We start from the raw sequence: 55,126 nt of genomic DNA, 5'->3' as shown, positions 1-55,126 counted from the left end.
GGCGAGAAGATCACCCACGACATCTACTGGAACGGCTCGATCGGCGCGGCCAAGAAGGATCTGGACCAGAAGGTGCTCGACATCCGCGCCAAGCTGGCCGCGCGCGGCGGCGACGCCCGCGTCTCGGTGCTGAAGGCGGTCGTGACGCAGGCCAGTTCGGCCATTCCGATGATGCCGCTGTACCTGTCGCTGCTGTTCAAGGTCATGAAGCAACAGGGCACGCACGAGGGCTGTATCGAGCAGGTGTACGGGTTGTACCGCGACAGCCTGTGCGGCGCGGCGCCGATCCTGGACGCCGAAGGCCGCCTGCGCGCGGACGGCAAGGAGCTGGACCCAGCGGTGCAGGCGCAAGTGCAGGCGCTGTGGCACCAGGTGACCGAGTCCAATCTGTATGAACTGACCGATTTCGCCGGCTACAAGCGCGATTTCCTGCGCCTGTTCGGGTTCGAGATCGATGGGGTCGATTACAACGCCCATGTCGACCCGGATGTGAAGATCCCCGGACTGATCACCGCCTGAGGCGGGTTCGGGTCCACCGAGGGCCTCGTTCGCGCCGCCGGTGGCGGCCCGTCGGCGCCGCGCCTACGCCTTGCCGGCGCTGAACAGGCGCAGCAACTGGTCCAGCCCGCCCTGGTCGATCGCCACCTTGGCCTCGCGCCGCACCGCCGGCTTGGCGTGATACGCCACCGAGAGCCCGGCGGTGCGCAGCATCGGCAGGTCGTTGGCGCCGTCGCCCACCGCGATAGCGCGCTCCGGTCCAACGCCGAGCGCCGCGCACACCTCCAGCAATTTGCGACGCTTTTCCTCGCCATCGCACAGGTCGCCCCACGCTTGCGGCAGCAGCCGTCCCGTCAACCGCCCATCGACGACCTCCAGCACGTTGGCGCGCACGTCGTCCAGCCCCAGGCGCAGCCGCAGCCGGTCGGTGAAGCAGGTGAAGCCGCCCGTCACCAGCAGACAGAACAGGCCGGCGGCCTTGCAGGCCGCGATCAGCGTTTCCACGCCCGGGTTGAGCGCCAGGCGGTGTTCATACACCTCGTCCAGCGCCGCCGCGGGCATGCCGGCCAGCAGCGCCACGCGCTGCCGCAAGCTCTGCTTGTAGTCGACGATCTCGCCGCGCATGGCCGCTTCCGTCAGCGCGGCCACCTCCGCCTTTTTCCCCATCAGGTCGGCCATCTCGTCCAGCGTCTCGATGGCGATCAGCGTCGAGTCCATGTCGAAGGCGATGACCTTGTAGTCCGACAGCGCCAGCGGCGGCTGGATGCCGCGCCAGTGCAGGCCGGCATCGCTCTGGAAATCTTGCATGGGCATTCCTTCTCTATTGGTCAGGTAGCGGATGGCCGGCCTCGCGGCCCAGCCAGTCGATGAAATGGCGCGCCGCGGCCGCCGCTGGCGCATCCGGGCGGAACAGCGCATGGACGCCGGCGTTGGGCAGGCGCGGCTGCAGGAACAGCGGCCGCAGCCGGTCGGCGCGCAGGTCGTCCTGCAGCAGGCACCACGGCGCCAGGGCGATGCCCAGGTCATTCATGGCGGCCTGCATGCATAGGAATTGATGATCGAAGACCGGGCCGGGCAGCTGCGCCGGCACATCCACCCTGGCCAGCGCGAACCAGCGCGGCCAGTGGTCCATGCCGCCGGCCACCTTCAGCAAGGGGTGCCCCAGGCAATCCGCCGGCGCGGCCAGCCGGTTGCGCTCGATGAAGCGCGGCGACGCCACCGGCACGTGGAAGTCGTCCAGGCAGTGCACGCAGCTCATCTCCGCGTGCGTCACGAAACCGTGGCGGATGAACACGTCGCTGCCGCCCTCGTCGCCGCGGTCCAGGAACGAACGCCCCTGGGTGGTGAGCTGCACATCGATGCCGGGATGCAGCGACTGGAACGCCGACAGGCGCGGAATCAGCCATTTCATCGTCAGCGACGGCGTGGCACTGACGCGCAGCACCCCGCCATGGCCCGGCGAGCGCAGCTTGGCGGTGGCCGCGGCGATGCGCTCCAGGCTGGCCTGGACCTCGGGAAAATATGCCTGCGCGCACGGCAGCAGCGTGACGCCGCGCGCCTCGCGCGCGAACAGCGGCTGGCCGATGTAATCCTCCAGGATGCGGATCTGCTGGCTGACCGCGCTGTGCGTGATGCTCAGTTCGTCGGCCGCCGCGGTGAAACTGCGCAGGCGCGCCGCGGCCTCGAACACCCGCAAGGCTTTCAGCGGCGGCAGGCTCGGGCCCGCCATCTCAGGCGATGCCCGCCCGTGCGCCGGGCCGGCGCAAGGCTTTGCTGCGATTTCCCACGATTTCCCTTGTCATCTGTTTTATCCGATGCCGCTCGCGGCCGCACCGTTGCTATGAGCGGCATTCTAGGGGATTGCGGCGCCGCCGACCTCTTAGAAAAACTAACGCCAGCCCTTAAAAAACACCGCTGGTCGCCATGGCCCGGCATTCCTATGATGCGCTCAATCCCAGGCAGGAACCCTTCATGGCATCGATCACCGTAGACGGCATCATCAAGACATTCGGCGGCCAGCAGGTGCTGCGCGACCTGTCGCTGCACATCCCCGACGGCGCGTTCTACACGCTGCTGGGCCCCAGCGGCTGCGGCAAGACCACCCTGCTGCGCTGCATCGCCGGCTTCTACGCGCCCGACGGCGGCCGCCTGCTGTTCGACCAGGACGACGTCACGCACGTATCGGCGCACCGCCGCGACATCGGCATGGTGTTCCAGGACTACGCGCTGTTTCCCGACAAGACCGCCTTCGACAACGTCGCCTACGGCCTGCGGGCCCGTGGCGTGGCGCGGGCCGAAATCAAGCGCCGCGTCGACGAGGCGCTGGACAAGGTCGGGCTGGCGGCCCTGGCCGACCGCTACCCGGCGCAGATGAGCGGCGGCCAGCGCCAGCGCGTGGCCCTGGCCCGCGCCCTGGTGATCCGGCCACGCGTGCTGCTGATGGACGAGCCGCTGTCGAACCTGGACGCCAAGATGCGCCTGCAGATGCGCGACGTCATCCTGGACCTGGTGCGCGAGGCCGGCATCACCACCGTGTTCGTCACCCACGACCAGGAAGAAGCCCTGGCCATGTCCGACCGCATCGCCATCATGGACCACGGCAGCATCGCCCAGCTGGGCACGCCGGAAGACCTGTACGGCACCCCGGTCAACGCCTATGTGGCGGACTTCATCGGCTCGGCCAACGTGATCCCGGTGCCGGCCCGCGGCGGCCTGGCCGGCGCGCCCGCCGGCCACGTGCGCTACGAGCTGTGCGGGCTGGGCTTTGACGGCACCCTGGGCAGCGACACGCTGGCCGAGCGCGCGGTGCTGATCGCCCGCCCCGAGGAACTGGCGCTGATGGCGCCCTCGCCCTACGTGCCCAACACCCTGCCCGGCAAGGTGCTGCGGCGCCAATACCTGGGCTTCAAGACCGCCTACCGCATCGCGCTGCAGGACGGCTCGGAGATCCGCGTGGAGCTGCACGCGGGCAACATGGTGGCGCAGTTCCAGCCCGGCGAGGCCGTGCAGGTGCTGATTCCCGCCGACAGCCGCGTCGTCAACGCCTGAGGACCGCCACGCCATGAAAATCAAATGGTGGCCCTGGGGCATCCTGACGGCAATCAGCCTGGCGCTGCTGCTGTTCTTCGTGCTGTATCCGCTGGCGGTGCTGTTCAGCAACAGCGTCACCGGCCAGGACGGCGGCTTCTCGCTGGAAGGTTTCCGCGCGCTGCTGGCCGACTCGCAATACCTGGAGGCCTTCGGCAACACGCTGGTGCTGGGGCTGGTGGTGACCACCTGCACCATCTTGGTGGGCGTGCCGTTCGCCTACATGGTGGCGCGCTACGACTTCCCGCTCAAGAACCTGGTGGCGATCCTGCCGGTGCTGACCATCGTCATTCCCGAGATCATCGTCGGCCAGTCGTGGCTGCTGGTGCTGGGCAACAACGGCATCCTGACCAATCTGCTGGGCGACGCGGGCATCTCGCTGCCGTCTTTCTATGGCTGGACCGGCATGGTGTTCTCAATGACGCTGGTCTATTACACCTATATCTACCTGGGCGTGCTGGCCGCGTTGCGCGGCTTCGACGGCCAGCTGGAAGAAGCCGGGCTGAGCCTGGGCACGCCGCCGCTCATGACGCAGCTGCGGGTGCTGGTGCCGGTACTGCTGCCGGCGGTGCTGGTTAACGCGCTGGTGGTGTTCACGCTGGTGGTCGGCAACTTCGCGCTGGCGATGCTGCTGGGCAGCCGCGTGCCGCTGCTGTCGGTGATGACCTACAACACCTTCGTCAGCGAAATGGGCGGCAGCCCGACGCTGCAGAGCGCCATGTCGGTGGTGTCGATCGCCATCGTCGCCATCGTGCTGTTCGTGCAGAAGCGCGTGGTCGAGCGCAAGGTGTACACCATGACCCAGGGCCGCGCGCCAGCGGCGCGCCGGGTGCGTTCGTGGCAGGCAATGCTGTACACCGGCGGCGTCGGCCTGGTGATCCTGCTGTCGCTGCTGCCGCTGATCGTGGTGTTCATCGCCGCCTTCACCAAGACCAGCGGGCCGGTGATGCACTGGGGCTCGTGGTCGCTGGCCAGCATGCAGCGCGCGCTGCACGGCGCGCCTGAGCCGATCCTGAATTCGCTCAAGTTCGCCTCGCTTGCCACGGTGACGGGCGTGGCATTCGCGGTGCTGGTGAGCTACCTGACCATCAAGAAGCGCAGCGCCTTCACCCAGGTGCTGGACTACATCGTGGTGCTGCCGCTGACCATCTCCGGCACGGTGCTGGGCATCGCGCTGGTGCAGACCTTCAACACCGGCTGGCTGGTGCTGGCCGGCACCTCCGGGATCATGGTGCTGTGCTACGCGGTGCGGCGCCTGCCGTTCGCGGTGCGCAACGCCTCGTCGGTGCTGTTCAACATTCCCGACTCGATCGAGGAAGCCTCGATCAGCCTGGGCGTGTCCCCGCTGATGACCTTCTTCAAGGTCATCCTGCCGGCCATGAAGGCCTCGATCATCTCGGCCGCCATCCTGATGTGGCTGACCACGATTTCCGAGCTGTCAGCCTCGATCGTGGCCTACAGCGGCGGCCTCGAAACCATGCCGATCGCCATCTTCCGCCAGGTCGACGGCGGCCGGCTGGGCATGGCCTCGGCCTATGGCGCGGCGCTGGTCACGGTGATCGTGCTGCCCATCATCGTGTCGGTCAAGGCATTCCGCATCAAGCTGTTCTCCGGCAAATAACCCGCATCCACAAAGGCTAACCATGCACTTCAAATACCTCCTGCACACCGGCCTGCTGGCCGCCGTCATGGCTTCGGGCGCCGCGCACGCGCAGAACGTGGTCCTGTACTCGTCCAACAACACCGAGACCATCGAGACCGCGCTGGACGCCGTCAAGAAGCAGTCGCCCAAGCTGAACGTGCAGCCGGTCACCGGCGGCACCGGCACCATGATGAAGCGCATCGAAGCCGAAGCCCAGAACCCGCGCGGCGACCTGTTCTGGAGCGGCGGCTTCGGCACGCTGGGCGCCTACCGCCAGCATTTGCAGCCCTACCGCCCGGCCGATATCGACAAGATCCCGGCCGAGTTCCGCGGCCCGGACGATCTGTGGGTCGGCACCAACGTGCACATCATGGTGCTGATGGTCAACGAGCGGCAGTTGAAGGGCCTGGCGGCGCCGGCCACCTGGTCGGACCTGATGCAGCCGCAATGGAAGGGCAAGTTCGCCATCACCGATCCGTCCAAGAGCGGCACCGCCTACATGCTGGTCTACGGCCTGTACAAGCAGTTCGGCCAGGAAGGCCTGGACAAGATCGCCGCCAACGCCGTGGTCACGGCCTCGTCGGGCACCACCTACAAGGGCGTGGCGGCCGGCGAATACGCGGTCGGCATGACGCTGGAATACGCCGCCCAGGAATACGTGGCCGGCGGCCAGAAGGAAATCAAGCTGGTCTACCCGACCGAGGGCAGCTACCTGGCGCCCGAAGGCATGTTCATCATCAAGGGCGCCAAGAACCTGGACGCCGCCAAGGCGCTGTACGACGGCCTGCTCAGCAAGGAGGCCCAGGAAGCGCAATTGGTGAAGAACTTCCGCCGCCCGACCCGCAGCGACATCGCGGTGGCCAGCCTGACCACCCTGCCCGACTTCAACAGCATCAAGATCTTCCCGGTCAGCCAGGACGCCGCCGCCAAGGAGTACGAAGCCGTCGTCGCCGCCTGGAACCAGGCCGTGGCCAAGGCCAAGTAAGGCTCGCGCCAAAGGCCAAGCAAAAACGCCACCTTCGGGTGGCGTTTTCGTTTCAGGCTGGTATCGCCGGCGCGGGCCGCAGGGGCCGGCCGCATCCCGCCTACGCGGCCATGCGTCCCGCCGCCAGCACCACCTGCCGGCCGCAACGCGCCGCCAGTTGGGGATCGTGCGTCACCAGCACCAGCGTGGTGCCGTGCTCCCGGTGCAGGTCGAACATCAGATCGATGACGGTGACGCCGGTGGCGGCGTCCAGGCTGCCCGTGGGTTCATCGGCGAACAGCAGGTCGGGCCGCACCACGAACGCGCGCGCCAGCGATACACGCTGCTGCTCGCCGCCGGACAGGGTGCGCGGATAGTGATGCAGGCGCGCGCCCAGGCCGACGCGCTCGAGCATGGCCTGGGCCGCCTCGCGCGCCGGCTGGCCCGCCAGTTCCAGCGGCAGCATGACGTTTTCCAGCGCCGTCAGGTTCGGCAGGAGCTGGAACGACTGGAACACGAACCCCACGTGATTGGCCCGCAGGCGCGCGCGGCCGTCCTCGTCCAGGGCGAACAGGTCCTGCCCGGCCAGCCGCACGCTGCCGCTGCTGGGAACATCCAGCCCGGCCAGCAGTCCCAGCAAGGTGGACTTGCCCGACCCGGAGCTGCCGGTGATGGCCACGGCGCTGCCCGACGCCACCGTAAAATCGATGTCTTCCAGGATAGACAGCGTCCCGCCGGCATCGGCCACCCGCTTGCCCAGCCCTTTCACCTCGATCGAATTCTTGCTATCCATGCGCCTGATTCCCCTGATTCGCCGTTCACTACTGATATCCACGCTCGCCACGGCCACGCTGATGGCGCCCGCCCACGCTCAGACCGCCGCCGCGGCCCAGGGTTCCGCGCAGCGCACCGTGCTGGTGGTGGGCGACAGCCTGGCCGCCGAATACGGCATCAAGCGCGGCACCGGCTGGGTGCCGCTGCTGTCCGCGCGGCTTTCCGAACAATACCCGAAGTACAAGGTGGTCAACGCCAGCATCAGCGGCGACACCACCAGCGGCGGCGTCGCCCGCTTGCCGGCCCTGCTGCGCCAGCACGAGCCGGCGGTGGTGGTGCTGGAACTGGGTTCGAACGACGCCCTGCGCGGGCTGCCGCTGAACATGACCGAACAGAACCTGCGCACCATGGCGCAGGCGGCGCGCAAGGCCGAGGCCAAGGTGGTCATCGTCGGCATGCAGATCCCGCCCAACTATGGCCGTGACTACACCCAGCGCTTTTCGCAGGTATTCCCGACCGTCGCCAAAGACGAAAACGCCCGGCTCGTGCCCTTCCTGATGGAAGGTATCGCAACGGACCGGGCGATGTTCCAGGCCGATGGCATCCATCCCAACGAGGATGCCCAGGCCAGGTTGCTGGACAATGTGTGGCCGGTGCTGCGGCCCTTGCTGCAATGATGAATAACGCGGGCCTGGGCGGCCCGCGCGCGACGCGGCAGGCCGGTCAGCCCGCCGCCTGCTGCGAGGCGTCGCCGCCGCGGATGGCCTCGGCGGCCGCCGGCAGCACCTGCACCTTGTATTCCTCGCGCAGCATGCGCACCAGCGCTTCGTTCTCGGCCTGGCCCCAGGCGCCCGCCAATTGCTGCGCCAGGCGTTCCTTGTCGGCGGCCTCGACCGTGCCGGCCTCGACCTTCTCCAGGCGCACCAGCGTGTAATCGGCGCCCGACTGCACGCCGGTGTAGGCCGGCAACTTGGCGGCCGGCAGGCGCATCACGGCGTCCAGCACCGAGCGCGGCAGGTTCTTCGGATCCTGGCGCGACACCACCAGCGGACCGCCGAAGCCTTCCGGCGCGGCGGCCGGGTTGGCCTGGTCGGCCGCCAGCGCGGCCTCGCCGGCCTTCTTGGCGGCTTCGGCCGAACGCTCGTCCAGCAGCTTGGCGCGAATCGAATCGCTGACCTTGTCCAGCGGCGGCACATGGGCCGGCTGCACCGCGGCCACGCGCACCGCCAGCATGGTGTCGGGCGACAGCTCGATCACGCCGGAATTCTGCTTTTCACGCAGCACGTCGGGCGAGAACAGCACCTGGCGCACGCGCGGATTGTCCAGCAGCGCGGCGTCCGGGCTGTCCACGGCGGAACCGGGGCCGGCCTGGTCGGCGGGCAACAGGCCCTCGCGCGTCACCCCCGAAGCGGTGCGCAGCTTCAGGCCCACCGCGTCGGCGGCCGGTTGCAGGCTGTCGCGCTGGTCGTAGACCTGCTTGTTCAGCTGGCTGGCCATCTCCGAAAAACGCACGGCGGCCAGTTGCTTGCGCACTTCGGCGGTGATCTGGTCCTTGACCTCGGCCAGCGGCTTGATCGCGGCCGGCTGGATCTCGGTGACCTTGACCACGTGGAAGCCCGACGGGCTTTCGACCACGCCGGACACCTGGTCCTTGGACTGGCTGAAGATCGCCTTTTCCAGCGGGCCGGACAGCATGCCCGGCGCCAGCCAGCCCAGGTCGCCGCCATTGGCGGCCGAACCGGCGTCCTGCGAATTCTTGCGGGCCAGCTCGGCGAACTGCGCCGGGTTGGCGGCGGCCTGCGTAGCCAGGGCCTCGGCCTTGGCGCGGGCGGCCTTGCGCGCATCTTCCGAAGCGCCCGCGGGCACTTCGATCATGATGTGGCTGGCGCGGCGGCGCTCGGGCTGGCCGAAGCGGTTCTTGTTCTGTTCGTAATACGACGTCAGGTCCTCGTCCTTGACCTGCACGCCCTCGGTGGCGGCGGCTTCGTTCAGCACCAGGTACTGCACCTGGACCTGCTCGGGAACCTGCAATTGCTGCTTGTTGGCGTCGTACCAGGCCTGGATGTCGGCCGGGGTGACAGTCACTTGCGAGCGGAAATCGGCGGCGGCGAAGCGGCGCAGTTGCACGGTGCGCTGCTGCGTCAGGGCGGTTTCGAGCGACGCCACCACTTCGGCGGGCGCGCGGGCCGACTGCCCGACCGGTTCCAGCACGCGGGCCACGGCCAGGTCACGGCGCAGGCCGGCCTCGAACGAGGTCGGCGACATGCCCTGGGCCGCCAGCACCTGGCGGTAGCGCTCGGGCGAGAAGCGGCCGTTGTCCTGCACTTCCGGAATCGCGGCAATGGTGTTGCGCAGCGTTTCATCGGACACCGAGAAGCGGTTGTCCACGGCCACGTTCGCCAGCAGGCGCTGGTTGATCAGCTGGTTCAGCAGCGCCTCGCGCAGTTGCGGCGTGTCGATCACGGCCGGGTCGAACTGCGCGCCCAGGCGCTGGCGGTATTGTTCCAGCTGGTTGCGGTGCGCCTGGTCGAACTCCGCGCGGGAAATCGGCTGGCCGGCGACCGTCGCCAATTCCGGCTCCTTGCGCATGAAGCTCTCATAGCCCTGGATCCCGACGAGGAAGAAGGACGGCACAATCAGAAGCAGCAGGATGAACTGCATCCAGCGCCGGTGGCTGCGAATAAATTCGAACATGGAATCCCTGTTGCCGCACTCGGGAGGAGACTTCCGCCCGGGCCGCACGAAAACGCATAAAAAAAGGCGAATCTCATTCGCCCTATTCCCATACCGGTCAAACCGGGTCAGCGGGCGGATTTTAGCATTTCTCATTCGTCCCGCAGCGTCTGCTTACACCGGTGCGCCCAGCGCCCCTCCCGCCCCCGCGGCACGGGGTTTCCACCCCCACGGAAGCCCGTCCCGGTCAACCCGGGAAACCCCGGTTTTCGCCTTCCGTCCCCACTCGTATCGTGAAACCCGGGCCGCCACGCCGTGGCCGGCGCCTTCCTTCCCCTTTTCATGCAGAGGTGACTTTCGATGCCGCTCCCGTCCTCACGTCCGCTCGTCCTTCGCACCCTCCTCGCCCTGGCCTGCCTGGGCGGCGCATCCGCCCTCCAGGCCGCCCCGCTGGCCGCCGTGCACGACGCCGCCAAGGCCCAGCAGCAGCCCATGCTGGACACCATGCGCGACCTGGTCGGCATCGAATCGGGCAGCAAGGACGTGGAGGGCGTGGAACGCATCGCCGCGCTCATCGGCGAACGCTTCAAGGCCCTGGGCGGCAAGGTCGAGATCATTCAACCCGCCGACATCTTCCGCCTGGATGACACGCCGGAGCGCGTCGGCCCGATGGTGCACGCCGAATTCAAGGGCAGCGGCCAGAAGAAGATCATGCTGATCGCGCACATGGACACCGTCTACCGCAACGGCATGCTCAAGGACCAGCCCTTCCGCATCGATGGCGACCGCGCCTACGGCCTGGGCATCGCCGACGACAAGCACGGCGTGGCCACCATCCTGCACACCCTGGCCCTGTTGCAGAAACTGGGTTTCAAGGACTACGGCACCCTGACCGTGCTGATCAACGGCGACGAGGAAATCAGTTCCCCCGGCGCCCGCGCCACCATCACCCGCCTGGGCGCCGACCAGGACGCGGTGTTTTCCTTCGAAGGCGGCGGCGCCGAGGCCCGCCTGACCCTGGCCACCAGCGGCATCGGCGCCGCCTACCTGACCGTGCAGGGCAAGACCTCGCACGCCGGCGCCCGCCCCGAAGGCGGCGTCAACGCCCTCACCGAGCTGTCGCACCAGATCCTGCAACTGAAAGACCTCTCCAAGCCCGAGGAAGGCCTGAAACTGAACTGGACCGTGGCCCAGGCCGGCACCAACCGCAATGTCATCCCCGGCCAGGCCACCGCCCAGGCCGACGCCCGCGCCCTCAAGGTCGCCGACTTCGACGCCCTGGAACGCACCTTGCAGGAACGCATCCAGAAAAAGCTGCTGCCCGACGCCAAGGTCAGCCTCAAATTCGAAGTGCGCCGCCCGCCGCTGGAAGCCACCCCCGCCTCGCGCGCCCTCGCCAACCACGGCGTCGCCATCTACCAGGAACTCGGCCTGCCCATGAAAGTCATCGACCGCGCCAGCGGCGGCGGCACCGACGCCGCCTTCGCCGCCCTCAAGGCCCGCGGCCCCGTCATCGAAGGCATGGGCCTGAGCGGCTTCGGCGCCCACTCCAACGACGCCGAGTACATCCAGATCCCCTCCATCGTCCCCCGCCTCTACCTGGCCGCCCGCATGATCATGGACGTCTCCCAGGACAAGGCCCCGATGAAATAAGAGCCAGGAAGATGCGCCCGCCGCAAGCACCCCCCACGTATGTCCGGCCGGGCCGCGCAGGGCGGCCTGGCCGGACGGGCGCCAGCAAATCCTTCAAGCGCCGCAATCCTTCCCACGAAGCCCAAGCACACCCCCCGCCCCAGCGACGCCCCGAACTTTCACCACCGCGAGCGGCTGTGGGGCCGTGGCGCGGGGCCGGGGCGTGTAGAGGCGCGCGCGACGGAATCCGAAGGAGCCGCAGGCGACGAGGATGAGGACGCGCTGTCCGGCGCGCAGGCGCCGGACAAGCCTCGTAGCCCCGGCCCCGCGCCACGGCCCCGCAGCCGCGCCCAAAAGAACCGAAGCCGCCACACAGGCACGAAGCAAAAACCCGCCCCCGCACGAAAGGAAAGGAACCCCCAGAACAGAGTATCCTTCCACCCTGTCCCAAAGAACCCCAAAGCATCAACAGAAATGACCGCATCCCTCCCCACCTGGCCCTATTCCCGCCACATCGCCCACCGCGGCGGCGGCCGCCTGGCCCCGGAGAACACCCTCGCCGCCATGCGCGTCGGCGCCGAACACGGCTTCACCATGTTCGAATACGACGTCAAGCTCAGCCGTGACAACGTCCTGGTCCTGATGCACGACGACGACGTCGACCGCACCTCCAACGGCCACGGTCCCGCCGCCGCCAAGACCTTCAGCGAACTGGCGCAACTGGACTTCGGCAGCTGGCACTCCGCCGCCTACGCCGGCGAGCCCCTGCCCACCTTCGCCGCCGTGGCCCGCTACACCGTCGCCAACGGCATCGCCAGCAACGTCGAGATCAAGCCCTGCCCCGGCCGCGAAGCCGAGACCGGCGCCGCCGTCGCCCTGGCAGCCCGTGAACTCTGGAAAGGCGCCGCCGTGGCTCCGCTGCTGTCCTCCTTCGCCGAGGAAGCCCTGCAGGCCGCCAAGGACGCCGCGCCCGAACTGCCGCGCGCCCTGCTGGTCGAGAAGGTGCCGGCCGACTGGCTCGACCGCCTGGTCAAGTACGACTGTGTTGCCCTGAACATCAACCAGAAGGACGCCACGCGCGAACTGATCGACGCCGTGCACGCCGCCGGCTACCGCATCGCCGCCTGGACCGTCAACGACCCCGAGCGCGCGCGCCTGCTGCTCGACTGGGGCATCGACGGCATCTTCACCGACGAACTGGCCGCCATCCGGCCGGCCGCCTGAGGCCCCCGCCCCGTGTTCAGCTATCGCCACGCCTTCCACGCCGGCAACCACGCCGACGTGCTCAAGCACGCCATCCTGGTCCACGCCCTGGACTACTTCAACCGCAAGGACGCGCCCTACTGGGTCATCGACACCCACGCCGGCGCCGGCCTCTACAGCCTGGACAGCGACTGGGCCGCCAAGACCTCGGAATTCGCCGATGGCATCGGCCGCCTGTGGGAACGCGACGACCTGCCGCCCCTGCTGGCCGACTACGTCGCCCGCATCCGCGCCTTCAACACCAACGGCCGTCTCAAGCGCTACCCCGGCTCGCCCTGGCTGACGCTGGACGCGCTGCGCCCGTCCGACCGCCTGCGCCTGTTCGAAATGCACCCGACCGAGATCGACACGCTGGTCGGCAACCTCGAACACATGGACCGCACCGCGCAGCGCCAGACCACCATCTACGGCGACGACGGCTTCGAGGGCGTCAAGGCCCTGCTGCCGCCGCCGACGCGCCGCGGCATGGTGCTGATCGACCCGTCCTATGAAGACAAGAACGACTACCGCCGCACGCTGATCACCGTCAAGGAATGCGTCAAACGCTTCGCCACCGGCACCATCGCCGTCTGGTATCCGCTGGTGCAGCGGCGCGAGGCCAGCGAAATGGCGCGTCACTTCGAGAACCTCAAGGTCAAGAGCTGGCTGCACGCCACCCTCACCGTCAAGAAGGCCACCATCGACGGCTACGGCCTGCACGGCAGCGGCATGTTCCTGATCAACCCGCCGTGGACGCTGCACGACGCCCTCAAGCAGACCATGCCCTACCTGGCGCGTGAGCTGGGCCAGGACGAACGCGCCGGCTTCACGCTGCAATTCCGCGAGAATCCGTTCCCCGCGCCCAAGAAGCAGTCCGACGACTGATTCCAGGCCGGAACGAAAAAAGGGCTGCCCACGGGGCAGCCCTTTTGCATGGAGACGGCGTTCAGGCCGCGGCGTCTTCCGCCTCCACCTGGCGCAGCGCTTCCTGCGCCCGCGCCAGCTTGGCGGCCGCGTCGCGCAGCGCGGTGCGCAGGCCTTCCTCGATGACCGGATGGTAGAACGGCATTTCCAGCATGCGCGCCACGGTCAGCTCCTGCTGCACCGCCCACGCCAGCAGGTGGCCGATGTGCTCGGCGCTGGGGCCGACCATCTCCGCGCCCAGGAAACGGCCGGTGGCGATATCGGCGTACACGTGCAGCAGGCCGCGGTTCTTCAGCATCACCCGCGAACGGCCCTGGTCGCCGAAATCGACCTCGCCCGTCACGAAAGTGCCCGGCGTCAGGCGGGCGTGGCCCTGCCCGGCCAGCGCGATCTGCGGGTCCGAGAACACCACCGCCAGCGGCGCGCGGCGCAACCCCTGGCGCACTTCGGGATAGCGCGCCGCGTTCTCGCCGGCGATACGGCCTTCGTCGGCGGCCTCGTGCAGCAGCGGCGCGTCGGCATTGGCGTCACCGGCGATGAAGATGGCCGAAGCGCCCGCCTGCATGGTCTCGCGGTCGAACAGCGGCACGCCCTGCGCGTTCAGCTGCAGCGAAGTGTTCTCCAGGCCCAGGCCATCCACATTGGGGCGGCGGCCGGTGGCCACCAGCGCGTAGTCGAAGCGCTCGGTGCGTTCGGTGTTGTCCAGCGCCACGTAGCGCACCTCGACCTCGTCGCCGACGCGCTGGGTTTCCAGTACGCGCGCATCCGGGTCCAGGTAGAACTCCTGCTGGAAGATCTTGCGGGCGCTGTGGCGCACCTGCGGATCGCTGATGCCGCCCAGGCTGCCGCTGACGCCGAACACGCGCACCTCGACGCCCAGCCGCGCCAGCGCCTGGCCCAGCTCCAGCCCGATCACGCCGGGGCCGAACACCGCCACGCGGCGCGGCAGGTCATCCCAGGCGAACACGTCGTCGTTCAGCACCAGGCGGTCGCCCAGCCCGCGGAACGGCGGCGGCACCGACGGCCGCGAGCCGGTCGCGATCACCACGCGGGACGCATGGATCTCGGTGTGGTCGTCGACCCGCAGCACCGTGTCCGATTCGAAGCGGGCATAGCCGCGGATCTTGTCTTCCGCCGGGATGTTCTCCACGCCCTCGAGCACGAAGCCGACGAAACGGTCGCGCTCGCGCTTGACGCGGTCCATCACCTCTTCGCCATTGACCGTGACCTCGCCCTCGACGTGCACGCCGAACGGCGCGGTGTGCGCCGCCTGGTGCGCGGCCTCGGCGGCCGCGATCAGCAGTTTGGACGGCATGCAGCCGACCCGGGCGCAGGTGGTGCCGTAGGGGCCGCCTTCGATCAGCAGCGCGCGCTTGCCCGCGGCCTTGGCGGCGCGGTAGGCGGCCAGGCCGGCGGTGCCGGCGCCCAGGACGGCGATATCGGTGTGCAAAGTCTTCATGAGTGGATCCCCCGGTGTGGCGTGGAGCAAACGTTGTCAAAGGCGGATTCCGCCTTGTTGCGCACCCTCGGGACGAACGCCGTCCCGCGGCACCCCCTGGGGGCCGCGCGAAGATGCGGAAAAAGGGAAACCGGCGCGCCGGACCGCTCCTTGCGGGAGCGGCCGCGGCAAGGGAAAGGGACTGCGTCCCCTTCCCGGCCAGCATCAGGCGAAGTGCGCCTTCAGGTCTTCCAGGCCGCCGATCAGCGAACCGTTGATGAACACCTGCGGAGCGGTGCCCTTGCCGGACACGGCGCCGATCACGCGGCCGCGCACCTTGTTCTCCAGCGGGATCTCGATCGGGGCATAGCCCTTGTCTTCGAGCAGCGCCTTGGCTTCCACGCAGAACGGGCAGCCGGGCTTGGAGAACACCACGACCTGGTCGGGCTTCTTGGCCGACGGGGCGAAGTGGGCCAGCATGGTGTCGGCATCCGACACTTCAAACGGGTCGCCTTCCTTTTCGGGCTCGATGAACATCTTCTGCACCACGCCGTCCTTGACCAGCATGGAATAGCGCCAGCTGCGCTTGCCGAAGCCCAGGTCGCTCTTGTCGACCAGCATGCCCATGCCTTCGGTGAATTCGCCGTTGCCGTCGGGCAGCAGCGTGATGTTGGCCGATTCCTGGTCCTTGGCCCATTCGTTCATGACGAAGGTGTCGTTGACCGACACGCAGACGATGCTGTCGACGCCGGCGGCGAAGAAGGCCGGAGCCAGTTCGTTGTAGCGCGGCAAGTGGGTCGACGAGCAGGTCGGCGTGAAAGCGCCGGGAAGCGAAAAGACCACGACCGTCTTGTTCTTGAACAGGTCGTCGGTCGTGACCTTCTTCCAGGTGTTGCCCTCGCGGACGGGGAACGTTACGTTGGGAACACGTTGGCCTTCACGGTTTTGCAGCATTCAATCTCTCCTTGGGGTAGCGGGGTCTGTTCAACCACCATGGAAAGAATGATAAATCCCAACTATTAATTAATCAAATTTAATTAGTTTAATTGATTGATAGTTTTTGACAATAACAAACTCATCGCCGCCAGACGTTATCTATCATACGCCTGGCGGCGGCCCGCCCTTACACCGGCTGCGGCTCGTAGCCGGCGTCGCGGATGGCGGCTTCGACCTTGTCGGCCTGGTCGCTGCCGGTGACCGTCACGCGGTGCGTGGACAGGTCCACCGCCACGCTGGCCCCCGGCACGGCTGCCGTCACCGCGCCAGTGATGGTCTTGACGCAATGGCCGCAGGTCATGTCGAGGACTTGGAATTGGATGCTCATGGTGTTCTCCGTGTGAATCAAGGATGGTCGCGCCGCCTTCGGTGCGAACTGGAATCCAGCTTAGACCTTCCCATTATAGGAAGGTCAAGCGTAGAATAATCCTTGACCTTCCCATCATTGGAAGGATGAAACTGAGGTCTTCCTACCTCAACCGAGACTGCCATGAGCGTTGCCAACCCTTCCGTCGAGCTTGAACTTGCCATCGAGGGCATGACCTGCGCGTCCTGCGTGAAGCGCGTGGAAAAGGCCCTGACCCGCGTCCCGGGTGTCGCCCAGGCCCAGGTCAACCTGGCCACCGAACGCGCCCTGGTGGCCTATGACCCGGCCGCGGCCCGGCCCGACGCCCTGGTCGAGGCCGTGGTCAAGATGGGCTACGAGGCGCGCCCGATCGCCGCCCAGGACGACCACGCCGAACGCCAGTCCGAGGCGCGTGACGCAGAGGCGCGGCGCCTGCAGCGCGCCTTCATCGCCGCGCTGGTGCTGACGCTGCCCGTGTTCGCCCTGGAAATGGGCTCGCACCTGATCCCCGCCATGCACCACTGGGTGCTGGCCAACATCGGCCAGCAGAACAGCTGGCTATTGCAGTTCGTGCTGACCACGGCCGTGCTGGCCTGGCCCGGCCGCCACTTCTTCAGCAAAGGCCTGGTGGCGCTGTGGCGCCGCGCCCCCGAGATGAACTCGCTGGTGGCGCTGGGCGCCGGCGCGGCCTGGGGCTACTCGGTGGTCGCCACCTTCGCGCCGGACTGGCTGCCGGAAAGCGCCCGCAACGTCTATTACGAAGCCGCCGCCGTCATCGTCACGCTGATCCTGCTTGGCCGCACGCTGGAAGCGCGCGCCAAGGGCAAGACCGGCGCCGCCATCAAGCGCCTGATCGGCCTGCAGCCGCGCACCGCGCGCGTGCTGCGCGACGGCCAGCCGCAGGACATCGCCATCGAACAGGTGCGCAAGGGCGATATCGTGGTGGTGCGTCCCGGCGAGAAGATCCCGCTGGACGGCGAGATCATCGAAGGCAGCTCGTACGTCGACGAGTCGATGCTGACCGGCGAACCGGTGCCGGTGGAAAAGCAGCCGGGCATGCAGGCCACCGGCGGCACGCTCAATACGTCGGGCAGCTTCACGCTGCGCGTCACCCACACCGGCGCCGACACCATGCTGGCGCGCATCATCCGCATGGTTGAAGCCGCCCAGGGCGCGCGCCTGCCGATCCAGGCGCTGGTCGACCAGGTCACCGCCTGGTTCGTGCCGGCCGTGATGGGCATGGCGCTCTTGACCTTCCTGGCCTGGCTCTTCCTGGGGCCGGCGCCGGCGTTGTCGCATGCGCTGGTCAACGCGGTGGCGGTGCTGATCATCGCCTGCCCTTGCGCCATGGGCCTGGCCACGCCGACCTCGATCATGGTCGGGACCGGCCGCGCCGCCGAAATGGGCGTGCTGTTCCGCCAGGGCGACGCGTTGCAGACGCTGCGCGACGTGCAGGTGGTGGCCTTCGACAAGACGGGCACGCTGACGCTGGGCAAGCCGACCCTGACCGAACTGGAGCCGGCCGCAGGCTTCCGTGATGCGGACGTGCTGCAATGGGTCGCGTCGGTGCAGGCGCGCTCCGAGCACCCGATCGCGCTGGCCATCGTGGCGGCCGCCGCCGACCGCAAGATCGACCTGCTGCCGGCCGAAGGCTTCGCCGCCATCACCGGCGCCGGGGTCGAAGCCAGCGTGGCCGGCAAGCGCGTGCTGGCAGGCGCCGACCGGCTGATGGCCGAGCGCGGCGTGGACGTCAGCGCCTTCGGCCAGCGCGCCGAGCAGTGGGGCAACGAAGGCAAGACGCCGATCTACGTCGCCATCGACCGCCGGGCCGCCGCCATGATCGCGGTGACCGATCCGGTCAAGCCGTCGGCCGTGGACGCCATCGCGGCGCTGCACGCGCAGGGCCTGAAGACCGCCATGATCACCGGCGACAACCGCCACACGGCGCAGGCCGTGGCGCGCCAGCTGGGCATCGACGAAGTGCGCGCCGAAGTGCTGCCCGACGGCAAGGTCGAGGCCATCACCGCGCTGCGCGCCGGCGGCCGCAAGCTGGCCTTCGTCGGCGACGGCATCAACGACGCGCCGGCGCTGGCCGCGGCCGATACCGGCATCGCCATCGGCACCGGCACCGACGTCGCCATCGAGGCCGCATCCGTGGTGCTGATGGCCGACGACCTGCACGGCGTGCCGAACGCCATCGCGCTCAGCCGCGCCACGCTGGCCAACATCCGCCAGAACCTGTTCTGGGCCTTCGCCTACAACGCCGCGCTGATCCCGCTGGCGGCGGGCGCCCTGTATCCGGCCTATGGCCTGTCGCTGTCGCCGATCTTCGCGGCCGGCGCCATGGCGCTGTCCAGCGTGTTCGTGCTGGGCAACGCGCTGCGCCTGAAGACCTTCCGCCCGCGCGCCGCGCACTGACGCGCCAGCCAACCAGGAGACCTCACATGAACATCGGACAAGCCGCCCAGGAATCCGGCATCTCCGCCAAGATGATCCGCTACTACGAAAGCATCGGCCTGATCGGCCCGGCGTTGCGCAAGGATTCGGGCTACCGCGTCTACAGCGAGCATGACTTGCATACGCTGCGCTTCGTGCGGCGCGCGCGCGACCTGGGCTTCTCGGTGGAGCAGATGAACGAGCTGCTGGCGTTGTGGCGCGACCGCAGCCGCGCCAGCGCCGACGTCAAGCGCATCGCGCTCGAACACGTGGCCGAACTGGAACGCAAGGCCTGCGCCCTGCGCGACATGGCGGCCACGCTCAAGCACCTGGCGCACAACTGCCACGGGGATGATCGACCCGACTGCCCCATCCTGGAAGACCTGGGGCGCTCCCACTAAGAAAAAAGGGCAAGCCAACCGGCCTGCCCTTCTTGCATGCGGCCCGGTCCACGCCGGGTCGGGGTCTCACGCCTGGCTTTGCGCCGGCGCCTCGCCTTCGGCCGCGACGCGGGCGTGGTAGGCCTCGGTGGCCGCCTGCTTGGACGCGGCCTTCTCGGCAGCCGCTGCTTCCTTTTCCGCTTCGGCGGCCGCCGCCTCGGCAGCCTGCTGCAAGGCGCGCTGGCGGGCGCGCTCCTGCACTTCGCGCACGCCCTCGGCATCCAGCGATTCGAACACGGCAATGGACTCCACGTGCCCGGTGTGCGGGAACATGTTGATGACACCGGCGCTCTTGAGCAGGTAACCGCCCTCGTGCACCATGATGGCGGCGTCGCGCGCCAGCGTGGCGGGATTACAGGACACGTAGACGATGCGGCGCGGGCGTTCCTCGGCCTTCAGTTGCGAGAGCGCCTGCGCCACGGCCTGCGCGCCTTCGCGCGGCGGATCGATCAGCATGCGGTCGAAGAAGCCCAGGCCGCGCAGCCATTCGGCGTCCACCTCGAACAGGTTGAGGGTGGCGAAACTGGTGCGCTCGCCCAGCCCGTGGCGCGCGGCGGCCTCATGGGCGCGGTCGGTCAGCGCCTTGCTGCCTTCCACGCCCACGGCCTCGCGGCCCTGGGTGGCCAGCGGCAGCGTGAAGTTGCCCAGGCCACAGAACAGGTCGGCGACGCGGTCGGTCGGCTGCACTTCCAGCAATTGCAGCGCGCGCGACACCATCGCGCGGTTGATGGCGTGGTTGACCTGGGTGAAGTCGGTCGGCCGGTACGGCATGCGCAGGCCGAACTCGGGCATGGTGTAGGTCAGCGCGTCGCGATGCTCGGGCACCAGCGGATGCACCGTGTCCGGGCCCTTGGGCTGCAGCCACCATTGCACATCGTGCTTGTCGGCGAAGGCGCGCAGCACGGCGATGTCGTGGTCGGTCAGCGGCAGCAGGTGGCGCAGCACCAGCGCGGTCACGCCGTCGCCCAGCGACACTTCCACCTGCGGCAGGCGGTCGGGCGCGGACATCGACGCGATCATGGCGCGCAGCGGCATCAGCAGGTCGCTGACGTGGCGCGGCAGCACATGGCATTCGCGCATGTCGGCCACGTAGCTGCTCTTGCGCTCGTGAAAACCCACCAGCACCCCGCCCTTCTTGGGCACCACGCGCACCGACAGGCGGGCGCGGTAGCGGTAGCCCCAGGTCGGGCCATGCAGCGGCGCCAGGATGCGGGCCGGACGCAGCTTGCCGACGTGCCAGAAGGTGTCTTCGAGCGACCGCTGCTTGATCGCCACCTGCGTGGACGGTTCGAGATGCTGCATGGCACAGCCGCCACAGACGCCGAAATGCGGGCAGCGCGGCGCGACGCGCTGCGACGACGGGCGCATGACCTGGTCGACCCGCGCGATTTCATAGGACGGCTTGCGGCGCACGGTGGTCGCCGTGACCCGCTCGCCGGGCAAGGCGCCTTCCACGAACACGACCTTGCCATCGCGGCGGGCGATACCCCGGGCTTCCAGGTCCAGGGATTCGATACTCAAAACGTCAGACATCTCACGCAGTCCAGAAAATTCACGCAACCCGGCATTGTAAGAGGAATCAGGCGGCCTGCCTCAGCGGGGTCCTGGCCGCCTGCCAGCGCAGCGCCGCCGCCGCGACCACGGCCGCCGCCGCCCCCGCCAGCGGCAGGCCGGCGAGGCCTCCCGCCGCGATCACCAAGCTGCCCAACGCGCCGCCCAAGGCCGTCCCCAGATTGAACGACGCGATGTTCAAGCCGGCCGCGGCGGCCGTGGACGCCGGCACGTAGCGCCGCGCCAACGCCAGCAGCCGTAGCGTCAGCATCGTGACGATGGCAAAAAAGCACAGCCCCAGCCCTCCCGCCAACGCCGCCACCGCGACCGGCGAATGCCGCAGCAGGAACAGGCCGCAGAGGTTCAGGGCCAGCGCGGCCAACGCCCTCTGTGCATTGCGATCGGGCGCCGGCCCATCGGCCAGATAGCCTCCCAGCAGATTGCCGCCGACCGTGCACGCGCCGAACAGCAGCATCGCCAGGCTCAACCAGCGCGCATCGGCCGACGCCACCTGCAGCAGATAAGGCGAAATGAAGGTGAAAAAGGCGAACACGGCAACGCTGACCAGGGCGCCCACGCCGGCCGTCATGAGCATTTGCGGGTGCCGCAGGGCACGCAGCGCGGCAGCCGCGCCGGCGGCCTGGCCCGCAGGCGGACGCGGCGGCATCAGCAGCAGCAGGCCGCCCATGCCCAGCAGCCCGAGCGCCGCCATCGCCAGGAACACGGCACGCCACGACCAGACGCTGCCGAGATAGGTGCCCAGCGGCACCCCGACGGCCAATGCCAGTGTCAGCCCCAGCCACACCAGCGACAGCGCCCTGCCCGCGCGCGCCGGGCCGACCAGGCGCGTCGCGGCATCCGACGCCACCGCCATGAAGACGCCATGCGCCAGGCCCACGGCGAAGCGCAGGACCAGAACGCCGCTCAGCGTCGAGGCCAGGCCGATGGCGGCGCTGCCGATCGTCAGCGCCGCCATCGCCAGCGCCAGCTGGCGGCGGTCCTGCCATCCCGCCGCCAATGCGGTCAGGAACGGTGCGCCCACGGCAGCGCCGAAAGCATAGGCGGCGACCGCCCCGCCCACGGCCTGGACCGGCGCCAGCAGGTCATGGGCCATGGCCGACACCAGCCCGGCCACCACGAACTCGGACAGGCCAAAGGCAAACGTGCAAAGGGAAAACAGGTAGACGGCGGCAGGCATCGCGACCCCGGACTCGGAAAAGGAAGATGCCTCTGAGCTTAGGGATCGCGATGCGGTTCGTAAAATATCTTGTTTATGGTCCAGTGAGACGTTTTTTGTCTTATTTCTCAGCCGACCATGGCCCGCCGGATCGCGTCAATGAAGCGATCCCTCACCGGCGAGACGCGGACATGGTTCCATGCCATCAGCAGCTCCAGTTGCAGCAGGCTATCCGGCGCGTCCGCCAGCAATGGCCGGAACACGATATCGGACCGGTCAGGCAGCGCCAACGACGCCGGCAGCATAGCGATGCCGAAGCCCGCCGCCACCAGCGCCACCAGCGTCTGCAACTGGCGGCCATGTTGCACGATCCGCGGCGCGAAGCCCGCGGTCCGGCACAACTGCACCAATTGGTCGTGAAAGCCCTGGCCCGACGCCCGCGGCGACGCCACGAACGCCTCGTCCGCCAGGGACGCCAGCGCAACCGCGTCCTGCCCCGCCCGCGAATGGCCCGCGGGCAGCGCCACGACGATCGGTTCGCGCAGGATGGGCTCCAGGCATAGATCCGGCGTCGTCGTGCCGGGCGTGCGCAGGAAGCCGACATCGGCCGCGCCGCTTTCCAGCGCAGCCACCTGCTCGCGCGTCGAAGCCTCGCGTAGCGTGAAGGCGACCGCCGGCGTATCGCGGCGATAGTCGCGCAAGGCACGCAGCAGTTCGGCATAGGGCGCGATATTGAGGAAGGTGAGCGTCAAGTGCCCCGCCATGCCCTGCGCCACCCGGCGCGTGTGCGCGACGCCCTCCTCCAGCGCGGCCAAGGTGCCGCGCGCCGTCTCGAGAAAGGCGGCGCCCGCGGGCGTCAACGCCACGCTGCGGTTATTGCGCTCAAACAGGGCCGAGCCGATCTCCTGTTCGAGGCGGCGTATCGCCTGGCTCAAGGGCGGCTGGGCCATGTGCAAGCGCTCGGCGGCGCGGTTGAAGTGCAGCTCTTCGGCAACGGCGATGAATTGCCGCAACAGGCGGGTTTCGATCATTGGGGCATCTGGCGTCTGGCGATGAAGCGCCCAGTATATTTACCAGGCCGCGCCCGCCCCCGGAAAAAAGGGGGACTTGCCGGAGACGGCCCGCCGGGCAGTCTCCATCAAGCCCCCCAAAGCCGGCGCCGGTCAGGGCGCCGCCACGGATGGGAATCAGAACGAGCGCGACACCGAGAACACCGCGCCCAGGCGGCCCGACGGATGGCCGTACTTGGTCGGCAGCCAGTTGTCCTTGGTGGCGCCCACCGCCGCCAGGCCCAGCACCCAGCCCTTCAGGTCCTTGGTCACCCCGAGCTTGTAGTCGACGTAATGGCTGATGGAATCGCCGTCCATGTTGACCTGGTTCTTGAGCTTCTGGTAACCCAGGTGCCCCACCAGGCCCCAGCCGTCGCCCAGGTCGAAGTTGGCGGTGCCGTCCAGGTACCAGGTGCCCTTGCTGTCGGGCGTGCTGAAGAAGTCGCTGGGCGTGTAGGAGTACTTCAGCGTGTAGTTGCCGTAGGTCCCGGCCAGGTACAGGTCGGTGTTGTTGTAGTTGCCGCCCTTGGGCGAGCTGGAACCCGGATAGTAGTAGTGCAGCACGCCGGCATCGAGCGTGAAGCCACCGCCCACGTCGCCCTTCCAGCCGCCGTAGAAGTCCATTTCAAGGTTGCCGTCGGTGAAGACGAAGCTGGACACGTTGGAGTTCCAGTTGCCCAGGTAGAAGCCGGAACTGTGGTTCAGGTCGAAGCCCAGTTGTGCGGCCGGCCGGAAGTCGGTCTGCGAATAGCCGCGGAAGCGGTAGTCGCTGGCGATCGTGGCATTGCCGCTGAGCGAGAAACCGCCGCCCAGGTCAGTGGGTTCGGCCTGGGCCGTTGCAACGAAACAAGCGGCAAGCGCAACGGGCAAGGCTAGCAACGTCTTCTTCATGGTGCGGTGTCCTGATCGGATTTGACGAGAGGAGGAAGGCCATGGGCGCATCCGTCAGGCCGGTCTTGCAACGGCAGGTAACCGGCTCACCTTTCCTCAAGCAATGTCCGTGCCAGGTTTCATCTGCGTGTCAGCACACTGGCGCCGCGCTGAATCCGCGCGGCGCTGCGCACCATCGCGGTGCGCAGCGCCACGTGCACTGGCGGGGCCGCCTCAAAATGGGGCCTGCGCGCCGCGGTCCGGGGCACGCAAAGAAAAACCCCGCCCCGCGGGCTGGCGGGACGGGGTTGGCGGGCGCGGCCTCACCTGGGGCGCCGGCAAGGGCGGCGGCGGACGGCATGCCGTCCGGCCGGATCCTCCTCAATTGGCGGCGGGCGCGGCCGGCGGCGGCGGCACGGCCCCCGGGGCATTGCCCGGACCCTTGCCATGGCGGCCTTCCATGCGGGCGTGGCGCTCCTGCATCTTGGCCTGGCGCTCCTTGAGCATCTGGGTCACCTGGGTGCGCTGGGCGTCGTTCAAGCTGTCCCACACGGCCAACCATTGGTCACGCACCTGCTTGGCCTGCGTGCCGAACTGGTCACGCGATTTATCGGACTGCTCGAGCAGCGCGCGCGGGTCCAGCTTGCCACTGTCCAGCTGCGCCTTGAGCAGATCGTGGCGCTGGCCGCCGGAAGCGCGCATCGCTTCGTGCAGGCTGCGCTGGCCGTCCTGCGCGGTCTTGAGCAGGGCCTGCTGCTTGTCGTCCAGCTTGAGCTGGTCGAATTGCGCCTTGGACACGGGGCCCAGGCCCGGGATCCACAGGCCGTCGCGCATGCCCTTGTGGAAGCCGCCGCCACGATGGCCTTCGTGCATGGCGGCGGGACCACCGTCGGCGGGCGCCGCCGCCATGACGGGAGCGGCCAGCAAGCCGCCGGCGGCGGCGACCATGGCAAGCGCGGCCAGGTTGGAGCGGAGTGCGAATCGGGACATGTAGGTCTCCTGAAAGTGAAGAAAGCGAGGCCATTGTGCGATCGGCCCGGTTTCATCCAGGTTTCGCCCCCGCAAGCTATGTTTCAGTCGATTGCGCCAGTGCTGGACGTGAAAACGGGGCCCAGCGGACCCCGTCTGTCGAGCCTGTCGCGCCAACCGCGCGCGCCACTCAACTGGCGTCCCAGGCCGCCATGTATTCCTTCCAGTGCGGCGCCTCGCTGGCCGTCAGCGTGTCGCGCACCAGCGCGATCTCGGCGTCGTAGGCGGTGCGGTCGAGTTCACCGCGCAGGAAGCGGAAGCGGCAATACACCAGCCAGGTGTTGACCACGTCCGTTTCGCAATAGGCGCGGACCTCGTCGGCGCGGCCCTGGCTCCAGGCCTCCCAGACCTTGCTGCCGTCCATGCCGAGCTTGCCCGGAAAGCCGCACAGCTTGGCCAGCTCGTCCAGCGGCGCGTTGGCGCGGCCGTTGTACTTGGCCAGCAGGTCCATCAGGTCGGTGTGGCGGGAGTGATAGCGCGAGATGTAGTTGTTGAACTTGAAATCGCGGTCTTCCTCGCCCATGTCCCAGTAGCGCGGCGCGGGCACGCCCTGGATCAGGCTGCGGTAGTGCAGCACCGGCAGGTCGAAGCCCGAGCCGTTCCAGCTGACCAGCTTGGGCGTGTAGCGCTCGATGGTCTTGAAGAAGCCGGCCAGCAAGGCGGCTTCCGGATCATCCGCCTGGCCCAGCGTCTTGACGCGAAAGCCCTGGTCGTCGCGGAACACGCAGCCCACCACCGCGACCTTGTGCAGGTGCAGCGGCAGGAAGTCGTGCCCCACGGCCTCGCGGCGCGCGGTCAGCGCGCGCTCGACCACTTCGGCGTCGGGAACGTCTGCGCTCCAGCCGTTGAGCTTGCGCAGGCCATCCGCGTCGGGAATGGTCTCGAGGTCGAATACCAGGGTGGGCGTCATTTGGCGGGCAGGTACTGCATCGGATCCACGGGCGTGCCCTGGCGGCGGATCTCGAAGTGCAGGCGCGGCGAAGTGGTATCGCTCTGGCCGATCTCGGCGATCTTGGCGCCGCGCTTGACGTCCTGGCCGGTCTTCACGAGCAGCGTGCGGTTGTGCGCATACGCCGTGATGAAGCCGTTCTGGTGATTGACGATGATCAGGTTGCCCAGGCCGCGCACGCCGTTGCCGCTGTACATGACCTTGCCATCCGCCGCGGCGGTGACCGGATCGCCCAGCGCGCCGGCGATGTCGATGCCCTTGCTGTTGTTGTTGAAGCCCTGCATGATCTGCCCGCCGGCCGGCCAGGCCCAGTTGATCACGCCGGCGTCGGCCGCGCGCGTGGCGGGCTTGGTTTCAGCGGGCGTGGGAGCGGGCGCGGGCGGCGGCAGTGATGCCGTGGCGGTGCCCGAGGTATCGGCCGGCTGGTCCAGCGGGCGCGGCTGCGCCTTGTTGCTGGCAATGGGCGCCGGTTGCGCGACACCGCCCGACGAACCGGACATCTTCAGCACTTGCCCCACCGAAATCTGATTGGGATCGCTGAGGTTGTTCCAGCGCTTGATGTTCTCGATATCGACGTTGTTGGCGCGCGCGATCTTGTAGAGCGTATCGCCCGGCTTGACGACATAACTGCCGCCCGGCTGGGCGGCTGCGGACGGCTGGCCGCCGGCCAGGTCGACGACCGGCGCGCGCGTGCCTTTGGATGCGCAGCCGGCCAGGATGGCCAGGCTGAGGACGCCGGCCACGAAAACCGGACGGCGCAGGCGCGTCATGGACACGCCAAGGTTCATATCGGTCAGTTGCAACTGCCCGTTGAGCATACGTTTCTCCTGTTTGCTCAAGATTGTATTCCGGCACGCAGCGGCACAAAGCGCACGGCCTCTAATTCAGTACGTTTCCAGCTGGCCGCGCCGGTGCGTTCGATCAGCACCAGGCGTTGATTGGAGCCCCCTTCGGGAGCGATCAGGCGTCCGCCCGGCGCAAGCTGCGACAGCAGCGCCTGCGGGATGGTCAGGCCGGCGGCAGCCACAACGATAGCATCGAACGGCGCCACGCCGGGCAGGCCCAGCATGCCGTCGCCGTAGATCAAGCGGATCCGGGTGGTGAGCCGCAAGGCGCGCAGGTGTTCGCGCGCCAGCTCGTACAGGCCGCGGATGCGTTCGATCGAATGGACCTCGCGCACGAACTGGGCCAGCACCGCCGCCTGGTAGCCGCAGCCGGCGCCCACTTCGAGCACGCGGGTGGGGGTGCGGTCTTCGCAGATGGCGGCGATCATGCGCGCCACCACCCAGGGTTGCGAAATGGTTTGCGAATGGCCGATCGGCAGGGCCGCGTCTTCATAGGCGCGGCTGGCCAGGGCCTCGTCGACGAACAGGTGGCGCGGCACCGCGGCCATGGCGTTGAGCACGCGTTCGTCGGTCACGCCCTGGACGCGCAGGCGCTGCACCATGGCCTGGCGCAGGCGATCCGAATTGAGCCCCAGGTTGCCGCCCGCCGCGGGCGTCGGCGCCTTCGCCTGGCTTTGCAGGGTCGCGGCCGAGACCCGGGTGTTGCTGTTGGCCGGCGTGACGCCGGGGCTGAGCCGGCCCGAGTCGTAGCGCACCGGGCTGGGCCGCCCGGGAACCGCCTGGGAGACGTCCGGCTGGCTTACGCGTCGACGCATAGCGGCTCCGCCCAGGTCCGGATTTCGTCGAGCTGGCTGTGCTGGGTCAGGTCCAGCCGCAGCGGCGTGACAGACACCATGCCCTGCGCGACCGCGTGGAAATCGGTGCCAGGCGTGGCGTCGGCCGCCTGCCCCACCGGCCCGATCCAATAGACCGGATCGCCATAAGGGGTGGTGGTGCGCACCACCGGCTGCGACGGATGGCGCTTGCCCAGGCGCGTAACCTGAAAGCCGTGCATGTCCTCGAACCGGCGGCTGGGGATGTTGACGTTCAGCAGCACCGGCGCGGCCAAGGGCTGCGCCAGATGGCGTTCGACCACCATGCGCGCCGCGCGGGCGGCGGAATCGATGTGCTCCCAGCCTTTCTCGGCCAGCGAGAAGGCGATGGCCGGGATGCCGAACAGGTAGCCCTCGCTGGCGGCCGCCACGGTGCCCGAATAGAGCGTGTCGTCGCCCATGTTGGCGCCGTTGTTGATGCCGGACACCACCAGGTCCGGGCGCGCGTCCATCAGCCCGGTCAGGGCCACGTGGACGCAGTCGGACGGCGTGCCGTTGACGGCGATGAAGCCGTTGGAAGCGGTGCGCACCGACAGCGGCCGGTTCAACGTGAGGGAATTGGATGCGCCGCTGTGGTTGGTCTCGGGCGCGACGACGGTCAGGTCGCCCAGGCCTTGCAGCGCCTTGACCAGCGCTTCGAGCCCAGGGGCGGAATAACCATCATCGTTCGAAACCAGAATTCGCATTGTGCATCCGAAAGAAAATAAAACGCGGGTGACGCGCTGGATTGTACCGTCCAAGGAGGACCTCGGCATGTCCGTCGGCGAACCCGGTTCCGATCGGCCGCTCGCTTACCCGTACCCGGCCCGCCGGGCCGCCGGGGTAGAATCCGCAGCCATCGAGACAACGCACGACAACAACGGACCCCTTACCCATGGCGATCACCGAACCCTCCCTGGCGTTCTCCGCTGCGCTCATCCTGCTGGCCTACCTGATTGGCTCCGTGCCGTTCGCGGTGGTCGTCAGCAAACTGATGGGACTGCAGGACCCCCGCAGCTACGGCTCGAAGAACCCCGGCGCCACCAACGTGCTGCGCACCGGCAACAAGACCGCCGCCGCGCTGACCCTGCTGGGCGACGCCGCCAAGGGCTGGTTCGCCGTCTGGCTGGCGCAGCGCCTGGCGCCCGGCATCACCCCCGGGCCGCTGGCCGCGGTCGCCGTGGCCGCCTTCCTGGGCCATCTGTACCCGATTTTCCTGGGTTTCAAGGGCGGCAAGGGCGTGGCCACCGCGCTGGGCGTGCTGGTCGCCATCCAGCCCTGGCTGGCGGTCGCTACGGCGGCCACCTGGCTGATCATCGCGGTGTTCTTCCGCTATTCCTCGCTGGCCTCGCTGGTGGCGGCGTTCTTCGCGCCGGTCTATTACGTGTTCGGCTCCGGCCTGGCCTGGTATGCCCAGCCGGCCATGGGCATTGCCCTGGCCATCATCGGCGTGCTGCTGTTCTACCGCCACCGCGCCAACATCACGCGCCTGGTGCAAGGCACCGAAAGCCGCATCGGCGGCGGCAAGAAAAAGTGATCCGCGCGCCGGTACGGGCGTCGCGGCACAAATGAAAAGGGGGCCGCGGCCCCCTTTTCATTGCCCGGCTCAGCCGATCTCCGCCAGGTCCCAGCGCGGCCGCACGGTAAATCCGTGCGCATCGGGATCCAGGGTCACCAGCCCGGCCTTGACCCGTTCGGCCGCCGCGAAGGCGATCATGGCGCCGTTGTCGGTGCACAACGACAGCGGCGGGAAATAGGCCTGTGCCTTGAGCGGCTTGAGCGCGGCGGCCAGCCTGGCGCGCAGCAGCTGGTTGGCGCCCACCCCGCCGGCCACCACCAGGCGGCGCAGGCCGGTCTGCTTGAGGGCGCGGATCGACTTGGCGGCCAGCACCTCGACAATGGCGGCCTGGGTGGCCGCCGCCAGGTCGGCGCGGGTCTGCTCATCCAGTCCGCCGTCCTGCTCGGCCGCCTTGACCCGAGTCAGCACGGCCGTCTTCAGGCCGCTGAAGCTGAAATCCAGGTCGCCGCTGTGCAGCATGGGGCGCGGCAGGTCGAAGCGCGCGGCATCGCCCTGGTCCGCCAGGCGCGCCAGCGCCGGTCCGCCCGGATAGCCCAGGCCCATCAGCTTGGCCGACTTATCGAAGGCTTCGCCGGCGGCATCGTCCAGCGTTTCGCCCAGCAATTCGTAGCGCCCCACCCCGTCGACCCGCATCAACTGCGTATGGCCGCCGGACACCAGCAGCGCCACGAACGGGAAATCGGGCCGCGGGTCGGCCAGCATCGGCGACAACAGGTGGCCTTCCAGGTGATGGATGGCAATGGCCGGCAGGTGACGCGACCAGGCGAACGACTGCGCCACGCTGGCGCCCACCAGCAGCGCGCCGGCCAGACCGGGCCCGGCCGTATACGCCACCGCCCCGATGTCCGACATTTCCAGGCCCGCCTCCTGCAGCACCTGGTGCGTCAGCGGCACCACGCGGCGGATATGGTCGCGCGAGGCGAGTTCAGGCACCACGCCCCCGTATTCCTGGTGCATGGCGATCTGGGTGTGCAGCGCGTGCGCGAGCAGGCCGCGTTCCGTACAGACGGCTGCGACGCCCGTTTCGTCGCAGGAGCTTTCAAAGCCGAGAATAATCATGGCGGCAGAGTTTACAACTGATGCGAAAATACGCCCGTTTACAAAATGACCGAGGGCGGCCAAGCCCCCTTCCGACAAACCGAGCCTGCAAGCACCCTGGGGATAAGAATGCTGGAGAAGCTATTCAACCTGCGTGAACACGGCACGACCGCGAGAACCGAGATCGTGGCCGGCCTGACGACATTCCTGACGATGTCGTACATCATCTTCGTGAACCCGGACATCCTGTCGTCCACCGGCATGGACCGCAACGCCGTGTTCGTCGCCACCTGCCTGGCCGCCGCGCTGGGCTCGCTGGTGATGGCGCTGATCGCCAACTGGCCGATCGGCATGGCGCCGGGCATGGGGCTGAACGCCTTCTTCGCCTTCACCGTGGTCAAGACCATGGGCTACACCTGGGAGCAGGCGCTGGGCGCCGTGTTCATCTCGGGCGTGATCTTCCTGGTCCTGACCATCTCGGGCATCCGGGTCTGGCTGGTCAAGGGCATCCCGCATTCGCTGCGCAGCGCCATCGCCGCCGGTATCGGCCTGTTCCTGGCCATTATCGCGCTGTCCAGCGCCGGCATCGTGGTGGCGCATCCGGCCACCAAGGTGACGCTGGGCGACCTGACCACCCCGGGACCGCTGTTTGCCATCCTGGGCTTTTTCATCATCGCCTCGCTGGACGCGCTGCGCGTGCGCGGCGCCATCCTGATCGGCATCCTGGTGGTCACGGTGCTGTCGATGGCGCTGGGCTACAACGAATTCAAGGGCGTGTTCGCGGCGCCGCCGAGCCTGGCGCCGACGCTGTTCAAGATGGACATCCTGGGCGCGCTGCACACCGGATTCGTGCACGTCATCCTGGTGTTCGTGCTGGTCGAGGTGTTCGACGCCACCGGCACGCTGGTGGGCGTGGCCAAACGCGCCGGCCTGATGCCGGAGGGTCGCCCCAACCGCCTGGGCCGCGCCCTGTTCGCCGACAGCACCGCCATCGTGGCCGGCTCGATGCTGGGCACCAGCAGCACCACCGCCTACGTCGAAAGCGCCTCGGGCGTGCAGGCCGGCGGCCGCACCGGCCTGACCGCGCTGGTGGTGGCCCTGCTGTTCCTGGCCGCGCTGTTCATCTCGCCGCTGGCCGGCGCCGTGCCCGCCTACGCCACCGCCCCCGCCCTGCTCTACGTGGCCGGCCTGATGATGCGCGAGCTGATCGACATCGACTGGAACGACGTCTGCGAAGCCACCCCGGCCGCGCTGACGGCACTGGTGATGCCGTTCACCTACTCCATCGCCAACGGCATCGCCTTCGGCTTCATCAGCTACGTGGTGCTCAAGACCGCTACCGGCCGCGTGCGCGACGTGCATCCGGCCACCTGGCTGGTGGCGATCCTGTTCGTCATCCGCTACGCGTTCTTCCCGGAATAACGTCCGCCAGACGCGCCCCATGCAAAACCGCCGCGCTTCCGGTCCGGAAGGCGGCGGTTTTTTCATGCCGGCGCGCACCCGCCGCTAGGCCACGGCGGTCCAGACCGCGAGTTCATAGCCATCGAGGTCGGCGAAGTGGAAGCGGCGGCCGCCGGGGAAATCGAAGGCCTCCCGGCTGATGCGGCCGCCCGCCGCCGTCACGCGGCGCTGCGCGTCGACCAGGTCGTCGGCGTACAGGATCACCAGCGGCCCGCCCGGGCGCACCGGCTCGCCGGTGGTGAAGCCGCCCTTGAGGCGGCCATCGGTGAATTCGGTGTAGGTCGGCCCGTAGTCGGTGAACGACCAGCCGAAGGCGTCGCCATAGAAGCGCTTGCTGCGGGCGATGTCGGCGACGTTGAATTCGATGTTGTCGATCTGGTGGTTATTGCCGGTGGCGCCCATGCGTGTCTCCCGCGGATATCGAAGAAAACCGCATCATCGCCGATTCGAGTGGCCCCGTCTTGGACGAAACGGCCAGACGCTGCCGATCATGTTGGCAATCGCAGGCGCGGCGGCGCGATCGGGGGGCGGACCTGGAGCCGCGGGAACGATGCTTGCGGCGCCGAAGTGACCACTATACCGGTACGACTGCCCGGGTCGCGGGCCGCCCGGCAAATCGTCATCATTGAGTCCGGCTATCAACCCGCCGGCCCGTATGGTTGCTGGCGGGAGCGGTTGAATTCGCCGATACACTCCCCATGTATATAAGACCATGGAGCCGACCTTGTCTCGCCACACCCCGCATTCGTCCTGTCCCCGCCGCCCACGCGAGCGCCGCGCATGAGCACCCTGGCCCGCATCCCCTTCTCGGTGCTGGACCTGGCCCCGATCGTGCAGGGCCGCGACGCCGCCGACGCCTTCCGCAACAGCGTGGCGGTGGCCCAGCACGTCGAACGGCTCGGCTACAAGCGTTTCTGGCTGGCCGAACACCACAACATCAACGGCGTGGCCAGCAGCGCCACGGCGGTGCTGATCGGCCACATCGCCGGGCACACCTCGACGCTGCGCGTCGGCTCGGGCGGCGTGATGCTGCCCAACCATGCGCCGCTGATCATCGCCGAGCAGTTCGGCACGCTCGAAACCCTCTACCCTGGCCGCATCGACCTGGGCCTGGGCCGGGCGCCCGGCAGCGATGGCGCCACGCAGCACGCGCTGCGCCGCGGCCCGCGCAGCGGCCTGGAATTCCCGGCGCTGGTCGAGGAGTTGCGCGGCTTTCTCGCGCCTTCGCGGCCGGGCCAGCCGGTGCGCGCCATCCCTGGCGAAGGCCTGGACATCCCCATCTGGCTGCTGGGTTCGAGCGATTTCAGCGCCCGGCTGGCGGCCGAACTGGGCCTGCCGTTCTCGTTCGCCGGCCACTTCTCGCCCGAGGGCATGGCGGCGATGCGCCTGTACCGCCACCTGTTCAAGCCGTCCGAGACGCTGGCCCGACCCTACGCCATGATCGGGGTGCCGGTGGTGGCCGCCCCCACCGATGAAGAGGCCCGGCGCCTGTCCACCACGCAGCAGCTCAAGTTCCTGTCGTTGGTGCGCGGCAACCGCCTGCAGTTGCAGCCGCCGGTCGACAGCATGGACGGGCTCTGGAACGAATGGGAGCGCGAGGCGGTCAATCAAAGACTGGGCGCCGCCATCGTCGGCGGCCCCGAAACCGTCAAGCGCCGGCTGGAAGCCCTGGTCGCCGAGACGGAAGCCGACGAAGTCATGATCGTGTCCGATTTCTACGATATCGCCGATCGCCTGCGTTCCTTCGAGATCGTCGCCGCGCTCAAGCAGCGCGACGGCGTACCCACAACAACCGCGGCGTGAGGCCGGCAGCCCCGCCGCCGGCCCCACAAGCTCCGCAGACCGCGCTCGCCACAGCGCCAACCATTGCGACGCGACCGGTCCCCGCTCTACTATGGACCGGCAGGACCGGCAACCGCGTCGCCGCATCCGGTCCGGGCAGGCGTCCCCGGGCCGCTGATACCGACACTTTGCGCCGCGCCAGCGGCAAGGATCCAAAATGAGTATTGTTGAACTCACCAAAGACAGCTTCCAGGAAGCCATCACGCCGAACGGCACCTTGATCGTGGACTTCTGGGCCCCCTGGTGCGGCCCGTGCCGTGGCTTCGCGCCGGTTTTCGAGCAGGCCGCCACCGAGCATCCCGACGTCACCTTCGCCAAGGTCAACACCGACGTGGAACAGGAACTGGCCGGCGCGCTGGGCATCCGCTCGATTCCCACGCTGATGGTGTTCCGCGAGAAAGTCCTGCTGTTCTCCCAGCCCGGCGCCTTGTCCGGCGGCCAGCTCAATGAGCTGCTCGCCAAGATCAAGGAAGTCGACATGGAAAAGGTCCACCAGGAAATCGCCGCGGCCCAGGACAGCCAGGACGCGTGATGCACAAGGGCCCCTCGGGGCCCTTGTCGCATGTCACGCCAATTGTTCCCACGCCGAGCGGCCGCGCGTGATGTTCGCCGCCGTCATCTCCAGGTCGGCCACGGCGCCGCGCGGCACCGTGAAGCGCAACGCCACCCCGTCCGCGCTGAAATCCTCCTGCACGATCACCGCGCCGGCCTGCGCCAGCCGCGACTTCAGCAGCGGCAGCTCGGCGAAGCCGCAGGCGCACGCCACCGTGGCCAGGTCCACGATCTCGGTGCGCGGGCCGTTGCGCAGGCAGTTGGCGGCGCAGCCGCCATAGGCCCGCACGAGTCCGCCCGCGCCCAGCTTGACGCCCCCGAACCAACGCACCACCAGCACCGCCACGCGGTCCATGCCCTGCCCCTCGATCGCCTGCAGGATCGGACGCCCTGCCGTGCCGCCGGGCTCGCCGTCGTCATTGAAGCGGTATTCCTGGCCGATGCGGTAGGCCCAGCAGTTGTGGGTGGCTTCGGGCTCGCTGTGCGCCGCGAAGAACGCCATGGCCTCGTCGACGGTGGCGACGGGCGCGGCATGGGCGATGAAGCGGCTTTTCTTGACGTCTTCCTCGTGCGAGCAGACGGCGGTCAAGGTGGTGGTCATAGCCCGCCATTGTAAGGGCCGCGCCCCACCGGCCTGCCCGGCCCTTGCGGACGGATCCGGGCCGCGTCGGGCTCAGCTGTGGCAGTCGGCGACTTCCTGGTCCAGATAGACGTCGAAAGCCACGTCTCGGGCCCATTTGGCGGTCAAGGCCTTCCAGGCGTCGGCCCGCGCCCATTCGCGCATGCGCGCATCGAGCCAGGACTGCGTGGCCGTATCGGCCGCCGGCAGCAGCCAGACCCGCTCAGAGCGGGCGCCGTCGGGGCGCAGCGTGGCCGAGAATTTCTTCCATTCGGGAAAACGCATCAGCGGTTCCCAGACCGCGTCGTCGATCAGGCCGACGTCGCAGCTGCCCTCGCGCACCGCGACCAGCGCGTCGGACGGCACCCGATAAGTGCGCACCACCGCGCCCCAGCCCCGCGCCAGCGCCTGCGCGCCAACGGCGGCCTCGGCCATGCAGACGCTGCGGCCGCGGGCATCGCTGCCCTGGCGCATGCGGGTATCGCTGCGGATCACGGCCTTGGGACGCGCGGCGTAGCCGGTGGCCACCGCCGCCAGATCGCCGGGCAGCGCCTGGGCCGGCTGCACCCGATCGGCCAGCACCACGTCGACCTCGCCCGCGGCAAGCAGCCGCGCCGCGTCGGCCGCCGCCACCTGCCGCAGGCTGAACGGCAGGCCCAGATCCTGCGCCAGCTTCTCGGCCATGGCGATATCCAGGCCTTCCGGGGTGCGGATCTTGGCGCCGGCCACCGGCGCGGGCGCCAGGTACGGCACGCCCACCACCAGCTCGCCGCGCTGGCGCGCGGCCGCCAGGCCGTCGGCCGCCGCCACGCCGCCGGTGGCGGACAGCAAGGCCGCCAGGCAGGCCAGGAAACGCAGACCGCGCCGCATCATGGGCCTCACACGTACTGGTAGCGCAGCAGCCGGTGCTTGAGGTTCTCGAGCACGAACTGGTCGATCAGCGCGGCCAGCACCGCGATGACCAGGATGTTGGTCATGACGCCGGTCATGTCGGCGATCTCGCCCGAATAGGCCAGCGAACGGCCCAGGCCCTTGCCGAAGCCGATCAGCATTTCGGCCGAGATCAGCGCGCGCCAGGCATTGCCGAACGCCAGCTGGGCGCCGGTGATCAGCTCGGGCATGACGGCCGGCAGGTACACGCGCTTGACCAGGCCCCAGGGCGTGGCGCCCATCACGCGGGCGGCCGAAACATGCACGCGCTGCACCGATTCGGTGGCGTTCATCACGCTCAGCGCCGCCGGAAAGAACGCCGACAGCGCCACCACCACGATGATCGGCGTGCTGCCGAAACCCATCACGATCAGGAACAGCGGCACCCAGGCGATCGACGGGATCGATTGCAGGATGACGATGGCGCTGCGCAGCACTTCACGGAAGAAGAACAGCACGGCCGCCACCAGCCCGAAGCCGATGCCCGCCGCCAGCGCCAGGCCGTAGCCCGCGCCCAGGCGGCCCAGCGTGCCCATCAGGCTCTGGTGGAACGACTGCTTGCCCAGGTCCTCGAACAGGCGTTCGAGCACGGCGGGCACGCCCGGCATCAGGAAGTCGGGCAAGGCCAACGCCGCCGCCTGCCATAGCGCCAGGATGAACAGCACACCGAGCACGCCCGCCAGATGCTTGCGGGCGCCGGTCACACGGGTCGATGCGCTCAAAGCTTGCGCGCCTCTTGCCAGGACAGGTCGACGATGCTGGAGACGTCGTACGGCTTGCCGTCGCGCGTCTTGAGCGACCCCTGGGCCTGCAGGATGTCGGCGATCTCCTGCATGCGCTTGGTGTCCTTCTCGGTCAGCTTGGGCGTGAACACCTGCGTGCTGATGGCTTCGGCGATCACGGTCTCGCGCGGCAGCTCGCCGCGGTTCAGCGTCTTGAGCGTGGGCTCGGCGATGAAGTACGAGGCGATCAGCTTCGAGGCCTGGGCCGGTTCCTTCTGCAGCAGCGCGATGGCCTGGTTCTGCGCGTCCAGCGCCTTCCAGACGTCGTCCTTGCGCTTGGCCAGCGTCTCGCCCGAGGTGATCACCACCATGCACGGGAACGGCCAGGCCTGGCCCACTTCGTAGATCTGCTTGACCGGCGCCACCAGTTGCGCGATGCGGTCATAGGGTTCGAACAGGAAGGCCGCGTCCACGCGCTTGCCCACCAGCGACTGCACCGCCACCGCCGGGCTCACGCCCATCACGTTGACGTCGTCGGCGGCCAGGTTGCCCTGCTTGAGCACCACGCCCTTGAGCACCACGTCGGCGGTGCTGCCTTCGGCCTGCGAGGCCAGCGTCTTGCCCTTCAGTCCGGCGATGTCCTTGATGCCCGAGTCGTCGCGCACGATCAGCGAGTGGTAGCCCTGCTGCGCGCCGCCCACCACCTTCAGGTCCGCGCCCTTGGAGGCCCAGGCCACGGCGTTGGTGAAGCCCAGCACGCCGATGTCCAGCTGGCCGCCGACGATGGCCTTGATCAGGTCGGTGCCCGACTTGAACTCGATCAGCTCGGAATCCAGGCCGGCCTTCTTGTAGTAGCCGCCTTCCTGCGCCACGATGGCCTGCGCATCGTCCATCACGCGCAGATAGCCGACGCGGAATTTCTCGGCGGCCATGGCGGGCGCCGCGGCCAGGAGCGCCGCGGCCAGCGGCAGGGACAGCCATTGCTTGAATTTCATGGGAAAGCTCCAGGGGATCGAGGATGGCCGGCGCCCACTGACTGGCGCCGCCCGTGAACCGGAAAATCGAAAGGGTCAGGCGGCCAGCGCCAGGTCGGAATGCGCCGCCGCGCCGTCGACCGCGATGCCCAGCAGGCGCAGGATCTCGCGCTTCTCGGCGGCCAGGTCGGACAGGTCGTGGCTCTTGGCGCGATGGGCCAGGTTGAATTCGCGCAGCACCCGCGCCGGCCGCGGACTGAACACCACGATGCGGTCGGCCAGGAACAGCGCCTCGTCGACGTCGTGGGTCACCAGCAGCACCGTGGGTTTTTCCTGCGCGATCAGCTGGCGCAGCACGTCCTGCAGCGCCAGGCGCGTCAGCGCATCGAGCGCGCCGAAAGGTTCATCCATCAGCATCGTCTGCGGCTGCGCGATGAAGGCGCGGGCCAGCGCGGCGCGCTGGCGCATGCCGCCGGACACCTGGTGCGGGTAATAGTGTTCGAAGCCGGCCAGGCTGACGCGCGCCAGCCACTGGCGCGCCGCCTCGCGGGCGCGCTTCTTGGGGGTCTTCTGGAATTCCAGCGCCAGCGCCACGTTGTCTTCCAGCGTCAGCCACGGATACAGCGCGTGCTCCTGGAACACCAGCGTGCGGCTGGGATGCGGACCGCTCACGGCCTTGCCGTCGGCCAGCACCTGCCCTTGCGTGGGTTTTTCCAGGCCGGCCGCCAGGTGCAGCAGGGTCGACTTGCCGCAGCCCGACGGCCCCACCAGCGCGACCAGCTCGCCGGTCTTGAATTCGCTGGTGAAACCGTCGACGACCGGCAGGTCGCCGAATTGCTTGTGGACGTGGTCGAAAGTCAGGTTCATGGAACGAATCGTGGGCGCGCGTGGGGAACGGGCCTAATCTAACAATTCGTTATATGAATCCAAACGATAAATATCGCATGTCCTTAATGCCTGGAGTTATAAAACAGCCACTTCAGGCGGCCGCCCCCGACCGGCTCGCATGCCGTTGCAGGCCGACCGCGATCAGGAAGCCGAACAGCACCGCCACCGCGGCGGACAGGAAGATCGCCGGATAGCCGAAACCGCCGGAGATATAACCCGCCACCGGACCGGTCGCGCCCAGCGCCAGGTCGAGGAAGGCCGAATAGGCCCCCAGCGCCGCGCCGCGGCTGCCCGCCGGCACCCGCGCCACCGCCTCGACCCCGATGGCCGGGAACACCAGCGCGAAGCCACAGCCGGTCAGGGCCGCGCCCACCAGCGCGGCGCCGGGATTGGGCGCCAGCCACAGCAGCGCCAGGCCGGCCGCCTCCACCAGGAACGACACCTGCGCCACCCTGAAGCCGCCATAGCGCGTGATGGTGCCCGCGAACAGCAGGCGCACGCCGATGAAGGCGCAGCCGAAGGCGCTGAGCGCGTGCGCCGCGCCCTCCCACGAGAAGCTGGCGTAGTACAGCGCCACGAAGGCCGCCAGCGTGCCGAAGCCGACCGAGCCCAGTCCCAGCGCCATGCCATGCGGGAACACCCGCAGCACCACGCTCTTGAAGGCCATGCGGTGGCCGCCGACGATGGCCACCGCGGCCCGCGCCAGCGCCAGCCCCAGGCCGGCCAGGCCCAGCAGCAGCACGGCGCCGCCCAGCGCGCCCATGCTCCATTCGGTCTCCAGGTAGACCCCCAGCGGCGCGCCCAAGGCCAATCCGCCGTAGGTGCAGATGCCGTTCCAGGAAATCACCCGCGCCGTGTGCAGCGGGCCGACCCGGGCGATGGCCCAGGTGGCCGAGCCAGTGCCGACCCAGCTTTCGCCGAAGCCCAGCGCCAGCCGGCTGACGATGATGGCGCCCAGGCTGAGCCAGGCGCTGCGCTCGAAGGCGTAGGCCAGCAGCAGGAACACGCCGCTGGCGGCACAGGCGGCCATGCCGATCACCACGGTCTGCTTGGGGCCCACGGTATCGGCCATGCGGCCCGCGTGCGACCGGCTCAGCAGCGTGGCCACATACTGCACGCTGATGGCCAGCCCGGCCAGCACCGAGCCGTAGCCGAGCTGGTCATGCACGTAGCCCGGCAGCACCGCCAGCGGCAGGCCGATGGCCAGATAACAGATGAAGGTGAAAAAGGCGATCGCGACGATGCGCGCGGTCAATGCGAACGTCCCGATGGGCGCGCCATCGGGCGTGGTATGAGGAGTGGGAGGCATGGCAGACTGGGTGGAACCTGGCGCAACGGGCCAGGGTTTACCCGGATGATAGCCCAGCAGGATTGCGGCAGGCTGAACGCCGTCCAGCCCGCCGCCCTGGCCCGGGAGTCAGGCCCGCCACCAGGCCTGGACGTAGGCCCGCATATCAGGCCCGTGGCATCGGGCTCCGAGTATCAGGCTTCGATGCCGCGCGAGGACAGGTAGTCTTCGTAGCCGCCGCGGTAGTCGACGATCTCGCCCGAGGGCAGGATCTCGATCACGCGCGTGGCCAGGCCGGACACGAATTCGCGGTCGTGCGACACGAACACCAGCGTGCCTTCGTACTTTTCCAGCGCGAACTGCAGCGATTCGATCGATTCCATGTCCAGGTGGTTGGTCGGCTCGTCGAGCAGCATGACGTTGTGGCGGCCCAGCATCAGGCGGCCGAAGGTCATGCGGTTCTTTTCGCCGCCGGACAGCACCTTGGGCGCCTTGGGCAGGTCGTCCGCCGAGAACAGCAGGCGGCCCAGCACCGAACGGATCGACTGGTCGTCGTCGCCCGGCTGGCGATGGTCGCCCATCCAGTCGAGCAGGTTGATATCGGTCTGCAGGAACTGATCCGACACGTCCTGGGCCATGTAGCCGAGGTCCGCGTTATCCGACCACTTGACCGTGCCGGCATCGGGCGCCAGGTCCGTGGCCAACAGGCGCAGCAAGGTGGTCTTGCCGACGCCGTTGGCGCCGATGATGGCGATCTTCTCGCCGGCATCGACCATGGCCGAGAAGTTGCGGATCACGGGCGCGTCGTAGGACTTGGACAGGTTCTCGACGGTCACCGCCAGGCGGTGCATGACCTTGTTCTGCTCGAAGCGGATGTACGGGTTCTGGCGCGACGACGGCTTGACCACGACCTGCTCGGCCTTGATGCGGTCGATCTGCTTGAGGCGCGAGGTGGCCTGGCGCGACTTGGACTTGTTGGCGGCGAAGCGGCGCACGAAGTCCTGCAGTTCGGCCACGCGTTCCTTGGCCTTGGCGTTGTTGGCCACCAGGCGCTCGCGCGCCTGCGTCGAGGCCAGCATGTAGTCGTCGTAGTTGCCCGGGTAGATGCGGATCTCGCCATAGTCCAGGTCGGCCATGTGGGTGCAGACCTGGTTCAGGAAGTGGCGGTCGTGGCTGATGATGATCATCGTGCTCTGGTAGCTGTTGAGCACGTTTTCCAGCCAGCGGATGGTGTTGATGTCCAGGTTGTTGGTCGGCTCGTCCAGCAGCAGCACGTCCGGATTCGAGAACAGCGCCTGCGCCAGCAGCACCCGCAGCTTCCAGCCCGGCGCCACTTCGCGCATCGGCAGGTTGTGCTGGTCCACGGCGATTTCCAGGCCCAGCAGCAGCTCGCCAGCGCGGGCTTCGGCGGTGTAGCCGTCATATTCGGCGAACTTGGCCTCCAGGTCGGCCGCGCGCATGTAGTCGTCTTCCGACGCTTCCGGGTTGGCGTAGATCGCGTCGCGCTCGGACATCGCGGCCCACATCTCGGTGTGGCCCATCATCACCACGTCCAGCACGCGCAGGTCCTCGAAGGCGAACTGGTCCTGGCGCAGCTTGCCCAGGCGCACGCCCGGCTCCAGCGAGACGTTGCCGGCCGACGACTCCAGGTCGCCGCCGATGATCTTCATGAACGTCGACTTGCCGGACCCGTTGGCCCCGATCAGCCCGTAGCGGTTGCCTTCCCCGAACTTGACGCTGACGTTCTCGAAAAGGGGCTTGGGACCGAACTGGATGGTGAGATTGGCGGTGGATATCACAGTGTTTTAGCAGCGGGAAATGGATGTGGCGCCAGGATGGCGCGACAACGCCGGCATGCGGCGAAACCTGATAGTGTACCAAGCCCGGATGGCAAACCGCCCGGCGCGGGCCGGGCGGTCGGAAAAACCAGGCGGGCCGGGGCCTCAGTGATGGTGTTCGTCCAGCACCAGGTGGGCCAGGCCCTTTTCGGTGGCGATGCCGACTTTCTGGCCGATCGGCAGCGTCGCCTTGGTGGCCACGTGGCCGTACGGCAGGCCGGTCACCACCGGCACCTTGACCGTCTTGCGCAGCCAGGCCACCACTTCGTGCAGGTCGTAGCCCTTGTCGTGCGGCGCCAGCTTGTAGTCGGAGAAGCGGCCCAGCACGATGGCCTTCTGCTTGCCCAGGATGCCCGCCTGCCACAGCTGGATCAGCATGCGCTCGATGCGGTAGGGGTGCTCGGCCACGTCTTCCAGGAACAGGATGCCGCCACGCACCTTCGGCATGTAGGGGGTGCCGATCAGCGAGGCCAGCATGGCCAGATTGCCGCCCCACAGGATGCCGCGGCAATCGACCGGGTCGGCGTCCTGGGTCTCGAAGCTGAGGATTTCCAGCTCGCCGCGCATCACTTCGCCGAACAGCGCTTCGGTCAGGTCGTCGACCTTCTTGCCGCCGAAGTCGTAGATGGCGGTGGCGCCGGTGTAGCTGACCGCGCCGGTCTGCGCCAGCAGCGCCAGGTTGAACGCGGTGAAGTCGCTCATGCCGACGAAGCGCTTGCCGCTGTCGGCCATGGCCTTCCAGTCGATCGCGTGCAGCAGACGGCCCATGCCGTAGCCGCCGCGCGTGACCATGACGATCGGCAGCTTCTGCTTGGCGGCGCGCGTCAGGCTGGCCAGGCGCTGCGCGTCGGTGCCGGCAAAGCGCTGGTGCTCGGCCAGCGCGGTGCGGTCCAGCGCGGTCTTGAAGCCCTGCGCGGCCAGGCGCTCGCGCGCCAGCTCGACGGTCTGGGGGTCACGCACCGCCGACGACGGCGAGATCAGGTAGATGCCGCGCGCGTCCGGGAAGCCGTGGACGTGGCCCGGTTCGTGGTCGTGGCTGTGGTCGTGGCCGCAGTCCTCGCCGCATTCATGGTCGTGATCGTGGCTGGCGTGGTCATGCGCCGGGGTGGCGGCCGCCTTGGCGGCGCGCGCCTTGGCGCCTCGGGTGTTGCTCATGCGATGGATTCCTTGGCGCGGCGTTCGCGGAAGAACCGGCGCAGCAGCTCGCCGCAGGGTTCCGCCAGCACGCCGCCGGTGACTGAAGTGTGATGATTGAGTCTGGGCACCGAGCCCACGTCCAGCACGCTGCCGCAGGCGCCGGTCTTGGGATCGTAGGCGCCGAACACCACCCGCGCCAGCCGCGCGTGCAGCATGGCGCCGATGCACATGACGCAGGGTTCCAGCGTGACGTACACGGTGATGCCCGGCAGGCGGTAGTTTTCCAGCGCGCGCGCGGCGCCGCGCAGCGCGACGATCTCGGCATGCGCGGTGGGGTCGTGGTCGATGATGGTGCGGTTGTAGCCGCGCCCCAGGATGTCGCCCTGGGCCGAGACCACCAGCGCGCCCACCGGCACCTCGCCGATGTCATAGGCCGCCCGCGCCTCGTCCAGCGCCAGCGTCATGAAATCGGCATCCTGCGCGGTCCAGGGCGGCGTGGCCGCCATGGCGAGCGGCTCAACCACGGTACACCCGCGACTTGAGCGCGATGCGCCCGGCCAGGCTGGTCACGGCCTCTTCCAGCCACTGGTAAAGCTCGGCGTTCTCGTCGTAGCGCGCCTGGTTCAGGTTCGATACCCGGCCTTCCTCGATGAAGCCCCAGGCGCGGCTGCGCTTGTCGCGGTGCTTCGGATCCCACACGCCGAAGGCGAAGCCGCCGGCGCGGCGGATGAGCGAGAAGCACGGGATGTCGGTGTAGCCGTCGCCGACGAACACCATCTGGTCGAACGGCACCCGCAGGCGGTCTTCGGGCACCTTGCGGTTGACCTCGAACGGCTTGTTGCGGAAATCGCGGCCGATGATGCCCTTCTGGATGTGGAACAGATAGCGCGTCTTGTCGGTGAAGCTGACGATGCGGCGCGGAAACTCGATGCCGCCGTCGGCGCCATAGGTAAATTCGGAGGCCCAGATCTCGGTGAACTCGTGGGCGATGGGCGTGGAGCGGACCACGTCGCCGATGCCGCTGGAGATCAGGTAGAACTCCAGCTGCACCTGCGGCTGCTCGGCCCGCACCGCGGCGCGCAGGCGCTGGAACAGCGTGGACACGCCGTCGTGCAGTTCGAGCCGCGCGCCCCAGTCCTGCAGGCGCTGCTGCGTGATGAGGCCATGCCTGCCCTCGCGCGAGAGCTGGATCATCTGGTAGAGGTAGGCCGGAACGGGATCCCAGTCCTGCCTGGACAGCAGGGGGTCGACCTGGTCTTTCCAGAAGGACGCCGTGTCCACCCCGATGCTTTCCAGGAAACCGGACGTGCTGTCCGAGGCCAGCGTGTCGTCGAAGTCGAAAATCAGGGCGATGACGTCGGACATGGATATGCGTGAGTAAGGGCGACAGCCGCCATTTTGCCTGATTGTGGCGGCGGCCGGGCCCCGGGGGCGCGGGGAAAGGGCATGACGCCCTCCCCTGGCCCTTCGAGCGCCGTTACTGGCGCATCGGCGCCGGCGGCGGCGCCATGCCCGGGGCGGGCGCCATGCCGGGCGCCGCGGCCGGCGGCGCGGGCGGCACCGTGCCGGCGGTGCCGGCCGGCACCTGGATCACGGTTTCACGCAGCACGCCACCGCCCTGCACGCTGCCGCGCACCTGGGTCGGCGAAGTCATCTGCGTGATGCAGTCCTGGCGCGAGTCGGCCGGCAGGCGGTTGCAGCGTTCCACCATGTTCTGCTGGTGCTGGTCGGTGCTGCCATCGCTCAGGTGCTGGCGATTGGCTTCCTGGCGGGCGGCGCCCGCCTCGCGCATGCAGGCGGTGCGTTCCTGCCCGGTGCTGCCGTTCTTGCAAGCCGCCACATCCTGTTCGTATTGCGCCTGGATGCCGGCGCGGCCGATCGGATCGGCCGCCTGCGCCGCTCCCGCGGCCAGCATCAGGCCTGCCGCGCAAAGGGATGCCGCAAGGCGTTTGGTGTGCATGGGACGTACATTCATGGCCAGCTCCTTGGAGAAAGAGGATTGAACCCGGGACGACGCGGCTTCGTGGGCCGGCGCCGTCTGCTTGATACAACTATCCCACGATGGGACGACGGGGACATGTCCAGCAACGTGCAATCGTAAGCCGAAGTTTCCGATGCTGCGACGCAATATCCATTGCGCCCGCGCAACCCGACGCCGGATTTTTCCGTTCCGTCCCTTTGCGTGCCCTGCTCCGCCCCCGCCCGCCTAGCGCGCGTCCAGATCGGCGTCGGCCTTGGTCAAACGGTTACGGTATACCGCCGCGCGCATCAGCAGCATCGCCGTCACCGGCGACGAGACGATCAGCAGCAGTGTAATGATCACTTCATGAAACACCGGCCGCGACGACAGCGCCGAAAACACCAGGATCGACGCGGCCAGCACGCAGCCGCAGCCCATGGTGTTGCCCAGCGTCGGCGCATGGATGCGGGCGTAGAAAGTGCGAAAGCGCAGCAGGCCGGCCGAGCCGGTCAGCGCCAGCAGGCCGCCCAGCACCAGCAGGATGCTGGCCGGAATGCTGGCCCACAGGGGAAGGGTTTCGATCATGGCTCGATCACCTCGCCGCGCAACAGGAAGCGCGCCATGGCCGTGGACCCCACGAAGCCGAACAGCGCGATCAGCAGCGCGATGTCGAAGTAGACCGGCGTGCCCGAACGGATGCCGAACACCAGCATGGTCAGCATGCCGTTGATGTAGAGCGTGTCCAGCGCCAGCACGCGGTCCTGCGCGGTGGGGCCGCGCAACAGGCGGATGGTGGCGAACACCATGCCCAGCGCAAAGCACACCAGGGCAAAGGACGCCGCCCAATACAGTATGGCGTTCATTCGAATATCTCCATCAAGGGGCGCTCATAGCGGTCCTGCACCAGGCGCACCCAGTCTTCCTCGTTCTGCAGGTCGAGCACGTGCAGCTTGAGACGGTGGTCGTCGGTCAGTTCGACCCAGACGGTGCCGGGCGTGTAGGTGACGATGCAGGCCAGCATGGCCAGGCCGTGCGGGTCGCGCATGGTCAGGGGGATCTTGATGAACCCGGGCGAAAAATCGTTGGGCCGCGGGTTCAGGATGAGCTTGGCGACCGCGACGTTGGACTTGATGATGTCCGCGGTCACGTGCAGGAACAGCGGAATCGCCTTCCACAGTCGCCGCGGCTTGGCGTGCAGCGGACGCAGGCGCGACGCGGCCCAGGTGAACCACAGGGCCAGCGCCACGCCCAGCGCGATCTGGCCGGCCGAGAGGCTTTCGTTCAGCACCAGCCACAGGACGAACAGGAACACCGGCAGGAAAAGGAAATACAGACGGCGCATCAGCTGCCTCCTTGCGCGGCGCGCACCGTCTGCGCGGACATGACGGCATCGATGTAGCTCTTGGGCTGGTCCAGCGAACGCGCGGCGTCGTCCAGGTAGGCCGACACCGGGCCCGCGCCCGCCGCCAGGCCCACGCACAGCAGCAGCAGGACGGCCACCGGCCCGGCTTCGATCACCCGCAGGCGCGGCGTGCTGCGGTCGTCGCTGGCCCAGAACACGCGGATGCCGGTGCGGCCCAGGCCGATCAGGCCCGCCAGGCCGGACACCAGCACCGCCGCCACCAGGATCCACGCGTCCATCGGCGGCGCCGATTCATTGGCGGCGGAAACCGCCGCCGACAGCAGCGAGAACTTGGCCACGAAACCCGACAGCGGCGGCAGCCCGGTCACCAGCAAGGCGCAACAGATGAATGCCAGCCCCAGGAAAGCCATGGCTGCCGGGATGGCGACGCCGACCACGTCGTCGGAACGATTCACCGACGTCGGGTCGTCCAGGTCGAAGGCGTCCAGCGTCACCGCCAGCACGTTGGCGCCGAAGCTGCGGGTGCGCTCGATCAGCTCGGCCAGCAGGAAGAAAGCGCCCGTGGTCAGCACCGAACTGATCAGGTAGAACAGCGCCGGGCCCGTCAGCGTCACCCCCGGCATGCCCAGCGCCGTCAGCAGCGTGCCGGCCGAGACGATGACGCAATACCCCACCATCTTCTCGAGCTGCTGCGTGGCCAGCAGGCCCAGGCCGCCGAACAGCAGCGTGGCCAGGCCGGCCGCGAACATCCAGTCCAGGCTGAACGCGGCCGGCGCGCCGCTGGGCAGCAGCAGCGAACCGATGCGCAGCAGCGCGTAGATGCCGACCTTGGTCATGATCGAGAACATGGCCGCGATCGGCGCGCCGGCCGAGCCGTAGCCCTTGACCAGCCAGAAGTTCAACGGCCACGCCCCCGCCTTCACCAGGAAGGCCACGCCGAGGATGGCGGCGCCGGCCTCGAACAGCATGCGGTCCGAACCGGTCAGGTTGCCGGCGCGCAACGCCAGGTCGGCCATGTTGAGCGTGCCGCTCACGCCATAGATCAGCGCGATGCTGATCAGCAGCAGGAACGAGGCCACCAGGTTGACGGCGATGTACTGCAGGCCGGCGCTGACGCGCGCCACGCCCGAGCCGTGCAGCAGCAGCCCATAGGACGCGGCCAGCAGCACTTCGAAGAACACGAACAGGTTGAACAGGTCGCCCGTCAGGAAGGCGCCGTTCAGGCCCATCAGCAGGAACTGGAACAGCGAATGGAAGTGCACCCCGGCGCGGTCCCAGCGCGCCAGCGCGTAGGTCAGCGTGGCCAGGCCCAGCACCGCGGTCAGGGTCAGCATGACCGCGGCCAGGCGGTCCACCACCAGCACGATGCCGAACGGCGCGGGCCAGTCGCCCACCAGGTAGACGCCGACGCCGTCCGGCCAGACGCCCGGCACGACGCCGCCGGCGACCGCCAGCAACGCAATGGCGGCGGCCAGTTGCGCCAGCGTCGACACCATGGCGATGGCGCCGCGCGCGTAGCGGCTGGTGTCGGCCAGCAACAGCATCACGGCGCCGGCCAGCAGCGGCGTGATGATGGGCAGGATGGGAAGATGTTGCAGCCAGAAACTCAAGATTGGGACTCCCGTCCATCGACGTGGTCGGTGCCCGTCAAGCCGCGCGAAGCCAGCAGCACCACCAGGAACAGCGCGGTGGTGGCAAAGCCGATCACGATGGCCGTCAGCACCAGCGCCTGGGGCAGCGGATCGGCATACCAGGAAGGATCATGGGCCATGGCCGGGTCCACCACCGGCGGACGGCCCGAGGTCAGGCGGCCCATGCCGAAGATGAACAGGTTGACCGCGTAGGAGACCAGCGACAGGCCCATGATGAACTGGAAGGTGCGCGGCCGCAGCAGCAGCCAGACCCCCGAGCCCGCCAGGACGCCGATCGCGACGGCGTAAATCAATTCCATCAGGCTTCCCCCGTTTGTGCGGCGGCCGCCTGGCTTTCGGCGGCTGCCTTGCGTTGCGCGCGCAGCGATTGGTGAGCCAGCGCCACCAGCACCAGCACGGTGGATCCGACCACCAGCATGTAGACGCCCAGGTCGAACAGCAACACGCTGGACAGGTGCACGTGGCCCACCAGCGGCAAGGCGATGTCCCAGGCCAGCGCGGCCAGGAACGGCTTGTAGGCCAGCCAGGCGGCCACCGCCGCCGTTCCGGCGAACAGCAGGCCGATGCCGATCCAGTTCTGCGGGTTCAGGCGGCTGCGCGACTCGACCCAGTAGACCCCGCCCACCATGTATTGCAGGATCACGGCGGTGGCGAAGATCAGGCCGCCGACGAAGCCGCCGCCCGGCTGGTTGTGGCCGCGCAGCAGGAAATACACCGAGATCAGCGCCGCGGTCGGCAGCAGCAGGCGCACCAGCACCGTGGGCACCATCATCGGGCCGGTCGGCACCACCGACTTGATGTCGGGCGCGGCCGGCACCGGGCCGTCCTGGTCGATCTGCTGGCGCGGCAGGTCGGCGCTCTCGGGCGCCGGGCGGAAGCGGCGCAGCAGCGCATAGACCGTCAGCGCCACGATGCCCAGCACGGTGATTTCGCCAAAGGTATCGAAGCCGCGGAAGTCCACCAGGATCACGTTGACCACGTTGGTGCCGCCGCCATCGGGCAGCGCGCGGTCGACGAAATACGAGGAGATGGTCTCGCCCTGCGGCCGCACCAGCACGGCATAGGCCAGCGCCGCCATGCCGGTGCCGGCGGCGGTGGCCAGCAGCAGGTCGCGCAGGCGGCGGCCACGGGCCCGCAGCGTCGCGCCCAGGCCTTCGTCCTCGTCCTGCGCGATGCGGCGCGGCAGCCAGCGCAGGCCCAGCAGCAACAGCACCACGGTCACCACTTCGACCGACAGTTGCGTCAGCGCCAGGTCGGGCGCCGAGAACCAGACGAACGTGAGACAGGTCACCAGGCCCGCGCCGCCGGCCAGCGCCAGCGACGCCAGGCGGTGGTACTTGGCCTGGTAGGCGGCCGCCACGGCGCACACGCAGCCCACCAGCCACAACAGGGCGAACGCCGGGTCCACCGGGGCCGGGCGGCCGGTGCCGTCCAGCCAGCCGCCCGCGCGCAGCGGCAGCCAGGCCACGAACAGCGTGCCCAGCACGATCAGCACCATCTGCACCTGCAGGCGCGACGAAGCCAGCCAGCGCAGCAACCAGGCGGCCGCGACGCTGGAACCGTCCAGCAGCGCCTCGAACGAGCGGCGGCCATCCAGGCGGTAGATGAACGGCACCCGGCCCGGATTGGCGCGCTGGTGCGCGCGCAGCGCCAGGTACAGGATCACGCCCGCGGTCATGGCCACGAAGCTCATCACCAGCGGCAGGTTGACGCCGTGCCAAACGGCCAGGCTGTATTCAGGCATGTCAGCGCCCAGGATGCTGCGCGCCGCCGTGGCCAGGAACGGGCCCAGGGTCACGCCCGGCAGGATGCCCACCACCAGGCACATCAGCACCAGCAGGCCGCTGGGCACCAGCATCCAGCCGGGCGGCTCGTGCGGGGCGCGCGGCAGGTCGGTGGCCGGCGGGCCGAAGAACACCTGCAGGATGAAGCGCAGCGAATAGGCCACGCTGAAAGCCCCCGCCACCGTGGCCGCCAGCGGCAGGCCGGTGCGCGTTATCCAGTCGCCGCTGACGAAGGTGGTCTCGGCGAAGAACATTTCCTTGGAGATGAAGCCGTTGAGCAGCGGCACGCCCGCCATCGAGGCGGCGGCCACCATGGCCAGCGTGGCCGTGATCGGCATGGCCTTGTACAGCCCCGACAGGCGGCTCAGGTCGCGCGTGCCGGTTTCGTGGTCGACGATGCCCGCCGCCATGAACAGCGAGGCCTTGAAGGTGGCGTGGTTGACCATGTGGAACACCGCCGCCACCAGCGCCAGCGAGCTGTTCAGCCCCAGCAGCAAAGTGATCAGGCCCAGGTGGCTGATGGTCGAGTACGCCAGCACGCCTTTCATGTCCTGCTGGAAGATGGCGGCATAGCCGCCCAGCACCAGGGTGATCAGGCCGGCGCCGCCAATGATCCAGAACCATTCGTCGGTGCCCGCCAGCACCGGCCAGAAGCGCGCCAGCAGGAACACGCCGGCCTTCACCATGGTGGCCGAATGCAGGTAGGCCGACACCGGCGTGGGCGCCGCCATGGCATTGGGCAGCCAGAAGTGGAACGGGAACTGCGCGCTCTTGGTCAGCGCCCCCAGCGCCACCAGCACCAGCACGGCGGGATACCAGGGGTCGGCGCGCACCAGGTCGCCGGCGGCCAGCACCCGGTCCATGTCGTAGCTGCCGACGATGTGCCCCAGGATCAGCACCCCGGCCAGCAGGCACAGCCCGCCGGCGCCGGTCACCGTCAGCGCCATGCGCGCGCCGCGGCGGGCATCGAGGCGGTGATGCCAATAGGCGATCAGCATGAACGAGGCCAGGCTGGTCATTTCCCAGAACATGACCAGCTGGATCAGGTTGCCCGACAGCACCACGCCGAGCATGGCGGCCATGAAGGCCTGGAAGAACGAGAAAAAGCGCGGCACCGGGTCTTCCGGCGACATGTAATAGCGCGCGTACAGCACCACCAGCGCGCCCATGCCCGAGACGATCAGGGCGAACAACCAGGCGTAGCCGTCCATGCGCAGGGTGAATTGCAGCCCCAGCGCGGGCGCCCAGGGCATGTCGGCGCGGATCACGCCGCCATCGGCCACCTGCGGATACAGGCTGGCGACCAGAACCACGCACACCAGCGCGATGATGCCCGCCAACCAGGCCTCGGCGTTGCGGGCGTTGGAAGGCAGCAGCGCGGCGCACAGGCTGCCGGCAAACGGCAGAGCGAGGATCAGTATCAGCGACATGGCGTTCCGAGAATGTCCGGGCCCCCTCCCGCCAGCGCGGCAGCGAGAGACGAAACGAACCGGGGATTGAAAAACGGACGGAACCCTGGCCCGGTGCGTCGCTGCACTACACGTTGCCCCGCGGGGACTTCGACCAACGCCCCATTGAACGGCGCAGACAGAAACAAACGCAATAGCTTTATTGCAAGACCGGCCAAGAATCTCATCCGAAAAATATCAGATTCTTGTAAGTTATGCAGAGATTTATGCACGTACCGAGGGGATGACGACATGTTCGATGCGCATTCATTACGCACCCATGATGCCCCCGTTTTCGTTCAAGTTATTGTCAGCATACGTTTTTTAGCCACAACTTCGCCGATCAGGGCCTTTTCTGCGCGGCATCAAATACCCCATGCGATGCAGGGGGAATCCCGATTGACCGGGGTGGTGTAACTGTGTGGAATGGCGCCCACGAAGCGTCGGCCAGGCCCGCATCCGCGCCCGGCGCGCTTCACCGACGCCGGCCATCGAAGCCGGCCGGCTCGGATTCAATAATATGGAGAAGACTCTTGACCGTGCTGTCCCAAGCCAAGGCCGCCCTGGCCACCGCCCTCGCCGGCCTCTGTCTCAGCGGCGCCGCGCAAGCCGCTGACGCCTACCCGAACAAACCCATCCGCCTGATCGTGCCGTTCGCGGCCGGGGGCACCACCGACATCGTCGCCCGTGTGGTGGCCGAAGGCCTGGGCCGTGAACTCGGCCAGGCCGTGGTGGTGGAAAACCGCGGCGGCGGCGGCGGCTCGATCGGCGCCGACGCGCTGGCGCGCTCCACCCCGGACGGCTACACCCTGGGCGTGGCCACCGTCAGCACCATGGCCACCAACCCCGCCACCAATCCCAAGACCCCCTACAACCCGCTCAAGGACTTCGCGCCCATCACCAATATGGTGAATGTGCCCAACGTGCTGACCGTCAATCCCGCGGTGCCGGCCAAGTCGGTGGCGGAGTTCGTCGCCCTGCTCAAGGCCAACCCCGGCAAGTACAGCTACGCCTCGTCGGGCGCCGGCGGCATCGGCCACCTGGACGGCGAACTGTTCAAGTCGCTGACCCAGACCGACATGGTGCACGTACCCTATCGCGGTTCGGGCCCGGCCCTGAACGACGTGATCGCCGGCCAGGTCAACGCCCAGTTCGACAACCTGCCCTCGTCCATGCCGCACATCCAGGCCGGCAAGCTGCGCGCCCTGGCCATTGCCGCGCCCAAGCGCCTGCCCGCCCTGCCGGACGTGCCGACCTTCGCCGAAGGCGGCCTGCCGGAAATGGACAATATGGCCTGGTACGGCCTGGTCGCGCCCGCCGGCACGCCCCAGGCGGTGATCGACCGCATCCACGATGCCACCGTCAAGGCGCTGAAGGATCCCAAGATCGCGCAACGCCTGGCCGACGGCGGCTCGCTGGTCGACGGCAACACGCCGGCCGAATACGCCGCCCAGATCAAGCGTGAACTGGAGCTGCGCCAGCGCATCGCCAAGGAACGCAACATCCAGTCGAGCAACTGAGGCTTGCCGCAAGGCATTGCCGCGTAGCCGGCGGGCAGGCTCCCTGTCCGCCGCTCCCCCCGCGCCGCAGGCTGGCAGCGTGGGGGCCGGATCAGCGGATTCGGACCATTCGGACGAGGCGCCCGCGACACATCGGCGGATGGCGGGCGCGGGCTCTGCTACCATTTCGCCCGTGCGAACCGATTTTTCCCGCCTCTCCGACGCCGCCTGCGTCCTTTGCGCCCTGCGCTCGACCCTGTTGAGCTCGCAGGAAGTCGCCGCGCGTTCCGCCTACGCGCGCTCCAAGCCCGGCTAAGCGCCCGCCTCCCCTCCCTTCCGTCTCGTCCGTACCGGCCGCCGCCGGCCGCCAGCACGTCCGTACGTCCCCATGTCGTGCGCACCGCCAGGCGCCAGGCCGGCCGCCGCAACCGCCTCGCCGAATGGCCGGGCGGTTTTCGCCACATGTTTCGTCCGCGCGCCGGCTTCGTCCGGCGGGCGGCGCCACGCCTTGATCGCCACCGAGCCATGCAACTCACCAAGAAATTCGTCAAAGCCAAGAATCCCTGCGCGGGAGGCTACAAATGGTTCCTGCGGGACCACAACGGACAGGGGGACTACCAGGCCGTCCTCGATGCCCTGGTGGCCGACGGGCGCGTGGGCGACGCCTGCTGGCTGCTGGACCAGTTCGGGCCGACCGACGCAGTGCTGAAGCTGGACACGCTCGACGCGCAGGCCATCGTCTTTGCCGGCACGCTGGAGGTGCGCATGGGCATCAACGTCGACAGCGTGGTGCGCGCCGGCCGCAGCATCATCACCGGCGGCGGCATTCGCGCCGGGGAATCCATCGTTGCGGGCGAGAACATCACCGCCGGCGCCAACATCGCCAGCGCCGGCGACCTGCGCGCGGGCGGCGACGTTTCCGCCGAATGGGGCATCGAGGTCGCCACCCTGCTGGACTGCCGCGGCAACGTGCGCGCCAAATGGGACATCTGCGCCGGCCAGGACCTGGCCGTGACCGGCCACCTGCGGGCCGGGCAGGACGTGCAGGTGCAAGGCGCCCTCAAATGCGGCCAGGGAATCAAGGCCGGCGGCGGCGTCCAGGCCGCCAAGGACATCGATGCCGCCTGCGGCATCCAGGCGGGCGCCACCATTGCCTGCGGCGGCCACCTGGCCGCGGGGTGGGGCCTGATCGCAGGCGAAGACATCCGCGCCGACGGCTCGATCCGCGCCGGCGAAGGCGTGCATGCCGAGGGCTGCATCCAGGCGGGCGACGGCCATGGCGTCTATGCCGGCCTGAATGTGCGCCTGGACGCCTGGGCGGTCTGCGCCCGGGTCCAGGCGCGCGAGCGCCCGGCGCAACTGGTCAGCGGCCACTGGGCCGGCCAGGAAGAAACCGCGCACGCGTAGCGCGGGGGATATTAGCTCCCAGGCTGCGCGGCCGGCGCCCGCAGCACCAGCATCAAACCCAGCAGGATTCCCGCCATGCCGCCCAGGCTCAGCAGCGACAGCCGGTTGCCGAGCACCAGGTAATCCAGCGCCGCGGTGCCCGCCGGCACCAGGTAGAACAGGCTGGTGACGTTGACCAGGTTGCCGGACTGGATCATGCGGTAGAACAACAGCGTCGCGCCGACCGAGATCACCAGGCCCATCCACAGCAGCGGCAGGATGAAGCCCACGCTCCAATCCGCATGCAGCGGCTGGAACGGCGCGAACAGCAGGCACAGCGCCAGGCTCACCACGTACTGCAGCGGCATCACGTCCATCGGCGCCTGGCGCACGCGCTTTTGCAGGATGGCGCCGACCGTCATGCTGGCCAGCGCCGCGAACGCGAAAGCCATGCCGGCCACCGAGAAACGCGCCATGCCGATGCTCTGGAACATCACCATCGCCAACCCGCACAGGGCCAGCAGCAGGCCCGCCAGCCGCATGGGCGGAAAGCGGCGCTCCAGCAGGGCCAGGGTCAGGATGGGTTGCGCCCCCAGCAGCGTGGCCAGCACGCCCGGCGTGATGCCATGGTCCAGCGCCAGCAGATAGCAGATGGAATAGCTGCCGATGAGCAGCAGCCCGGTCAGCGCGACGATACCGCGCGTGCCCGGCGCGGGCAGCCAGCGCCGCCGCCCCGCGCAGATCAGCAGCAACACCGCCAGGGCCAGAATGAAGCGGAGCAGCAGGAAGCCGAAGGCCGAGGCATGCGCCAGGCCCCATTTGGCGAAGATCGCGCCGCCGCTCCACAGCAGCACGAACAAGGAGGTGGAGCCGTAGGCGGCCCACGCATTGCGATTTGAAGACATGAGAATTTCTACCTGTCGAATATGGAACAGGCTCCCGCGGCGTGCGCGCGTCTTGCGAAGCGCGGAACGAATCAGGCATGGACGCGCGGCGGGCGGACGCAGACGCGTCGGCGCATCAGCGCGGCGGATCCAGGCGATAAAGCGGGAGCGGGAGGTGTGCGGCGGTCAGCCGACGACGGCGGCCACGGGCGGATAGGCGCCCACGACGCCGGCGACGACATCGCACGGCGGCGGCGGAGCAGCCGGCGGCGATACGACCGTCGAGACGACAGGAGAAACCACGGGAGAGGACACGCCATGCCGCAGGCTTGCGCGCAGGCCGGCGCCGGCTGCGCGGGCAGCGAACGCGGATTCGGCGGAAGGCGTGAAGTCGGGCATGTGAAACGCGTCGGGTTCGGTGATGAACCCGCGTAGCCTACCGGCGCGGCGCCCAGGCGTCAAGCGCCGATGCGACGCTGCTCGACGCCCAGGTCGCGCCAGGCCTCGCCATGGCAGGTGAACATCAGGATCTGGTGGCGCGTGGCGGCATCGAACAGCGCGCGCTTCATCAGGTCGCGGCGGCCGTCGTCGGTGTGCACCAGGGCGTCGTCCAGCAACAGCAGCGTGGGACGCCCCGCCTCGCGCAGCAGGTCGGCGTAGGCAAAGCGCGCCAGGATGCCCAATTGCTCGCGCGTGCCGAAGCTGAGCGCGTCCAGCGGGTCCTCGCCGCCGGCACGCTGCAGGGCGGCAGGCAACAGCGCTTCGTCCAGGCGCAGCGCCGATTCGGGGAACAGCAGCGCCAGGTAGTGGCTCAGACGGCGGGCCAGCGGCGCCTGCAGGCGCTGGGTGGCGGCGTCGCGTTTGCCGGC

At 68.5% G+C, this 55,126-nt stretch carries 54 protein-coding genes (2 of these 54 only partly in view); 16 read left to right on the top strand and 38 right to left on the bottom strand.

Annotated elements, in window-relative coordinates:
- A protein-coding gene (gene fabV / locus AT699_RS13140) for an enoyl-ACP reductase FabV (RefSeq protein ID WP_024068734.1) crosses the window boundary here: on the top strand, positions 1–519 show its 3' end. The gene continues 678 nt to the left of window position 1, outside the view; only the last 519 of its 1,197 coding nucleotides appear in the window; the start codon falls outside the window, past its left edge; its stop codon occupies positions 517–519.
- A 63-nt stretch (positions 520–582) separates the two neighbouring features.
- On the opposite strand, the gene serB is transcribed toward fabV, so the two are convergent.
- Positions 583–1,305 (bottom strand): phosphoserine phosphatase SerB, encoded by a 723-nt coding sequence (gene serB / locus AT699_RS13135; protein ID WP_006388181.1) that lies wholly within the window; start codon positions 1,303–1,305, stop codon positions 583–585.
- A gap of 13 nt (positions 1,306–1,318) precedes the next feature.
- Entirely contained in the window at positions 1,319–2,227 is a 909-nt protein-coding gene (locus AT699_RS13130) for a LysR substrate-binding domain-containing protein (protein WP_024068733.1), read from the bottom strand.
- Between the two features lie 242 nt (positions 2,228–2,469).
- Here AT699_RS13130 and AT699_RS13125 point away from each other — a divergent pair, with 242 nt between their 5' ends.
- Genes AT699_RS13125 through AT699_RS13115 form a run of 3 tightly spaced genes read left to right on the top strand, consistent with a single transcriptional unit; the run spans position 2,470 to position 6,212 of the window.
- Positions 2,470–3,546, top strand: coding sequence for an ABC transporter ATP-binding protein (locus AT699_RS13125; protein WP_020927485.1), 1,077 nt, complete (start codon positions 2,470–2,472; stop codon positions 3,544–3,546).
- 13 nt (positions 3,547–3,559) lie between these two features.
- Positions 3,560–5,206, top strand: a complete 1,647-nt coding sequence (locus tag AT699_RS13120; protein ID WP_006388177.1) for an ABC transporter permease — start codon at positions 3,560–3,562, stop codon at positions 5,204–5,206.
- A gap of 22 nt (positions 5,207–5,228) precedes the next feature.
- Positions 5,229–6,212 (top strand): ABC transporter substrate-binding protein, encoded by a 984-nt coding sequence (locus AT699_RS13115; RefSeq protein ID WP_024068732.1) that lies wholly within the window; start codon positions 5,229–5,231, stop codon positions 6,210–6,212.
- A gap of 100 nt (positions 6,213–6,312) precedes the next feature.
- Here AT699_RS13115 and AT699_RS13110 read toward each other — a convergent pair whose 3' ends face one another.
- Positions 6,313–6,984, bottom strand: coding sequence for an ABC transporter ATP-binding protein (locus AT699_RS13110; protein ID WP_006388175.1), 672 nt, complete (start codon positions 6,982–6,984; stop codon positions 6,313–6,315).
- On the opposite strand from AT699_RS13110, the gene AT699_RS13105 reads away from it, so the two are divergent.
- On the top strand, positions 6,983–7,642 hold the full coding sequence (locus tag AT699_RS13105; protein WP_006388174.1) for an arylesterase: 660 nt from the start codon (positions 6,983–6,985) through the stop codon (positions 7,640–7,642). The genes AT699_RS13110 and AT699_RS13105 overlap by 2 nt on opposite strands.
- A gap of 46 nt (positions 7,643–7,688) precedes the next feature.
- On the opposite strand, the gene AT699_RS13100 is transcribed toward AT699_RS13105, so the two are convergent.
- Positions 7,689–9,659, bottom strand: coding sequence for a SurA N-terminal domain-containing protein (locus tag AT699_RS13100; protein WP_006388173.1), 1,971 nt, complete (start codon positions 9,657–9,659; stop codon positions 7,689–7,691).
- Between the two features lie 339 nt (positions 9,660–9,998).
- Between AT699_RS13100 and AT699_RS13095 the strand changes: the two genes are divergently transcribed.
- The 3 genes from AT699_RS13095 to AT699_RS13085 all read left to right on the top strand — a co-directional run bounded on the left by AT699_RS13095 (position 9,999) and on the right by AT699_RS13085 (position 13,397).
- A complete protein-coding gene (locus AT699_RS13095; RefSeq protein WP_006388172.1) occupies positions 9,999–11,291 on the top strand; it encodes a M20/M25/M40 family metallo-hydrolase in 1,293 nt (430 codons plus the stop codon).
- A gap of 453 nt (positions 11,292–11,744) precedes the next feature.
- Positions 11,745–12,494, top strand: a complete 750-nt coding sequence (ugpQ, locus tag AT699_RS13090) for a glycerophosphodiester phosphodiesterase (RefSeq protein WP_006388171.1) — start codon at positions 11,745–11,747, stop codon at positions 12,492–12,494.
- Between the two features lie 12 nt (positions 12,495–12,506).
- Positions 12,507–13,397 carry a 23S rRNA (adenine(2030)-N(6))-methyltransferase RlmJ gene (locus AT699_RS13085; RefSeq protein WP_024068730.1) on the top strand — a complete coding sequence of 297 codons (891 nt, stop codon included), beginning with the start codon at positions 12,507–12,509 and terminating at the stop codon, positions 13,395–13,397.
- 61 nt (positions 13,398–13,458) lie between these two features.
- Here AT699_RS13085 and AT699_RS13080 read toward each other — a convergent pair whose 3' ends face one another.
- The 3 genes from AT699_RS13080 to AT699_RS13070 all read right to left on the bottom strand — a co-directional run bounded on the left by AT699_RS13080 (position 13,459) and on the right by AT699_RS13070 (position 16,198).
- Positions 13,459–14,895, bottom strand: a complete 1,437-nt coding sequence (locus AT699_RS13080; protein ID WP_024068729.1) for a dihydrolipoyl dehydrogenase — start codon at positions 14,893–14,895, stop codon at positions 13,459–13,461.
- Between the two features lie 204 nt (positions 14,896–15,099).
- Complete coding sequence (locus tag AT699_RS13075; RefSeq protein ID WP_006388168.1) at positions 15,100–15,828, bottom strand: glutathione peroxidase; 729 nt, start codon at positions 15,826–15,828, stop codon at positions 15,100–15,102.
- Positions 15,829–15,997: 169 nt separating this feature from the next.
- Complete coding sequence (locus tag AT699_RS13070) at positions 15,998–16,198, bottom strand: heavy-metal-associated domain-containing protein (protein ID WP_006388167.1); 201 nt, start codon at positions 16,196–16,198, stop codon at positions 15,998–16,000.
- Positions 16,199–16,360: 162 nt separating this feature from the next.
- On the opposite strand from AT699_RS13070, the gene AT699_RS13065 reads away from it, so the two are divergent.
- Together AT699_RS13065 and cueR are read left to right on the top strand one after the other, a co-directional pair.
- Positions 16,361–18,634, top strand: coding sequence for a heavy metal translocating P-type ATPase (locus tag AT699_RS13065; protein ID WP_024068728.1), 2,274 nt, complete (start codon positions 16,361–16,363; stop codon positions 18,632–18,634).
- A gap of 26 nt (positions 18,635–18,660) precedes the next feature.
- On the top strand, positions 18,661–19,053 hold the full coding sequence (gene cueR, locus AT699_RS13060; RefSeq protein WP_006388165.1) for a Cu(I)-responsive transcriptional regulator: 393 nt from the start codon (positions 18,661–18,663) through the stop codon (positions 19,051–19,053).
- A 66-nt stretch (positions 19,054–19,119) separates the two neighbouring features.
- Here cueR and rlmD read toward each other — a convergent pair whose 3' ends face one another.
- From rlmD to surE, 9 genes are all read right to left on the bottom strand, one after another.
- Complete coding sequence (rlmD, locus tag AT699_RS13055; RefSeq protein WP_024068727.1) at positions 19,120–20,625, bottom strand: 23S rRNA (uracil(1939)-C(5))-methyltransferase RlmD; 1,506 nt, start codon at positions 20,623–20,625, stop codon at positions 19,120–19,122.
- A 46-nt stretch (positions 20,626–20,671) separates the two neighbouring features.
- Positions 20,672–21,841, bottom strand: a complete 1,170-nt coding sequence (locus AT699_RS13050) for an MFS transporter (protein WP_024068726.1) — start codon at positions 21,839–21,841, stop codon at positions 20,672–20,674.
- A gap of 107 nt (positions 21,842–21,948) precedes the next feature.
- A complete protein-coding gene (locus tag AT699_RS13045) occupies positions 21,949–22,833 on the bottom strand; it encodes a LysR substrate-binding domain-containing protein (RefSeq protein WP_232254231.1) in 885 nt (294 codons plus the stop codon).
- A gap of 174 nt (positions 22,834–23,007) precedes the next feature.
- Entirely contained in the window at positions 23,008–23,760 is a 753-nt protein-coding gene (locus AT699_RS13040; RefSeq protein ID WP_020927475.1) for a TorF family putative porin, read from the bottom strand.
- A 360-nt stretch (positions 23,761–24,120) separates the two neighbouring features.
- Positions 24,121–24,729 carry a hypothetical protein gene (locus AT699_RS13035; protein ID WP_024068724.1) on the bottom strand — a complete coding sequence of 203 codons (609 nt, stop codon included), beginning with the start codon at positions 24,727–24,729 and terminating at the stop codon, positions 24,121–24,123.
- A 169-nt stretch (positions 24,730–24,898) separates the two neighbouring features.
- Positions 24,899–25,678 carry a 3'-5' exonuclease gene (locus AT699_RS13030; protein ID WP_024068723.1) on the bottom strand — a complete coding sequence of 260 codons (780 nt, stop codon included), beginning with the start codon at positions 25,676–25,678 and terminating at the stop codon, positions 24,899–24,901.
- On the bottom strand, positions 25,675–26,535 hold the full coding sequence (locus AT699_RS13025) for a peptidoglycan DD-metalloendopeptidase family protein (RefSeq protein ID WP_024068722.1): 861 nt from the start codon (positions 26,533–26,535) through the stop codon (positions 25,675–25,677). Before AT699_RS13025 ends, AT699_RS13030 begins: the two co-directional genes overlap by 4 nt.
- Before the next feature lie 17 nt (positions 26,536–26,552).
- Positions 26,553–27,377, bottom strand: a complete 825-nt coding sequence (locus AT699_RS13020) for a protein-L-isoaspartate(D-aspartate) O-methyltransferase (RefSeq protein ID WP_050807754.1) — start codon at positions 27,375–27,377, stop codon at positions 26,553–26,555.
- The gene (gene surE, locus AT699_RS13015) at positions 27,362–28,120 is read right to left on the bottom strand and encodes a 5'/3'-nucleotidase SurE (RefSeq protein WP_020927471.1); all 759 of its coding nucleotides are present in this window, start codon (positions 28,118–28,120) and stop codon (positions 27,362–27,364) included. The genes AT699_RS13020 and surE overlap by 16 nt, the downstream gene beginning before the upstream one ends.
- Positions 28,121–28,308: 188 nt before the next feature.
- On the opposite strand from surE, the gene plsY reads away from it, so the two are divergent.
- The gene (gene plsY, locus AT699_RS13010; RefSeq protein WP_006388155.1) at positions 28,309–28,950 is read left to right on the top strand and encodes a glycerol-3-phosphate 1-O-acyltransferase PlsY; all 642 of its coding nucleotides are present in this window, start codon (positions 28,309–28,311) and stop codon (positions 28,948–28,950) included.
- A gap of 69 nt (positions 28,951–29,019) precedes the next feature.
- Here the strand turns inward: plsY and tsaD are convergent, their stop codons facing one another.
- Positions 29,020–30,051 carry a tRNA (adenosine(37)-N6)-threonylcarbamoyltransferase complex transferase subunit TsaD gene (tsaD, locus tag AT699_RS13005; protein ID WP_006388154.1) on the bottom strand — a complete coding sequence of 344 codons (1,032 nt, stop codon included), beginning with the start codon at positions 30,049–30,051 and terminating at the stop codon, positions 29,020–29,022.
- Between the two features lie 108 nt (positions 30,052–30,159).
- Here tsaD and AT699_RS13000 point away from each other — a divergent pair, with 108 nt between their 5' ends.
- Positions 30,160–31,452 (top strand): NCS2 family permease, encoded by a 1,293-nt coding sequence (locus AT699_RS13000; RefSeq protein ID WP_006388153.1) that lies wholly within the window; start codon positions 30,160–30,162, stop codon positions 31,450–31,452.
- Positions 31,453–31,536: 84 nt separating this feature from the next.
- Here AT699_RS13000 and AT699_RS12995 read toward each other — a convergent pair whose 3' ends face one another.
- Positions 31,537–31,893, bottom strand: a complete 357-nt coding sequence (locus AT699_RS12995) for a VOC family protein (RefSeq protein WP_006388152.1) — start codon at positions 31,891–31,893, stop codon at positions 31,537–31,539.
- A gap of 378 nt (positions 31,894–32,271) precedes the next feature.
- On the opposite strand from AT699_RS12995, the gene AT699_RS12990 reads away from it, so the two are divergent.
- Positions 32,272–33,294, top strand: a complete 1,023-nt coding sequence (locus AT699_RS12990; protein ID WP_006388151.1) for an LLM class flavin-dependent oxidoreductase — start codon at positions 32,272–32,274, stop codon at positions 33,292–33,294.
- 196 nt (positions 33,295–33,490) lie between these two features.
- Positions 33,491–33,865 (top strand): thioredoxin family protein, encoded by a 375-nt coding sequence (locus AT699_RS12985; protein ID WP_024068720.1) that lies wholly within the window; start codon positions 33,491–33,493, stop codon positions 33,863–33,865.
- A gap of 33 nt (positions 33,866–33,898) precedes the next feature.
- Here the strand turns inward: AT699_RS12985 and AT699_RS12980 are convergent, their stop codons facing one another.
- The 17 genes from AT699_RS12980 to AT699_RS12900 form a co-directional block, all read right to left on the bottom strand.
- Positions 33,899–34,486 (bottom strand): IMPACT family protein, encoded by a 588-nt coding sequence (locus AT699_RS12980; protein WP_006388149.1) that lies wholly within the window; start codon positions 34,484–34,486, stop codon positions 33,899–33,901.
- A 72-nt stretch (positions 34,487–34,558) separates the two neighbouring features.
- Positions 34,559–35,377 (bottom strand): transporter substrate-binding domain-containing protein, encoded by an 819-nt coding sequence (locus AT699_RS12975; RefSeq protein ID WP_024068719.1) that lies wholly within the window; start codon positions 35,375–35,377, stop codon positions 34,559–34,561.
- 5 nt (positions 35,378–35,382) lie between these two features.
- Positions 35,383–36,156: an ABC transporter permease gene (locus AT699_RS12970; RefSeq protein WP_026383568.1), complete on the bottom strand. Its 774-nt coding sequence runs from the start codon at positions 36,154–36,156 to the stop codon at positions 35,383–35,385.
- Positions 36,153–37,151 carry an ABC transporter substrate-binding protein gene (locus AT699_RS12965; protein WP_006388146.1) on the bottom strand — a complete coding sequence of 333 codons (999 nt, stop codon included), beginning with the start codon at positions 37,149–37,151 and terminating at the stop codon, positions 36,153–36,155. Before AT699_RS12965 ends, AT699_RS12970 begins: the two co-directional genes overlap by 4 nt.
- Positions 37,152–37,226: 75 nt before the next feature.
- A complete protein-coding gene (locus tag AT699_RS12960; RefSeq protein WP_006388145.1) occupies positions 37,227–37,997 on the bottom strand; it encodes an ABC transporter ATP-binding protein in 771 nt (256 codons plus the stop codon).
- Positions 37,998–38,109: 112 nt separating this feature from the next.
- Positions 38,110–39,327 (bottom strand): MFS transporter, encoded by a 1,218-nt coding sequence (locus AT699_RS12955; RefSeq protein WP_024068718.1) that lies wholly within the window; start codon positions 39,325–39,327, stop codon positions 38,110–38,112.
- Between the two features lie 173 nt (positions 39,328–39,500).
- Positions 39,501–41,105 (bottom strand): ABC-F family ATPase, encoded by a 1,605-nt coding sequence (locus AT699_RS12950; protein ID WP_006388142.1) that lies wholly within the window; start codon positions 41,103–41,105, stop codon positions 39,501–39,503.
- Between the two features lie 144 nt (positions 41,106–41,249).
- Positions 41,250–42,299 (bottom strand): LD-carboxypeptidase, encoded by a 1,050-nt coding sequence (locus AT699_RS12945; RefSeq protein WP_024068716.1) that lies wholly within the window; start codon positions 42,297–42,299, stop codon positions 41,250–41,252.
- Positions 42,296–42,787 (bottom strand): tRNA adenosine(34) deaminase TadA, encoded by a 492-nt coding sequence (gene tadA / locus AT699_RS12940; RefSeq protein WP_006388140.1) that lies wholly within the window; start codon positions 42,785–42,787, stop codon positions 42,296–42,298. Before tadA ends, AT699_RS12945 begins: the two co-directional genes overlap by 4 nt.
- A gap of 10 nt (positions 42,788–42,797) precedes the next feature.
- Entirely contained in the window at positions 42,798–43,646 is an 849-nt protein-coding gene (locus AT699_RS12935; RefSeq protein WP_024068715.1) for an HAD family hydrolase, read from the bottom strand.
- Positions 43,647–43,758: 112 nt separating this feature from the next.
- Positions 43,759–44,256, bottom strand: a complete 498-nt coding sequence (locus AT699_RS12930) for a hypothetical protein (protein WP_024068714.1) — start codon at positions 44,254–44,256, stop codon at positions 43,759–43,761.
- A 231-nt stretch (positions 44,257–44,487) separates the two neighbouring features.
- Positions 44,488–44,826 (bottom strand): monovalent cation/H(+) antiporter subunit G, encoded by a 339-nt coding sequence (gene mnhG / locus AT699_RS12925; protein ID WP_006388137.1) that lies wholly within the window; start codon positions 44,824–44,826, stop codon positions 44,488–44,490.
- Complete coding sequence (locus AT699_RS12920) at positions 44,823–45,104, bottom strand: K+/H+ antiporter subunit F (RefSeq protein ID WP_006388136.1); 282 nt, start codon at positions 45,102–45,104, stop codon at positions 44,823–44,825. The genes mnhG and AT699_RS12920 overlap by 4 nt, the downstream gene beginning before the upstream one ends.
- Positions 45,101–45,583: a Na+/H+ antiporter subunit E gene (locus AT699_RS12915; RefSeq protein ID WP_006388135.1), complete on the bottom strand. Its 483-nt coding sequence runs from the start codon at positions 45,581–45,583 to the stop codon at positions 45,101–45,103. Before AT699_RS12915 ends, AT699_RS12920 begins: the two co-directional genes overlap by 4 nt.
- Positions 45,583–47,214 carry a monovalent cation/H+ antiporter subunit D gene (locus tag AT699_RS12910; protein ID WP_006388134.1) on the bottom strand — a complete coding sequence of 544 codons (1,632 nt, stop codon included), beginning with the start codon at positions 47,212–47,214 and terminating at the stop codon, positions 45,583–45,585. The genes AT699_RS12915 and AT699_RS12910 overlap by 1 nt, the downstream gene beginning before the upstream one ends.
- Entirely contained in the window at positions 47,211–47,555 is a 345-nt protein-coding gene (locus AT699_RS12905) for a Na+/H+ antiporter subunit C (RefSeq protein WP_006227452.1), read from the bottom strand. The genes AT699_RS12910 and AT699_RS12905 overlap by 4 nt, the downstream gene beginning before the upstream one ends.
- A complete protein-coding gene (locus AT699_RS12900) occupies positions 47,555–50,470 on the bottom strand; it encodes a monovalent cation/H+ antiporter subunit A (RefSeq protein ID WP_024068713.1) in 2,916 nt (971 codons plus the stop codon). The genes AT699_RS12905 and AT699_RS12900 overlap by 1 nt, the downstream gene beginning before the upstream one ends.
- 551 nt (positions 50,471–51,021) lie before the next feature.
- On the opposite strand from AT699_RS12900, the gene AT699_RS12895 reads away from it, so the two are divergent.
- Positions 51,022–52,008 (top strand): Bug family tripartite tricarboxylate transporter substrate binding protein, encoded by a 987-nt coding sequence (locus tag AT699_RS12895; protein WP_024068711.1) that lies wholly within the window; start codon positions 51,022–51,024, stop codon positions 52,006–52,008.
- Positions 52,009–52,512: 504 nt separating this feature from the next.
- Positions 52,513–53,394 carry a hypothetical protein gene (locus tag AT699_RS12890; protein ID WP_006388130.1) on the top strand — a complete coding sequence of 294 codons (882 nt, stop codon included), beginning with the start codon at positions 52,513–52,515 and terminating at the stop codon, positions 53,392–53,394.
- Between the two features lie 11 nt (positions 53,395–53,405).
- Here AT699_RS12890 and AT699_RS12885 read toward each other — a convergent pair whose 3' ends face one another.
- The 3 genes from AT699_RS12885 to AT699_RS12875 form a co-directional block, all read right to left on the bottom strand.
- Positions 53,406–54,278 carry a DMT family transporter gene (locus AT699_RS12885; protein ID WP_006388129.1) on the bottom strand — a complete coding sequence of 291 codons (873 nt, stop codon included), beginning with the start codon at positions 54,276–54,278 and terminating at the stop codon, positions 53,406–53,408.
- Positions 54,279–54,443: 165 nt separating this feature from the next.
- A complete protein-coding gene (locus AT699_RS12880; protein ID WP_024068709.1) occupies positions 54,444–54,656 on the bottom strand; it encodes a hypothetical protein in 213 nt (70 codons plus the stop codon).
- 59 nt (positions 54,657–54,715) lie between these two features.
- A protein-coding gene (locus AT699_RS12875; protein WP_024068708.1) for an AAA family ATPase crosses the window boundary here: on the bottom strand, positions 54,716–55,126 show its final stretch. 2,217 nt of this gene lie beyond the right edge of the window; the window shows 411 of its 2,628 coding nt (coding positions 2,218–2,628); its start codon lies off the right edge, out of view — the gene reads right to left on this strand; its stop codon occupies positions 54,716–54,718.

Source organism: Achromobacter xylosoxidans, from assembly GCF_001457475.1.
Classification (GTDB): Bacteria; Pseudomonadota; Gammaproteobacteria; order Burkholderiales; family Burkholderiaceae_B; genus Achromobacter; species Achromobacter xylosoxidans.
Note: the sequence above shows the minus strand (reverse complement) of the source record. Positions and strands in the feature narration are given on the sequence as shown.

What these genes read in the sequence shown, in the direction of transcription:
- rlmD (WP_024068727.1), bottom strand. Translation starts at nt 20,625, where the DNA reads ATGTCTGACGTTTTGAGTATCGAATCCCTGGACCTGGAAGCCCGGGGT.
- AT699_RS13105 (WP_006388174.1), top strand. Translation starts at nt 6,983, where the DNA reads ATGCGCCTGATTCCCCTGATTCGCCGTTCACTACTGATATCCACGCTC.
- AT699_RS12880 (WP_024068709.1), bottom strand. Translation starts at nt 54,656, where the DNA reads ATGCCCGACTTCACGCCTTCCGCCGAATCCGCGTTCGCTGCCCGCGCA.
- AT699_RS12965 (WP_006388146.1), bottom strand. Translation starts at nt 37,151, where the DNA reads ATGAAATTCAAGCAATGGCTGTCCCTGCCGCTGGCCGCGGCGCTCCTG.
- AT699_RS13120 (WP_006388177.1), top strand. Translation starts at nt 3,560, where the DNA reads ATGAAAATCAAATGGTGGCCCTGGGGCATCCTGACGGCAATCAGCCTG.
- AT699_RS13030 (WP_024068723.1), bottom strand. Translation starts at nt 25,678, where the DNA reads ATGACGCCCACCCTGGTATTCGACCTCGAGACCATTCCCGACGCGGAT.
- AT699_RS12955 (WP_024068718.1), bottom strand. Translation starts at nt 39,327, where the DNA reads ATGCCTCCCACTCCTCATACCACGCCCGATGGCGCGCCCATCGGGACG.
- AT699_RS13070 (WP_006388167.1), bottom strand. Translation starts at nt 16,198, where the DNA reads ATGAGCATCCAATTCCAAGTCCTCGACATGACCTGCGGCCATTGCGTC.
- AT699_RS12975 (WP_024068719.1), bottom strand. Translation starts at nt 35,377, where the DNA reads ATGATGCGGCGCGGTCTGCGTTTCCTGGCCTGCCTGGCGGCCTTGCTG.
- AT699_RS12920 (WP_006388136.1), bottom strand. Translation starts at nt 45,104, where the DNA reads ATGAACGCCATACTGTATTGGGCGGCGTCCTTTGCCCTGGTGTGCTTT.
- AT699_RS13025 (WP_024068722.1), bottom strand. Translation starts at nt 26,535, where the DNA reads ATGCTCAACGGGCAGTTGCAACTGACCGATATGAACCTTGGCGTGTCC.
- AT699_RS12945 (WP_024068716.1), bottom strand. Translation starts at nt 42,299, where the DNA reads ATGAGCAACACCCGAGGCGCCAAGGCGCGCGCCGCCAAGGCGGCCGCC.
- AT699_RS13115 (WP_024068732.1), top strand. Translation starts at nt 5,229, where the DNA reads ATGCACTTCAAATACCTCCTGCACACCGGCCTGCTGGCCGCCGTCATG.
- mnhG (WP_006388137.1), bottom strand. Translation starts at nt 44,826, where the DNA reads ATGATCGAAACCCTTCCCCTGTGGGCCAGCATTCCGGCCAGCATCCTG.
- AT699_RS12960 (WP_006388145.1), bottom strand. Translation starts at nt 37,997, where the DNA reads ATGAACCTGACTTTCGACCACGTCCACAAGCAATTCGGCGACCTGCCG.
- AT699_RS13000 (WP_006388153.1), top strand. Translation starts at nt 30,160, where the DNA reads ATGCTGGAGAAGCTATTCAACCTGCGTGAACACGGCACGACCGCGAGA.
- AT699_RS13080 (WP_024068729.1), bottom strand. Translation starts at nt 14,895, where the DNA reads ATGAAGACTTTGCACACCGATATCGCCGTCCTGGGCGCCGGCACCGCC.
- AT699_RS12995 (WP_006388152.1), bottom strand. Translation starts at nt 31,893, where the DNA reads ATGGGCGCCACCGGCAATAACCACCAGATCGACAACATCGAATTCAAC.
- AT699_RS12935 (WP_024068715.1), bottom strand. Translation starts at nt 43,646, where the DNA reads ATGTCCGACGTCATCGCCCTGATTTTCGACTTCGACGACACGCTGGCC.
- AT699_RS13020 (WP_050807754.1), bottom strand. Translation starts at nt 27,377, where the DNA reads ATGCGTCGACGCGTAAGCCAGCCGGACGTCTCCCAGGCGGTTCCCGGG.
- AT699_RS13125 (WP_020927485.1), top strand. Translation starts at nt 2,470, where the DNA reads ATGGCATCGATCACCGTAGACGGCATCATCAAGACATTCGGCGGCCAG.
- AT699_RS12915 (WP_006388135.1), bottom strand. Translation starts at nt 45,583, where the DNA reads ATGCGCCGTCTGTATTTCCTTTTCCTGCCGGTGTTCCTGTTCGTCCTG.
- AT699_RS13040 (WP_020927475.1), bottom strand. Translation starts at nt 23,760, where the DNA reads ATGAAGAAGACGTTGCTAGCCTTGCCCGTTGCGCTTGCCGCTTGTTTC.
- tsaD (WP_006388154.1), bottom strand. Translation starts at nt 30,051, where the DNA reads ATGATTATTCTCGGCTTTGAAAGCTCCTGCGACGAAACGGGCGTCGCA.
- AT699_RS13130 (WP_024068733.1), bottom strand. Translation starts at nt 2,227, where the DNA reads ATGGCGGGCCCGAGCCTGCCGCCGCTGAAAGCCTTGCGGGTGTTCGAG.
- AT699_RS13050 (WP_024068726.1), bottom strand. Translation starts at nt 21,841, where the DNA reads ATGCCTGCCGCCGTCTACCTGTTTTCCCTTTGCACGTTTGCCTTTGGC.
- AT699_RS12890 (WP_006388130.1), top strand. Translation starts at nt 52,513, where the DNA reads ATGCAACTCACCAAGAAATTCGTCAAAGCCAAGAATCCCTGCGCGGGA.
- AT699_RS12990 (WP_006388151.1), top strand. Translation starts at nt 32,272, where the DNA reads ATGAGCACCCTGGCCCGCATCCCCTTCTCGGTGCTGGACCTGGCCCCG.
- AT699_RS13065 (WP_024068728.1), top strand. Translation starts at nt 16,361, where the DNA reads ATGAGCGTTGCCAACCCTTCCGTCGAGCTTGAACTTGCCATCGAGGGC.
- AT699_RS12980 (WP_006388149.1), bottom strand. Translation starts at nt 34,486, where the DNA reads ATGACCACCACCTTGACCGCCGTCTGCTCGCACGAGGAAGACGTCAAG.
- plsY (WP_006388155.1), top strand. Translation starts at nt 28,309, where the DNA reads ATGGCGATCACCGAACCCTCCCTGGCGTTCTCCGCTGCGCTCATCCTG.
- tadA (WP_006388140.1), bottom strand. Translation starts at nt 42,787, where the DNA reads ATGGCGGCCACGCCGCCCTGGACCGCGCAGGATGCCGATTTCATGACG.
- AT699_RS13075 (WP_006388168.1), bottom strand. Translation starts at nt 15,828, where the DNA reads ATGCTGCAAAACCGTGAAGGCCAACGTGTTCCCAACGTAACGTTCCCC.
- AT699_RS13095 (WP_006388172.1), top strand. Translation starts at nt 9,999, where the DNA reads ATGCCGCTCCCGTCCTCACGTCCGCTCGTCCTTCGCACCCTCCTCGCC.
- AT699_RS12930 (WP_024068714.1), bottom strand. Translation starts at nt 44,256, where the DNA reads ATGAATGTACGTCCCATGCACACCAAACGCCTTGCGGCATCCCTTTGC.
- surE (WP_020927471.1), bottom strand. Translation starts at nt 28,120, where the DNA reads ATGCGAATTCTGGTTTCGAACGATGATGGTTATTCCGCCCCTGGGCTC.
- AT699_RS12885 (WP_006388129.1), bottom strand. Translation starts at nt 54,278, where the DNA reads ATGTCTTCAAATCGCAATGCGTGGGCCGCCTACGGCTCCACCTCCTTG.
- AT699_RS12905 (WP_006227452.1), bottom strand. Translation starts at nt 47,555, where the DNA reads ATGGAATTGATTTACGCCGTCGCGATCGGCGTCCTGGCGGGCTCGGGG.
- AT699_RS13100 (WP_006388173.1), bottom strand. Translation starts at nt 9,659, where the DNA reads ATGTTCGAATTTATTCGCAGCCACCGGCGCTGGATGCAGTTCATCCTG.
- AT699_RS12900 (WP_024068713.1), bottom strand. Translation starts at nt 50,470, where the DNA reads ATGTCGCTGATACTGATCCTCGCTCTGCCGTTTGCCGGCAGCCTGTGC.
- AT699_RS13110 (WP_006388175.1), bottom strand. Translation starts at nt 6,984, where the DNA reads ATGGATAGCAAGAATTCGATCGAGGTGAAAGGGCTGGGCAAGCGGGTG.
- ugpQ (WP_006388171.1), top strand. Translation starts at nt 11,745, where the DNA reads ATGACCGCATCCCTCCCCACCTGGCCCTATTCCCGCCACATCGCCCAC.
- serB (WP_006388181.1), bottom strand. Translation starts at nt 1,305, where the DNA reads ATGCAAGATTTCCAGAGCGATGCCGGCCTGCACTGGCGCGGCATCCAG.
- cueR (WP_006388165.1), top strand. Translation starts at nt 18,661, where the DNA reads ATGAACATCGGACAAGCCGCCCAGGAATCCGGCATCTCCGCCAAGATG.
- AT699_RS12985 (WP_024068720.1), top strand. Translation starts at nt 33,491, where the DNA reads ATGAGTATTGTTGAACTCACCAAAGACAGCTTCCAGGAAGCCATCACG.
- AT699_RS13035 (WP_024068724.1), bottom strand. Translation starts at nt 24,729, where the DNA reads ATGTCCCGATTCGCACTCCGCTCCAACCTGGCCGCGCTTGCCATGGTC.